Source organism: Mycobacterium sp. GA-1841 (assembly GCF_001954135.1).
GTDB lineage: Bacteria > Actinomycetota > Actinomycetes > Mycobacteriales > Mycobacteriaceae > Mycobacterium.
Genome location: NZ_MBEQ01000076.1, coordinates 1 through 44035, shown reverse-complemented (window position 1 = coordinate 44035; position 44035 = coordinate 1). Strand labels below are relative to the sequence as shown.

At 67.3% G+C, this 44035-nt stretch carries 50 protein-coding genes; 22 read left to right on the top strand and 28 right to left on the bottom strand.

What is annotated here, in order from left to right; translation table 11 throughout:
* Positions 1-321 (top strand): biotin/lipoyl-containing protein (locus A5740_RS19015; RefSeq protein ID WP_139335221.1); only part of this gene is annotated, 321 nt, incomplete at its 5' end.
* A gap of 100 nt (positions 322-421) precedes the next feature.
* On the top strand, positions 422-754 hold the full coding sequence (locus tag A5740_RS19010) for a hypothetical protein (protein WP_076196520.1): 333 nt from the start codon (positions 422-424) through the stop codon (positions 752-754).
* Positions 755-796: 42 nt separating this feature from the next.
* Here A5740_RS19010 and A5740_RS19005 read toward each other — a convergent pair whose 3' ends face one another.
* On the bottom strand, positions 797-1354 hold the full coding sequence (locus A5740_RS19005; protein ID WP_076196518.1) for an NTP transferase domain-containing protein: 558 nt from the start codon (positions 1352-1354) through the stop codon (positions 797-799).
* Positions 1355-1564: 210 nt separating this feature from the next.
* Here A5740_RS19005 and A5740_RS19000 point away from each other — a divergent pair, with 210 nt between their 5' ends.
* Complete coding sequence (locus A5740_RS19000) at positions 1565-1987, top strand: STAS domain-containing protein (protein WP_175616293.1); 423 nt, start codon at positions 1565-1567, stop codon at positions 1985-1987.
* On the opposite strand, the gene A5740_RS18995 is transcribed toward A5740_RS19000, so the two are convergent.
* Positions 1958-2680: an RNA polymerase sigma factor SigF gene (locus tag A5740_RS18995; RefSeq protein WP_254849250.1), complete on the bottom strand. Its 723-nt coding sequence runs from the start codon at positions 2678-2680 to the stop codon at positions 1958-1960. The genes A5740_RS19000 and A5740_RS18995 overlap by 30 nt on opposite strands.
* A gap of 26 nt (positions 2681-2706) precedes the next feature.
* Positions 2707-3141: an ATP-binding protein gene (locus A5740_RS18990; RefSeq protein WP_076196514.1), complete on the bottom strand. Its 435-nt coding sequence runs from the start codon at positions 3139-3141 to the stop codon at positions 2707-2709.
* Positions 3142-3344: 203 nt separating this feature from the next.
* Between A5740_RS18990 and A5740_RS18985 the strand changes: the two genes are divergently transcribed.
* On the top strand, positions 3345-3890 hold the full coding sequence (locus A5740_RS18985; protein WP_076196512.1) for a DUF6328 family protein: 546 nt from the start codon (positions 3345-3347) through the stop codon (positions 3888-3890).
* On the opposite strand, the gene A5740_RS18980 is transcribed toward A5740_RS18985, so the two are convergent.
* Positions 3858-4844 carry an LLM class F420-dependent oxidoreductase gene (locus A5740_RS18980; RefSeq protein ID WP_076196510.1) on the bottom strand — a complete coding sequence of 329 codons (987 nt, stop codon included), beginning with the start codon at positions 4842-4844 and terminating at the stop codon, positions 3858-3860. The two genes, A5740_RS18985 and A5740_RS18980, sit on opposite strands and share 33 nt — an antisense overlap.
* 51 nt (positions 4845-4895) lie before the next feature.
* Between A5740_RS18980 and A5740_RS18975 the strand changes: the two genes are divergently transcribed.
* Complete coding sequence (locus A5740_RS18975; protein WP_076196529.1) at positions 4896-5240, top strand: hypothetical protein; 345 nt, start codon at positions 4896-4898, stop codon at positions 5238-5240.
* Between the two features lie 87 nt (positions 5241-5327).
* Here A5740_RS18975 and usfY (A5740_RS18970) read toward each other — a convergent pair whose 3' ends face one another.
* The 4 genes from usfY (A5740_RS18970) to A5740_RS18960 all read right to left on the bottom strand — a co-directional run bounded on the left by usfY (A5740_RS18970) (position 5328) and on the right by A5740_RS18960 (position 6471).
* A complete protein-coding gene (gene usfY / locus A5740_RS18970; RefSeq protein ID WP_076196508.1) occupies positions 5328-5636 on the bottom strand; it encodes a protein UsfY in 309 nt (102 codons plus the stop codon).
* Between the two features lie 145 nt (positions 5637-5781).
* Positions 5782-6039, bottom strand: a complete 258-nt coding sequence (locus tag A5740_RS18965; RefSeq protein WP_076196528.1) for a Rho termination factor — start codon at positions 6037-6039, stop codon at positions 5782-5784.
* Between the two features lie 35 nt (positions 6040-6074).
* The gene (locus tag A5740_RS28475) at positions 6075-6230 is read right to left on the bottom strand and encodes a DUF6131 family protein (RefSeq protein ID WP_139335220.1); all 156 of its coding nucleotides are present in this window, start codon (positions 6228-6230) and stop codon (positions 6075-6077) included.
* A gap of 7 nt (positions 6231-6237) precedes the next feature.
* On the bottom strand, positions 6238-6471 hold the full coding sequence (locus A5740_RS18960) for a hypothetical protein (RefSeq protein WP_076196506.1): 234 nt from the start codon (positions 6469-6471) through the stop codon (positions 6238-6240).
* Between the two features lie 294 nt (positions 6472-6765).
* Between A5740_RS18960 and A5740_RS18955 the strand changes: the two genes are divergently transcribed.
* Positions 6766-7194, top strand: a complete 429-nt coding sequence (locus tag A5740_RS18955; protein ID WP_076196504.1) for an STAS domain-containing protein — start codon at positions 6766-6768, stop codon at positions 7192-7194.
* 14 nt (positions 7195-7208) lie between these two features.
* On the opposite strand, the gene A5740_RS18950 is transcribed toward A5740_RS18955, so the two are convergent.
* Entirely contained in the window at positions 7209-7577 is a 369-nt protein-coding gene (locus A5740_RS18950) for an ATP-binding protein (RefSeq protein ID WP_139335219.1), read from the bottom strand.
* A 208-nt stretch (positions 7578-7785) separates the two neighbouring features.
* Here A5740_RS18950 and A5740_RS18945 point away from each other — a divergent pair, with 208 nt between their 5' ends.
* Positions 7786-8805, top strand: coding sequence for a DNA topoisomerase IB (locus A5740_RS18945; RefSeq protein WP_076196502.1), 1020 nt, complete (start codon positions 7786-7788; stop codon positions 8803-8805).
* A 16-nt stretch (positions 8806-8821) separates the two neighbouring features.
* Here A5740_RS18945 and A5740_RS18940 read toward each other — a convergent pair whose 3' ends face one another.
* From A5740_RS18940 to A5740_RS18900, 9 genes are read right to left on the bottom strand one after another with little or no spacing between them, the layout of a single operon-like run.
* Positions 8822-10114, bottom strand: a complete 1293-nt coding sequence (locus A5740_RS18940; protein WP_076196501.1) for a UDP-glucose/GDP-mannose dehydrogenase family protein — start codon at positions 10112-10114, stop codon at positions 8822-8824.
* The gene (locus A5740_RS18935; protein ID WP_076196526.1) at positions 10111-11079 is read right to left on the bottom strand and encodes a glycosyltransferase family 9 protein; all 969 of its coding nucleotides are present in this window, start codon (positions 11077-11079) and stop codon (positions 10111-10113) included. Before A5740_RS18935 ends, A5740_RS18940 begins: the two co-directional genes overlap by 4 nt.
* Positions 11076-11762, bottom strand: a complete 687-nt coding sequence (locus A5740_RS18930) for an SDR family oxidoreductase (RefSeq protein ID WP_076196500.1) — start codon at positions 11760-11762, stop codon at positions 11076-11078. Before A5740_RS18930 ends, A5740_RS18935 begins: the two co-directional genes overlap by 4 nt.
* 15 nt (positions 11763-11777) lie before the next feature.
* Positions 11778-13142, bottom strand: a complete 1365-nt coding sequence (gene rfaE2, locus A5740_RS18925) for a D-glycero-beta-D-manno-heptose 1-phosphate adenylyltransferase (protein ID WP_076196499.1) — start codon at positions 13140-13142, stop codon at positions 11778-11780.
* The gene (locus A5740_RS18920) at positions 13135-13731 is read right to left on the bottom strand and encodes an SIS domain-containing protein (protein WP_076196498.1); all 597 of its coding nucleotides are present in this window, start codon (positions 13729-13731) and stop codon (positions 13135-13137) included. Before A5740_RS18920 ends, rfaE2 begins: the two co-directional genes overlap by 8 nt.
* Positions 13732-13736: 5 nt before the next feature.
* On the bottom strand, positions 13737-14762 hold the full coding sequence (locus A5740_RS18915) for a glycosyltransferase family 9 protein (protein WP_076196497.1): 1026 nt from the start codon (positions 14760-14762) through the stop codon (positions 13737-13739).
* A 10-nt stretch (positions 14763-14772) separates the two neighbouring features.
* Entirely contained in the window at positions 14773-16260 is a 1488-nt protein-coding gene (locus A5740_RS18910) for an HAD-IIIA family hydrolase (protein ID WP_076196496.1), read from the bottom strand.
* Positions 16257-17870, bottom strand: a complete 1614-nt coding sequence (locus A5740_RS18905; RefSeq protein WP_076196495.1) for a carbamoyltransferase C-terminal domain-containing protein — start codon at positions 17868-17870, stop codon at positions 16257-16259. The genes A5740_RS18910 and A5740_RS18905 overlap by 4 nt, the downstream gene beginning before the upstream one ends.
* A gap of 8 nt (positions 17871-17878) precedes the next feature.
* Complete coding sequence (locus tag A5740_RS18900; protein ID WP_076196494.1) at positions 17879-18823, bottom strand: NAD-dependent epimerase/dehydratase family protein; 945 nt, start codon at positions 18821-18823, stop codon at positions 17879-17881.
* A 40-nt stretch (positions 18824-18863) separates the two neighbouring features.
* Here A5740_RS18900 and A5740_RS18895 point away from each other — a divergent pair, with 40 nt between their 5' ends.
* Positions 18864-19766, top strand: coding sequence for a glycosyltransferase family 2 protein (locus A5740_RS18895; RefSeq protein WP_175616292.1), 903 nt, complete (start codon positions 18864-18866; stop codon positions 19764-19766).
* Positions 19767-19771: 5 nt separating this feature from the next.
* On the opposite strand, the gene A5740_RS18890 is transcribed toward A5740_RS18895, so the two are convergent.
* Both A5740_RS18890 and A5740_RS18885 read right to left on the bottom strand, forming a co-directional pair.
* The gene (locus tag A5740_RS18890; protein WP_076196493.1) at positions 19772-20995 is read right to left on the bottom strand and encodes a glycosyltransferase; all 1224 of its coding nucleotides are present in this window, start codon (positions 20993-20995) and stop codon (positions 19772-19774) included.
* 17 nt (positions 20996-21012) lie between these two features.
* Positions 21013-21984, bottom strand: a complete 972-nt coding sequence (locus A5740_RS18885; protein WP_076196492.1) for a glycosyltransferase — start codon at positions 21982-21984, stop codon at positions 21013-21015.
* A gap of 78 nt (positions 21985-22062) precedes the next feature.
* Between A5740_RS18885 and A5740_RS18880 the strand changes: the two genes are divergently transcribed.
* From A5740_RS18880 to A5740_RS18855, 6 genes are all read left to right on the top strand, one after another.
* A complete protein-coding gene (locus A5740_RS18880) occupies positions 22063-22269 on the top strand; it encodes a hypothetical protein (RefSeq protein ID WP_076196491.1) in 207 nt (68 codons plus the stop codon).
* Positions 22259-22756 carry a hypothetical protein gene (locus A5740_RS18875; protein ID WP_076196489.1) on the top strand — a complete coding sequence of 166 codons (498 nt, stop codon included), beginning with the start codon at positions 22259-22261 and terminating at the stop codon, positions 22754-22756. Before A5740_RS18880 ends, A5740_RS18875 begins: the two co-directional genes overlap by 11 nt.
* Entirely contained in the window at positions 22756-23985 is a 1230-nt protein-coding gene (locus A5740_RS18870; protein WP_076196487.1) for an Nramp family divalent metal transporter, read from the top strand. The genes A5740_RS18875 and A5740_RS18870 overlap by 1 nt, the downstream gene beginning before the upstream one ends.
* Positions 23982-24347 (top strand): hypothetical protein, encoded by a 366-nt coding sequence (locus A5740_RS18865; RefSeq protein ID WP_076196485.1) that lies wholly within the window; start codon positions 23982-23984, stop codon positions 24345-24347. Before A5740_RS18870 ends, A5740_RS18865 begins: the two co-directional genes overlap by 4 nt.
* Positions 24334-24672, top strand: a complete 339-nt coding sequence (locus tag A5740_RS18860; protein ID WP_076196483.1) for a hypothetical protein — start codon at positions 24334-24336, stop codon at positions 24670-24672. The genes A5740_RS18865 and A5740_RS18860 overlap by 14 nt, the downstream gene beginning before the upstream one ends.
* A gap of 240 nt (positions 24673-24912) precedes the next feature.
* A complete protein-coding gene (locus A5740_RS18855) occupies positions 24913-25908 on the top strand; it encodes an iron-containing redox enzyme family protein (protein WP_076196481.1) in 996 nt (331 codons plus the stop codon).
* An 18-nt stretch (positions 25909-25926) separates the two neighbouring features.
* Here A5740_RS18855 and A5740_RS18850 read toward each other — a convergent pair whose 3' ends face one another.
* Positions 25927-26604, bottom strand: coding sequence for a HemK2/MTQ2 family protein methyltransferase (locus A5740_RS18850; protein WP_076196479.1), 678 nt, complete (start codon positions 26602-26604; stop codon positions 25927-25929).
* A 151-nt stretch (positions 26605-26755) separates the two neighbouring features.
* On the opposite strand from A5740_RS18850, the gene A5740_RS18845 reads away from it, so the two are divergent.
* Positions 26756-26998 carry a CsbD family protein gene (locus A5740_RS18845; RefSeq protein WP_076196477.1) on the top strand — a complete coding sequence of 81 codons (243 nt, stop codon included), beginning with the start codon at positions 26756-26758 and terminating at the stop codon, positions 26996-26998.
* Between the two features lie 70 nt (positions 26999-27068).
* Here the strand turns inward: A5740_RS18845 and usfY (A5740_RS18840) are convergent, their stop codons facing one another.
* From usfY (A5740_RS18840) to A5740_RS18830, 3 genes are all read right to left on the bottom strand, one after another.
* Positions 27069-27377, bottom strand: a complete 309-nt coding sequence (gene usfY / locus A5740_RS18840; RefSeq protein ID WP_076196522.1) for a protein UsfY — start codon at positions 27375-27377, stop codon at positions 27069-27071.
* A gap of 13 nt (positions 27378-27390) precedes the next feature.
* Positions 27391-28008 carry a flavodoxin family protein gene (locus A5740_RS18835; protein ID WP_076196475.1) on the bottom strand — a complete coding sequence of 206 codons (618 nt, stop codon included), beginning with the start codon at positions 28006-28008 and terminating at the stop codon, positions 27391-27393.
* 104 nt (positions 28009-28112) lie between these two features.
* Positions 28113-28796, bottom strand: a complete 684-nt coding sequence (locus A5740_RS18830; protein ID WP_076196473.1) for a PAS and ANTAR domain-containing protein — start codon at positions 28794-28796, stop codon at positions 28113-28115.
* 73 nt (positions 28797-28869) lie between these two features.
* Between A5740_RS18830 and A5740_RS18825 the strand changes: the two genes are divergently transcribed.
* Positions 28870-29445 (top strand): restriction endonuclease, encoded by a 576-nt coding sequence (locus A5740_RS18825; protein WP_076196471.1) that lies wholly within the window; start codon positions 28870-28872, stop codon positions 29443-29445.
* Here the strand turns inward: A5740_RS18825 and lat are convergent.
* Together lat and A5740_RS18815 are read right to left on the bottom strand one after the other, a co-directional pair.
* A complete protein-coding gene (gene lat / locus A5740_RS18820; protein ID WP_076196469.1) occupies positions 29423-30757 on the bottom strand; it encodes an L-lysine 6-transaminase in 1335 nt (444 codons plus the stop codon). The genes A5740_RS18825 and lat overlap by 23 nt on opposite strands.
* 52 nt (positions 30758-30809) lie before the next feature.
* Entirely contained in the window at positions 30810-31274 is a 465-nt protein-coding gene (locus A5740_RS18815) for an Lrp/AsnC family transcriptional regulator (protein ID WP_076196468.1), read from the bottom strand.
* Between the two features lie 53 nt (positions 31275-31327).
* On the opposite strand from A5740_RS18815, the gene A5740_RS18810 reads away from it, so the two are divergent.
* Together A5740_RS18810 and A5740_RS18805 are read left to right on the top strand one after the other, a co-directional pair.
* Positions 31328-32878, top strand: coding sequence for an aldehyde dehydrogenase family protein (locus tag A5740_RS18810; protein WP_076196467.1), 1551 nt, complete (start codon positions 31328-31330; stop codon positions 32876-32878).
* Positions 32879-32887: 9 nt separating this feature from the next.
* Positions 32888-33691: an SDR family NAD(P)-dependent oxidoreductase gene (locus A5740_RS18805; RefSeq protein ID WP_076196466.1), complete on the top strand. Its 804-nt coding sequence runs from the start codon at positions 32888-32890 to the stop codon at positions 33689-33691.
* Here the strand turns inward: A5740_RS18805 and A5740_RS18800 are convergent.
* Positions 33671-35095, bottom strand: coding sequence for a lipase maturation factor family protein (locus A5740_RS18800; protein WP_076196465.1), 1425 nt, complete (start codon positions 35093-35095; stop codon positions 33671-33673). The genes A5740_RS18805 and A5740_RS18800 overlap by 21 nt on opposite strands.
* Positions 35096-35174: 79 nt before the next feature.
* Positions 35175-36533 carry a cytochrome P450 gene (locus A5740_RS18795; protein ID WP_076196464.1) on the bottom strand — a complete coding sequence of 453 codons (1359 nt, stop codon included), beginning with the start codon at positions 36531-36533 and terminating at the stop codon, positions 35175-35177.
* A gap of 71 nt (positions 36534-36604) precedes the next feature.
* Here A5740_RS18795 and A5740_RS18790 point away from each other — a divergent pair, with 71 nt between their 5' ends.
* From A5740_RS18790 to A5740_RS28055, 4 genes are all read left to right on the top strand, one after another.
* Positions 36605-37258, top strand: a complete 654-nt coding sequence (locus tag A5740_RS18790) for a TetR/AcrR family transcriptional regulator (protein WP_076196463.1) — start codon at positions 36605-36607, stop codon at positions 37256-37258.
* A gap of 36 nt (positions 37259-37294) precedes the next feature.
* Positions 37295-41824, top strand: coding sequence for an ATP-dependent helicase (locus A5740_RS18785; RefSeq protein WP_076196462.1), 4530 nt, complete (start codon positions 37295-37297; stop codon positions 41822-41824).
* A 12-nt stretch (positions 41825-41836) separates the two neighbouring features.
* Positions 41837-42589 (top strand): endonuclease VIII Nei2, encoded by a 753-nt coding sequence (gene nei2 / locus A5740_RS18780; RefSeq protein WP_076196461.1) that lies wholly within the window; start codon positions 41837-41839, stop codon positions 42587-42589.
* 73 nt (positions 42590-42662) lie between these two features.
* The coding region (locus A5740_RS28055) for an HNH endonuclease signature motif containing protein (protein WP_254849249.1) at positions 42663-44035 on the top strand (1373 nt) is incomplete at its 3' end.

The window sequence follows — 44035 nt, the reverse complement described above, 5'->3', positions numbered from 1 at the left end:
GTCGGCTTTGTGGGGGGGGGGGGGGGGGGGGGCGCCGCCGCCCCCGGTGTCGTGCGGAAGAAGCCGAAGGCCCGCAAGCGCGGCGGCGGTGGCGGTGCGGCGGCCTCCGGTGACTCGGTGACCGCGCCGATGCAGGGCACCGTGGTCAAGGTCGCCGTCGAGGAAGGCCAGGAAGTGGCTGCCGGCGACCTGGTCGTGGTGCTGGAGGCCATGAAGATGGAGAACCCGGTGACCGCCCACAAGGACGGCGTCATCACCGGTCTGGCCGTCGAGGCCGGTGCCGCCATCACTCAGGGCACCGTGATCGCCGAGATCAAGTAGACACATCCGTCGAGTGGCCACTTATGGCACGGATTCTCGTGAATCCGGTGCAGTAAGTGGCCATTCGGCTTTGTGTCCGTGACGGCACTGTGGAGGCCTGATGGAACCCGTCGAGATCAACAACGGCCAGTGGTATCTGCGTGGCCTACGAGCCGACGACCGCGTCGACGACCGGCCCGCGCTGGCCGACCTGGGCGAGGACGACCTGGACTATGTCCACGACGCCGAGGACGGCTGGAACGACGACACCCGCTACACCTGGGCCGTGTGCGAGCCGACCACCGGTGAACTGCTCGCCGAGGTCATCCTCGACCCCGTCACGGGATTCTTGAGCAGCCGCGGCCGGCCCGGCTTCGAGGACGCCGCCGCGATATCCGAGGACACCGTGCGCCGGTACGCCGCGGCCGTGCTCGGGCTGGAAGTGCACACCTGATTTTCCCGACGGTGGCTATGCGTTCCGGTGACTCCCGTCGCGTCAACGCTCGTCGATGTCGAGGCCGGTGGCCAGATCACCGCACTCCACGATGACGACGTCGTCGCGGCCACGCAGAAATCCCCTGGCGCCCTGATCGCCCTGCAGTGTGGTGGTGAGCGCTGCGAGGTGCCGGCGGGCCACGACGACGGGATGACCCGGCCGCCCGCCGTATCCGGCGCGGGCCAGGCCAGAGCCGGCCTCTCGTGCCGCGCCCAGCACCCGGGCCACCACATCGGCCCCGACGTCGGGGGTGTCGACGGTATGCAGGACGACCCATTCGGCGGCGCCCGCGGCCGCCAGCCCGTCACGCACGGAGGCGCTCATCCCCTCGGCCCAGCGTTCGGCCAGCACCGCACGCGCCGGCTCGGGCACGTCCACCACTGCGGCTCCCAGCACCACGATCACGTCGTCACACCCACCTTCTGCCAATGCGGCGACCGCTCGCCTGAGCCAAAGCCCTTGCTCGGCAAGGATTTTCGGCATCCCGAACCGGCGACCTGCGCCGGCGGCCAGCACGATACCGGCGATGGCCCCGATGTTCGACCTACCATTCGACATACCGGTAAGTCTGCCTGTGACGTCCGGGCACCTGAGCAGGGCTTAAGAATCCGGCCGGACAATTGTCGGGTGACATTGATCGCGGTAGGGTTCGAGACAGGTTGAGTTCACAGCCGGGGCGCGTTGTCGACAGCCCGGGAACTTGCACCATCGTCGACTGACGCCGCACCAACAGTACGAATACATGTATTACGACTGATGGAGCCACACATGTCTGTCATACCAGCAAATGTCCTGACCAACCACTCCGAGGACTCACCCGCCGCATTCGCGAACCGTCGTTTGCCGCCCGGGACGGCGGTGATCAGCGCTCGAGGCGAGATTGATGCCGCCAACGCCACCGAGTTCGCCGACTACGCCGTGCGCAACAGCGCCGAGGCCGAGCGGCTGGTGATCGATCTGGCGAACATCGAGTTCTTCGGTACAGCAGGATTTTCCGCCCTCAGAACCATCGCGGACCACTGCTCGGCCGGCGCCGTCGACTGGGTGTTGGTGCCCAGTAAATCCGTCAACCGGCTGCTACGGATCTGCGACCCCGATTCGGGGATGCGCTCGTGCTACAACGTCGCTGCGGCACTGTCCGCGCTGAACGGCAAGACACCGTTACTGCAGCTGGTCACGAAGTCGCGCTAACGATTTCGCCAGCAGCCGCGAGACGTGCATCTGTGACACGCCGACCCGTTCGGCGATCTGCGTCTGCGTCATGGATTCGAAGAACCGCAGAACCAGCACAGTGCGCTCCCGCTCGGGCAGCTGAGCCAGCAACGGCCGCAGCGTCTCTCGATTGTCGATCTGGTCCAGACCGGAATCCATGTCGCCGAGGGTGTCGACGATCGCCGGGGCGTCCTCGTCGCCACCGCCACCGCTGTCGATCGACAGGGTGTTGTACGAACTGCCCGCGACGAGGCCCTCGACCACCTCTTCACGGTCCATGTCCAGTTCGGCGGCCAGTTCGGAGGCCGTCGGCGCACGCCCCAACCGCTGGGACAGTTCAGCCGTCGCCGCCCCCAGCCGCAGATGGAGTTCTTTGAGCCGGCGCGGCACTTTGACCGACCAGCTGTTGTCGCGGAAATGACGGCGAACCTCGCCCATGATCGTGGGCACCGCGAAGGACACGAAGTCCGACCCTGCTTCCACGTCGAACCGGTTCACCGCGTTGACGAGGCCGACACGCGCCACCTGCACGAGGTCCTCGCGGGGCTCCCCACGACCGTCGAAACGTCGCGCTATGTGATCGGCCAACGGGAGGCAGCGCTGCACAATCCGCTCACGCTGGCGTTCGAATGCCGGCGCGTCCTCGGACAGTTCGCTGAGTTCGCGAAACATGTCGCGAACGTCTGCATATTCCGAACTCACCGCAGCAGGCTCGCTCGCCTCGTCGTCAGACTGATGCCGAACACCTTGCCGGTGTCGGGGCCGTTACCGTCGGCGAAGGTCTTGACCTCGTCGGTCAGCGAGCTGAGCACATGCCAGCTGAAGCTTCCGGGCTCGACCACCGCAGCACCCGCGCAGGTGGCCGAGGCCGTGATCACCACAGCGTCCTCGCCCGGCTCGATGTTCAACTTCAGATTCGACTGCGGTAGCGCCGCGCGGATCAACGCCGTGCAGGCCTCGTCCACGGCCAATCGCAGATCGGCGACGACGTCGAAGTCGAGGTCTTCGAAAGTTGCCACCGCAGCCACCAGCGTGCGCACCACAGCCAGGTTCTCGAGCCTGGCGGCAACCCGAATTTCCACCGACCGCTCCGTGCGGTTCGTCTGCTTCAGTTGGCCTGGTTCGTCGGCCATCTCACCTCCCGGCGTCTCGGAGCGACAGTATCGTAGGCGCGGCGTTCGACTCACGACACCATCCGATGACACGACTTCAATCTCGACTTCTGCACTGCGGCGTATTCTCCTGCACCCTAGCCTCATCCCACACAGATTCCCGCCAGGGATGCCCATCCGTCCGCTGCGGGAAACCTGTTCAGGACGTGGGATTATCTTCAGGTATGGACCCGGACCGTCCCGAACTGGACCAGCGCTGGGATCGCAGTGCCCGCCACGAGACGGAAGCCGAGCGGCTCGATCGCAACTGGACCAGTTTGCTGCAGGAGCTGCGGGTGGTGCAGACCGGCGTGCAATTGCTCACCGGCTTCCTGTTGACCTTGCCCTTCCAGGAGCACTTCCCGATGCTCGACAAGTCCATGCGGATGGTGTACCTGGCGACGGTCGCCTGTTCGGTGGCTGCCACCGGGCTGCTGATCGCCCCGGTCGGCATGCATCGCCTGCTTTTTCGCCGACACCGGCTGAACCTGTTGGTCTCGGCCGCCCACCGGTGCGCATTCACCGGCCTGTTGTTGCTCGGTCTCGCCATGGCCGGGGTCGCCGAGTTGATCTTCGACACAGTCGCCGGCCGCGAGGCCGGCATCGTTGCCGGCACCCTCGCGCTGCTGCTGTTCATCAGCATGTGGCTGGTGGTGCCGTTGGCGATGCGGCTCGGCGAGCCGATGACGACGGGAGGCTCAGTCCAGCTCGGCCCGCAACGCCGCGAGTAGCGGTGTGGCGGCCTCGTCGAGGAATCGCTGCTGCCCCTCGTCACCGATCTGCACCAGGGCGATATCGGTGAAACCGGCCTTTCGGTACGGCGCCACGGCCGCGACGATGGCATCCAGGTCGGGACCGCAGGGGATCGCCTCGGCGACATCTTCGCGGCGCACGAACCGGGTCGCCGCGGCAAATCCTTCCGGCGTCGGCAGATCCGCATTGACCGACCAGCCGCCGCCGAACCAGCGGAACTGGTTGTACGCCCGGTCCACCGCGGCCTCCCGGTCGGGATCCCAACACACCGGGATCTGCCCGATCACCTTTCCGTGGGGCAGCAGACCGGTCGCCTGGCGACGTTGCTGCCAGCCATCGACGATCTCGGAGTCAGGGGCGACGTTGATCAGGTGGTCGGCCGCCACCGCCAGCTTTTCGACTGCTTTCTGACCGGACATCGCCACCGCGATGGTGAGCGGGTCCTCGGGGAGATCCCAGATGCGCGCTGAGCTCGCCTCGAAAAACTCGCCTCGGAAGTCGATGAGGTCGCCGGTGAGAAGCTCACGGATCAGCTTGATCGCCTCGGCGAGCATGTCATGGCGACGGTCGATGGTGGGCCAGCCCTTGCCGACCACGTGTTCGTTGAGGTTCTCGCCGCTACCCAGCCCCAGGGTGAACCGGCCGTCGGCGAGAATCTGCACGGTGGCCGCCTGCTGAGCGACGACCGCCGGGTGATAGCGGATCGTCGGGCAGGTCACGTAGGAATACAGCTGCACGCTGTCGGTGGCATGGGCCACCGCGCCCAGCACCGGCCACGCGTTGGGAGCGTGGCCCTGACTGGCCAACCAGGGACTGTAATGGTCGCTGCAGACCTCGAAGTCGAAGCCCGCCTGCTCAGCTGACATCGCATAGTCGACGAGCTGACGCGGTCCGCTCTGCTCGGTCATCAGGGTGTATCCGAATCTGGCCATGCCGCCTGGGTAACCCGTGCAGAACTGGCCAAAACTGGGTATGCGATGGCCATGACCGAATCACAGACGGTGCAGGCGCCGCCGGACGAGCAGCGGCCGGTACGTACTTCGATGACATGGATCCTGGCCATACTGACCATCCCCGCCGCCATCGCGGTGTTCCTTTACGGCATGGGCGCGGTGATGAGCATGGCCGGCTGCACAGGCCCGGCCTGCGCGTACAAAGGGCCCGGGGAATTCTGGTTCGGGGTGTTGTTCTACGGAGCGCCCGTGGTGCCGGTGGTGACGATCCTGTTGGCGATGTTCACCTCCCGCTGGCGCTACAGCGTGGTGGTACCGATCATCGGGTTGGTACTTCTGGCAATCGATTTCGCGATCCTGGCCGCCACCTTCTGATCCCTGCGCTGAGCCCGCCCCGAGGCTCAGCCGACAGCGAGACACAGACCCGGCCGTGCAGACGGCCGGGTCGTCTGGCGGCTGGGTTCAGCTACTGGGGTGCTGCCTCATGACGCCGGGATGATCGGTGTACCAGCGATCCTCGATGCGGCGGACCCTCATGTGCTCGATCGCCAGCCACATCGATCCGATGAGGAAGCCGGCCGCGGACAGACCACCGACGGTGAACCCGACATCGGAGTTGCCGGTGGCGAACGCGGCCAGGGTGCTGACGAACAACACCAACGACATCAGGATCAGGACCACCGCCGGCATGATGACGTTGTCCTTCATCGACTCACCGGCATGCGGCCGGGTCGTCCGGGCGTGGTCGACCGGATCTTTCGGACCCTTCATGGCTGCTCCTTCCCGCCATTCTCGCCCTACCTGCCCTAACGGGCTGTCTCCACGGTAGATCGCCCCCGCGCCTCTGGCCAGAGGTCTGTGCCCAGGCAAGAAACGACCCCGCTGCCGGTGGCAGCGGGGTCGCGGGACAGCTCGATCAGTGATCGCGAAGCATGCCGATCAGCTCGCCCTTGTTCTTGTCGGAATATCCTTTGATACCAAGCTCTTTGGCCCGGCGCTTCAGATGATCGACCGTCCAGTCGTCATAGGAGCCGGACTTTCCGCCCGAGCGTCCGACATTCGAACGACCCCGGGCGGCAGCGGCATTGGAGATTCGCGCCGCCTTCTCCTTGGAATTACCTTCGTCTCGCAGCTCCTCGTAGAGCTTCTCGTCCTTGATCGACGAATTCGGCATCATGCACCTCCCTTGTTGTCACTACCAGCCTTGCGTCAATACCAGCTTCGACGGCCCGCGACTGGGCGCCCGATCATGCCGAGCAGCCAGAACACGGCCCCGATCACCAGCAGGATCACGCCCACCACCCAGAGCAGGTAGACGTCGAGGATCAGGCCGAGAATGAGCAGAATTGCCCCGAGCACAATCATGACAACCTCACTTCACGACGGCGATGGAATCCATCGCACTGGGTTGCGGCAAACGGCATTCGTCCACCTTCGGATTGACGCCCGCATAGTTCAACGGCCCGGCGAGGACCGTGAGCGCAATGGCGCCGGCAGTTGCACAGTTCGTTGATCCGCCATGGAAATAGTCGCGCTGCCAGGCCGCGACTACGCCGATCAGCAACCAGATGAGCACGAGCGTTCCCAATAATCCACCGATCCTCATGACGCGTGGACTACCCGATTGACGTCTCGGTCAAACCTGCGGCCACTCCCCCAGAAAACCGCCTCGACGTCCGGATTACGCGCGAAAGTTCGCCGGAAAACTAAAGGTTCCTGAGAAACGGGAAGATCGATTGTTGCCAGTGAAGATCGGGCGTAAAGTCCACTTCAGGTTGAGTTCACAGCCGCCCGGAACGTCATCGAGTGACAGGGCCCGCAAACTCCCTGCACCTCAGGGTTTGAGCCCACAGAGCCTGATCGTGACGTGACCACAGTGTTTCTACTGAGGGAGTCACAAATGCCGACAATCAGTGTCGCAAGGCGAACTACCACGGCAGCCCACGATCATGTTCGTGCGCAGTTCGACACGCAATGGCTCTGGCCGGCCACCGCAGTGGTCAACGTCCATGGCGAGCTGGACGCGTCGAACGCCGCGGAGTTGAGCGAAAACGGAACCCAGCACGCTCGGCCGAGCGGCCAACTGGTGCTGGACATGACGGCGGTGAGATTCTTCGGCGCCTGCTGTTTCGCCTGTCTTCACACGATCAATGTCCGGTGTGCCGGCGCGAACATCGACTGGGTGTTGATTCCCGGCGGCGCGGTCTCACGGGTGCTGCGCATCTGCGACCCCGAAGGCACCCTGCCGGTCTCCACCGACCTACCCGCCGCGCTGACGCAGCTGCGCAGTCAACCTCGACAGCTGGAATTGGTGGATCTCGATCGCTGACGACGTGCCGGCTCTCACCGCCGGACGGTCAGGGCGATGCCGAATACCGTCCCCGGGCAACCATTGTCGCTCCCGTCAATACCTTCGGCGAGAATGTCGACGCGATCGACCAGCGCTTCCAGGACCCGCCGGCTGAAGCCGCCGAGAGCCGGCGGAACCGGATCGTCCACTGCGGCGTCGCATACCGTCGACAACCGAACGATCACCTCGTCCTCGTTCGGCTCTTCGGTGAGCGTGAGCACAGCACCCGCGGCGGCCATGTCGATCAACGCCGTGCAGGCTTCGTCGACCGCCAGAGCCAACTCGGCAGCCGTCTCGGTATCCAAACCCTCGTAGTTGGCCAGCGTGTCGGTCATCGTTCGCACCACCGCCAACGCGTCCACGTGAGCCGGCACCTTCAGTTCGACAGCTCGCGATCTGCGCGTGTGATCGTATCCGGGTCGGGGTATCCGCTCGCCGTGAAGCAGAGTCAAGACCGGACGCTTGCGGCAGTGCCGGCGGGCTTCCTCCTTGCCCGACCCGAAGCCGTCCGACAATGACATATTCGCCGCGTACCCACCGGCCTCCGGGCGCTAAACCAAAGTGTCCGCAATGAGATTGCGCCGTAGCATCGTCCGCGGCCCGGGGATTCAACGAGTACGCCGCGGCCGCGGGTTCACCTACCGCGACGACACCGGCACCACGGTTACCGATGCCGCCACGCTGCAACGTATCGAGGACCTGGTGATCCCTCCGGCCTGGAAGAGCGTCTGGATCTGTTCGTACCCGAACGGGCACATCCAGGCGGTCGGCACCGATATCGCCGGCCGCCGCCAGTACCTCTACCACACCCAGTGGCAGGAAGAGCGCGGCGAGGAGAAGTTCGACCGCGTCCTGGAAATGTCAGGCTCCCTTGCCGATTGGCGCAGCGGTATCGCGACCGACCTTCGCCGTCGTGGACTGACCCGCGCCCGGGTGCTGGCACTGGGACTGCGTCTGTTGGACCTCGGGTACTTCCGGGCCGGTGGCGACCAATACGCCGAGGAGAACAACTCGTTCGGTATCGCCACCCTGTTACGTGAGCACATCACGATGCGCCCGGATGCGGTCGAGTTCGACTACCCGGCCAAGAGCGGTGTGCGACGCACCCTACGAGTCGAGGATCCGGCGGTGGCCCGCGCCGTCCGCTCGCTCCAGCGCAGCCGTGCCGACGGTGAGCGCCTGTTGGCCTACCGGCAGTCCTCCGAGTGGATCGACGTGCACGCCGAGGATCTCAACATCCGGTTCAAAGAGATGGTGGGCGACGACTACACGGTGAAGGATCTGCGAACCTGGCACGGTACGGTGCTGGCCGCCGAGGCGTTTGTCGATGCCGATCCACCGGTCGACGACAAGGTGATCAAGCGGGTGGAATCGGCGGTGATGCGCGAGGTTTCCGAGGCGCTGGGCAACACTCCGGCGGTGGCCCGCAGCGCCTACGTCGACCCCCGGGTGGTGGAGGCCTACCGAGACGGGATGACCATCGCCGCCGGGGTACGCCGCGCGGCGCGAGTGCGCGACAGCGACAAGCGGCAGACGATCCTGGAGGGCAGCACTGCCCGGATGATCCGAAAGGTGGGCCGACGAAAATGACCTTCCGATCGGCAGGTCAAAATCCGTTCGGTCGGCCGTTGCCGAGGTAGCGCAACCCGGTGTCGGTCACCCTCGACGCATCGAGCACGTTGCGGGTGTCGACCACCACCGCCGACGGGGCTTGTTCGGCGATGCGAGGCCAGTTCAGGTCCGCGAACTCCGGCCATTCCGTGAACACCACGATCGCGTCGGAATCCTTGGTGGCCAGATATGGATCGTCAGCCGTCGTGATCCCGGCCCGGCGCACCGCCCTGGGGTTCAGCGCGTCCAATCGTGGGTCGTATCCGGTGAGCTGGGCACCGCTGCGGCCGAGTTCGGCGCCGACCGCCAAGGCTGGGGAATCCCGCAGATCGCAGGTCCCCGCTTTGAAGGTGAGACCGAGGACGGCGATCCGCGCCTCGGACAGCGGGACCGACATCGTCTGTCGCAGGGTGTGCCGGATCCGTTCGGCCTGCGCGGCGTTGGTCGTACACGCCGAGGACACCTCGCCGAGCTCGACGCCATGGCTGCGGGCCGTGTGCAGCAGCTCGGCGGTGTCCTTCGGCAGGCAGGAGCCACCCCAGCCGGGGCCGGGGGCCAGGAAGTGCGGGCCGATCCGGACATCGGCGCCCATGCAGCGGGTGACATCGTCGATATCGGCCCCGACCTGGGAACACAGGCGCGCCAGTGAGTTGGCGTACGAAATCTTCACGGCCAGAAAGGCGTTGCTGGCATACTTGGCCAACTCCGCGCTCTCCGGGCTCATCCGCAGCATCGCGCCGCCCACGGTCCCGTAGAGTCGCTCGACGGTCTCGGCCGCGTCGTCGTCGTCGGCTCCGATCAGGATCCGGTCCGGATGGCGGAAGTCGTAGACCGCATGACTTTCGCGCAGGAACTCCGGATTGGAGACCGCACGAACCTGCCGGCCGCCCAGCCGCTCGGTCACCCGCCGGGTGGTGCCGACCGGCACCGTCGACTTCATCGCCAGCACCGACCCCGGACGCAACACTCCGACCAGGTCCTCGACGACGGCGTCCACAGCGGTCAGGTCGGCCGAACCGTCCTGTCCGCTCGGCGTGGGCACGCAGACGAACACCACGTCCCGGTCCGCCAAGACACCACAGTCCCCGCTGAATCTCAGTGTGCCGGAACGCAGCCCGGACTCCAGCAGCTCCGCCATCCCGGGTTCGTCGAGCGGTGTGATCCCGTTGGCCAACCGACCCACCCGGTCGCTGTCGATGTCGACACACACCGTGTCGTGCTCCCGCTCGGCCAGACACACCGCGGTGGTCAGGCCGACGTAGCCGGCACCCACGACGCCGACCTTCATGTCGACTCCCCCAGCACCTGATGCACCGCGTCGAGCACGCGCGGCACGGTGATCAACAACAACCCGCGGTGCGGTTCGGCGCCGTGCGGATCTCCGCAGTCCCCGGCCCACAACGCCACGTGCGGTCCCTCGCCGCGCGGCCCCCACCGGCTCGGCGGGGTGGGACCGAACAACAGCACCGACGGGGTTCCGGTCGCGGTCGCAACATGACCCACCCCGGTGTCCCCGCAAATCAACAATCGGCTGTCGCTGATCAGCGCGACCAGCTCGAGAATATCGAGACTGCCTGCCAACATGGCGGATTCGGGAAGGCCGGCCTGCTCGACGACGCTGGAGGCCAGGTCCGTCTCGTTGGCATCGCCGGTCACCACGACTTCGTGTCCGGCCTCACGTACCGCGGCTGCCACCGCCGCGTACCGCTCCGCGGGCCATCGGCGGGACCCGAATGCCGCACCGGGGTGGATCACCACCACACCCGATCGGTCGGGGTACCCCGCAGGCCGGTCGATCGCCAGATCCTGTGGATCACAGTTGATGCCGTGCCACTCCATCAGATGACACCAGCGGTCGACCTCGTGCAGATCGGCGCGCCAGGGCGGCCCGGCCAGTTCCGGAAAGCCGGAATGGCGATGACTCAACACCGTCTTCGGTTGCAGGGCGAGCAGATCGGCGATGCTCTCGGGGCCGCTGCCGTGCAGGTTCACCGCCATGGCCGGCGCCCGGCGGGGATGAAGGTGACCCAGCCCCGGGGTGGGGTCGATGTCGGTGACGGCGCCGGACAACATCGCCAGGTCACGGAACCGCTCCGGCGCGGCCAGCACGATCCGCTCGGACGGATACGTGCGTCGCAGACCACGAAGCGCCGGGATGCCCGTCATCAGGTCCCCGAGACCCAATGCGCGCAGTACGAAGATCTCGTCGGCGTCCGAATCACGTTGCGTGGCAACATCGGGCGCGACGGTCATGGCCACGATGACTCCGTGGAGGCGCACACCACGAGTTCCCGCACCTCGCATCCGGCGGGCTGAGACAGGGCGAACACCACGGTCTCGGCCACATTGGCCGGCTCGTTGAGCAAGGCATCGGCCGGGGGTTTGTACTGGTCGTCGCGTCCATCGAAGAACGGGGTGTACATTCCGCCGGGAATCAAGGTGGTCACTCCGACCTCGCCGGCCAGTTCGGCAGCCAGGGCGCGGGTGAAGCCCACCACCGCGAACTTGGAGGCACAGTATGCCGTTGCATCGCTGACCGCCTTGATGCCGAGCGTCGAGGCGACCGTCACGATCCGTCCGCCACTGGCTTTCAGAAACGGCAGCGCCGAGCGGATCACCGAGACGGTGCCGAACAGGTTGACGTGCACCACCCGCTCCCAGTCCTTGGCCGGGACATCGGTGAGCTTCCCGCACGAATCGATACCCGCCGCGGTGAACACCCCGTCGACGACACCACCGGCTCGCTCGGCCAAGGCCCGCACCGCGGCGTCCACCGCCTCGGTGTCCGCCAAGTCGGCGCGCTCGAAGTCCACGTCCCCGGCGGGCGCGTTCCGATCGATGACCAATGGTTTGCCACCATGGCGCACAACGGCTTCCACCGTCGCGGCACCGAGACCCGAGGCGCCGCCGGTGATGATGATATTGCCCAGTTTCACGAAAGACCCCTTCGGTCACGACCGCATCGCGGCGATCAGCTTTGACGATGAGTAACCGGCAACCGTCGGCAGTAAAACCACTTCCCCGCCGTGATTTCGCACCACCGATGCCTCCGGCAGATCCGCCTCTGTGTAGTCGCCGCCCTTGACCCACACATCCGGACGCAGTTGTTCCAGTTGCTGTTCGGGCGAGGACTCGTCGAAGATCACCACGGCGTCGACGCAGGCCAGTGCGCACAACACCCGCGCGCGGTCGGCCTGCGACATCACCGGCCGGCTGGGCCCTTTCAGAGCGCGCACCGAAGCGTCGGAGTTGAGCAACACCACCAGGGCGTCCCCCAACTGGCGGGCCTGGTGCAGCAGCCGTACGTGCCCGGTGTGCAGCAGGTCGAAGCATCCGCCGGTGGCGACGAGCCTGCCGCCGCGCCGGCGCAACCGCTCCCGCACCTCGGTGACGTCAGCGAGAATGGCGGTGAATTCGGCGGATACGCCGCCGATGGCGCCGATCCGGCCCGGTCTCGAAACGCCCACTGCGCCGCCGGTGGCGACGAACCGGCTTGCCGCGTCGACAGCCTCGCCGACCGCGTCGACGATCGACCGGCCGTCGGCCAGAGCCAGCGTGGCCGCCACCGCGAATCTGTCACCGGCACCACAGGTGTCCGAACGTGCCGAACCCGCGACGTTCGAACTGGGCACCGAAATGTTGGTCACCCGACCGTCGTCGGTGGACACCGTCGCGCCCCGCTCACCGAGCGTCACGCTGACTCCCCGGGCACCCCATTGGCGGCGGAGGTGCTCGGCCGAAACAGATTGAGCTTCAGCTTGGTTCGGGGTGACCAGCCAACACCCGGGAACCGGAGCCGCCCCGCGCGGGTGCGGATCCCACACCAGCGGGACCCGCGCAGCGGTGCGTTCGAGCTCACGACGCAGGCCTGGATGGGCACTCACACCGTGGCCGTAATCGGCCACACAGACCGCACGGGCCTCGCCGAGCACGGCGGCCACCGGCGCCGGGAGCTCCTGCCCTCCGGCGATCCCGTCCCCGTGGTCGAGACGCAGCATCGACTGCCCCGACGCACGAATCCTGGTCTTGCACACCGTGGCACCGGCCATCGGCAGGGCCACCACGGTGACCCCGGCACCGGCGAGCAGTTCGGTGAGTCGTCGACCGTCGTTGTCGTCGGCGACGGCCGTCACCAACACCACGTCGGATTCCACCCGCGCGGCCAGCACTGCCGCCAGACCGGCCCCACCGGGCCGCTGCCAGACCCGGTCGGCGTCGACGACCGGCACCGGCGCTTCGGGGCTCAGCCGGGTGGCGTTGCCTTCGATGTCCACGTCGAGCATGCTGTCGCCGACGATCACCAGCGGCCTAGTCATCGGCGCCTCCCGGGTGTGCCGGCATGCTGCCGTTCTGCCGCAGCGCGTCGTCGAGGGCGATGCACAACGAGTGGACCAGCAGCAGATGGATCTCCTGGACGGTGGCGGTGCTCGGTGCCTCCACGCACACGGCGTCATCGCACATCGCCGCCAAGGGATTGGGCGCCGGACCGGTCAGCGCCCACGAGGTCAACCCCGATTCGTGAGCGGCCTTGACCGCGGCCAGAACGTTGGGGCTCGTCCCGCTCGTGGACAACGCCACCAGCACATCGCCGCTGCGGCCGTGCGCCCGCACGCCGCGGGCGAACATCTCGTCAATCCCGTAATCGTTGGCCACCGCGGTGAGTGCCGAGGTATCGGCGTGTAAGGAGATGGCCGACAACGGCATTCGTTCGTCACGGAAGCGGCCCACCAGTTCGGCGGTCAGATGTTGCGCCTCGGCGGCGCTCCCTCCGTTGCCGCAGGCCAACAACCGACCGTCACCGGTGAGCACCTCGGCAAGGTGGCGTCCCCAGCCGGTCAACCTGGGGGCCTCGGCGTCGACACGTTCGACCGCCTGGGCCAACGCCGCGATGTGTTCTGCAATCATCGTTTCTACCTCCCACTCGTTGCGCCGAGTCGTTCCACCGCCGCCACCAGTGCGGCATCGCTGATCCCGTCCAGACAGGGATGGCCGGGAACCGGGCAGGTGCGGGCCCGGGTGCCGCGGCACGGCGCAGTTTGATCTCCGAGCAGCACGACCTGACGCGTGTACGGGCGCCACTGTGTCGCGGGCACCACCGGTGCGAACAACGACACCACGGGAACTCCCACGGCGGCAGCCAGATGCGCTGGGCCGGTATTGGGTGCGACAACGACGGCCGCGCCGGCATAGACACCGGCCAACGTGGCCAGGGTGGTCGCCCCACCGAGGTCGACCGCGACATCGCCGGCTACCTCTGCGGTGAGCTCCCGTTCGGCTTCGCCACCGGACACCACGACGCGGTGGCCCGCGGTGGCCAGGGCCCGGACCATCTGGGCACTGCGGTCCGGGCTCGGTTGCCGGGCCGGTACCGCCGCACCCGGGTGAAACACCACATACGGTGCGGTGCCGATCTTTTCGGTCAGCTCCGCCGGTAGCGCCTGGGGTATTTCGACTCGCAGCAAGCCGGCGTCGCCGGCGGGTGGTTCGATACCGGCGGCGCGAACCAGCGACAGGGCCCGCTCGGGCTCGGGGACACCGGGCTCGACGTGATGGCGAAGGTCGAGCAGGGTGCCGGGATAGTCCTCGCAGATCGCGCCGACCCAATTGATCTCGGCCATCCGGCACAGCAGCGCCAGCGGCAGCGGGGACTGATGGAACGAGGTGAAGACGAAAACCCGATCCGGCGCCAGGTCACGGAGCTGCTTGAGCAACGCGGCGACGTGATCCGAGGTCAGTTCGGGCGAATCGAAATCCACCCAGGGCGCCTGCCATTCGATGACGTCGTCCACCCCGGGCAGCAACTCGGCGGCGGCCCGGCCGCGCGGTCCGGCCAGGAAGGTGACCGAGTCGTGCGCGGCGGCGACGGCACGCACCGCTGGGCCGGTGATCAGCACGTCACCGGCACTGTCCAGCCTGGCCACCAACGCCCGGGTCATCCTCGCCTCCTCATCGCGCGTCCTTGAGCACCAGTGCCACCGCGGCCTGCAGCGTCGGCGCCACCCGGGCGCGACGGTGGGCGTGGGTGATCTCCTGCGGCAGCGTCCGTTCGGTGGGGACCAGCACCGCATCGGCTGCGGCCGACAACGCGGCCTGCACATCGCCACCGGTGTCGCCGATCAGCACGCAACGCGACGGGTCGACCCCGAGTTCCTCGGCGGCCGCCCGGACCATGCCGGGTTCGGGTTTGCGACACGCGCAGCCGTCCCCGGCATCGTGCAGGCAGACCTGCCACGAGTCGAACGGCCCCAACAACTCGTCCACCCGCGCGTTCACCGCGTCGAGTTGTCCCGTGCTGATCAAACCCTTGGCAACACCCGACTGGTTCGTCACCACAGCAAGCAACAGGCCCCGTTCCCGAAGCCGATCGAGCGCAACGGCCGCCCCGGTCACCGGTCGGACACCGGCGGGATCACTGAGGTAGGGGCCGTCCTCGATGATCGTGTCGTCGCGGTCCAACAACACGGCCAGCGGTGGATCACGATGGGCGGCACGGAATTTCCACTCGCCGACGAGCCGATGAGCCACCGCCACCGGCGGGATCACCACACTCGTGACGAGCATGCGCACGGCTTCGCCGACCGTATGCCGCCCGGCCAGGAAGCGGCGCACGGCGAACTCCACGGTCATCCCCGACCATGCGGCAAACGCCCACCTCGAGACGGCACGATGGCGCAGCACCGACGACAGCAGTGCCACCACCCCGGCCGCGGTGGTCAGCAGATGAGCCGGCAGGCGGCCCCGGCCTTCGCCGATCGCCGGTCGCCACCCGCGGCCGAACTTGCGCCGCAGCAGCGCATCGTCACGGTTGCCCCGTTGTGCGCGCACGCTGCTCGTGAACGTCGCCGATGCGACCGGATGTCGGGTACGCCGCGCTCCCGACACGATGTGATGGCCGGCCATGGTGATCCGCAGTCCCAGGTCCGAATCTTCCCGGTAGGCGCGGGGAAATCGTTCGTCGAACCCACCGACCTGCACCAGTGCCGAACGCTGGTAGGCCATGTCTGCGGTGATCCACCGGGCGTCGGCCAGGCGCTGGGTGCGCCGCTCGTCATCGGTGCTGCGCCGGCCGGGCCGGACCGGCACATCGATGACCGCCTGGGAACCGGCAGCACCGCACTCCTCGGCGGCGCGCAGGTCCTCGGCCAGTGCGGCCGTCCATCCGGGATGAGGCAGCACGTCGTCGTCGAGAAAACAGACCCATCGCGATCTCGCATGCCGCCAGCCGACATTGCGCGCCGCGGCCGGTCCCCGTCCGCCGCTGTGCAACACCGTCACCGGAAGGCGGGCCACGATCAGCAACGGTGGGTCGGGCCGGGCCCGGTCGTCCACCACGACGACGGCGTCGGGCGCCGGACCCTCGGAGCGCTCCAGCGCGGTCAGCAACCGCTGCAGGGACGGCCGGCCGATGCTGGGAATCACGATGGTGTAGCTCATCTGGGCCTCCGCACCACGTACGGTCCGATCGCCAGCAGATCGATCGGTGCGCTGCCGAAGCACTCCAGTGCGTCGCGTGGACTGTCGACCATCGGACGGCCCGCGGTGTTGAAGCTGGTGTTGACCACCACCGGCACCCCGGTGCGATGGGCGAACCGGTCGATCGTGGCGTACATCAATTCATCGGCCGGGTCGATCGTCTGGATGCGGGCGGTGCCGTCGACATGGGTGACCGCCGGGATCCGGGACTGCCAGTCGGGGTCCACGTCGTGCACGAACAGCATGTACGGGCTGGGAATCGGCCCGCCGGAGAAGATTTCGGCGGCCCGGTCGGCCAGCACCATCGGTGCCACCGGCCGGAACTGCTCGCGACCTTTCACGGCGTTGAGCCGGTCCAGGTTCTTCTTGCTGCGCGGGTCGGCCAGCAGGGACCGCCGGCCCAGGGCCCGGGGGCCGAACTCTGAACGGCCCTGGAACCAGCCGATCACCTGGTCGTCGGCGAGCGCGTCCCCGACGACGGCAGCCAGGTCGTCGGGCCGGTCATGCGGGACGGCGGCCTCGGTCAGCACCGCACCGATCTCCTCGTCGGTCCAACCGCGGCCCAGCGCCGCCGACGGCATCGGAGTGAGTGGCTCGCCCGCCTCGGCGGCCAGCGCCAGCGCCGCACCGAGCGCGGTGCCGGAGTCACCGGCGGCCGGCTGCACCCAGATGTTGCGGAAGATCCCACTGCGGTGCAGCCTGGAGTTTGCCACACAGTTGAGTGCCACTCCCCCGGCCAGGCAGAGATTCTCGTGTTCGGTGCGGGCGCGCAACCAGCCCACCAGTTCGAGCAACACCTCCTCGAGCACCTGTTGCACGCTGCACGCCAGATCCACCCGGTCGTCCCACCCGCTGCCGAATGCCGACCAGTCCACCGCCTCGGTCCGGAAACCGCCGTCACCGGTGGCGTGGACCAGTTCGCGGAACTGGTCGGCGAACCGCGGTTTCCCGTAGGACGCCATCGCCATCACCTTGTACTCGTCGCTGGAACGTTTGAAGCCCAGATGTTGGGTCAGGTCCTCGTACAGCAGGCCCAGCGAATGCGGGAGTGACTGGCTGGCCAGCACATCGAGCTTGTGGTCGGTGTATTCACCGGCCAGCATCGAGGTGCGCTCTCCGCGACCGTCGACGACGAGTACCGCACAATCCGGATGCGGTGAGGCCAGCGCACTGGACGCGGCGTGCGCGACGTGGTGGCGCACGAACTGCACCACCGATGAATCCAGGCCCGGCATCGCCGATTCCAGAAACCGCGGCGCCCGTTCGGCATAGAGCGTGCGGAGGTACTCCCAGTCGCGATCCAGGCCGGCGGTGTCGGAATCACCCTCGCCCATCAACCGCGGGTCGTAGGAGTATCCGACCGCATCGATGTCCGACGGTGACAGGCCGGCCTGCTGTAGGCACCAGCGCGCCGACTGCACCGGCAACTCCCAGGTCGAAAAGGCCACGGCTTCCTTGCCGTGCTTGCGCCGGGTGAACCGTTCTTCTTCGGCGGCGGCGACCACCTGTCCGTCGACCACGAGCGCGGCGGCCGGATCGTGGAAAACCGCGTTGACTCCGAGTATCCGCACGTATCCTCCTAAAGCCCTTGCCGGGCAAACCATTCCAGTGTTGTCGCGAGCCCGTCCTGACAGTCGATACGTGGCTGCCAGCCCAGCTTCCGGTGCGCTTCGGTGATGTCAGGGCAACGCCGTTGCGGATCGTCGACGGCCGCGGCCACGAACTCGATCGGTGAATCGCTGTGGGCCAGGGACTTGATGATCTCGGCGATCTCCAGCACCGACAGCTCCCGCGGATTGCCGATGTTGATTGGCCCGGCGCAGTCGCTTCGGGCCAGTGCCATCATCGCCTCGACGGTGTCGTCGACATGACACAGCGAGCGGGTCTGCCGGCCGGTGCCGTGCACGGTGAGCGGTTCACCCGCCAACGCCTGACGGCAGAACGTGGGCACGATCCTGCCGTCGTCCCCACGCATCCGCGGGCCATAGGTGTTGAACAGCCTGGCCACCGCGGTATCGGTCGACCGCTCACCGCGGTAGGCGAAGGTCAACGCCTCGGCGAACCGCTTGGATTCGTCGTACATGCTGCGCGGGCCGACCGGATTGACGTTGCCCCAATAGGTTTCGCGCTGTGGATGTTCCAGCGGATCTCCGTACACCTCGCTGGTGGAGGCGAGCACGAACCGGGCGCCGCACCGGTCGGCGATATCCAGGGCGTTGGCGGTCCCCAACGCACCGGTGCGCATGGTCTGCACCGGCATCCGCTGGTAGTCGACCGGGGACGCCGGGGAGGCCAGGTGGAACACGGTGTCGACGTAGGGCATGTCGGTCAGTGGGCTGGTGATGTCGTGGCGGACGAATCGGTATCCGGTCTCCTCGGCCAGCAGGTCTTCGGCGCCCGGTGCGCTGGTGGACAAGTCGTCGACGGCGAGCACTTCGACGTCGTCGTCGAGCAGCCGCCGGCACAGGTGGCCGCCCACGAAGCCGGTACCACCGGTGACCAGAGCCCGTTTGAGTTCACGCATGCGCGTTTTCCTCTCGCCGTAACGGGTAGTTCGCCCGGTTATGACTGCTCCGGAACCCACCGACCTCCAGGCCAAGATGTCGTTCGTGATCGCCAGCCGCAATCGCGCCGACGAGCTGACCACCGTGGTCGACCGACTGCTCGAGACCACCGCGTGCCCGGTCATCGTGGTGGACAACGACTCCGACGATCACTCGGTACCCGCGATGCGCGCCGTCGCCGCGCGGTCGGCAGACCGGGTCACGCTGCTCGAACTCGGGACCAACCTCGGCGCGGTGGCCCGCAATGTCGGTGTGGCCGCCTGCCGTACCCCGTATGTCGCGTTCTGCGACGATGATTCGTGGTGGGAGCCCACCGCCCCGGCGCTCGGTGCGCAGATCTTCGATCAGTTTCCACAGATCGCGGTGCTGGCCGCACGCACCGAGGTGTGGCCGCAGCGACGCGACGACCCCATGGTGGCGCAGCTGGCCAACAGCCCGTTGGGACATCGCGCCGACTTGCCGGGTCCGTCCATTCTCGGCTTTCTGGCCTGCTCGGCCATGGTGCGCAAGTCCGCGTTCGAGACCGCGGGTGGATTCAGCCCGATCCTGCATTTCCGGGGCGAGGAAACGCTGTTGGCGCTGGATCTGGCCGCCTCCGGGTGGGACCTCTGCTATTGCGCCGAACTCACCGCGATCCACCATCCTTCGGTGCACCGGCCGCCGACCGCCGCCCAGGATGCCCGCAGCGTCCGCAACGCGGTCCTGACCACCTGGCTGCGGCGACCGCTGCCGCACTGTGCCCGCGCGTCGTTGCAACTGCTGACGGCGGCGACCCGCGACACCGAGCATGCCCGGGCCGCCATCGAAGCCGCCGTGCGGCTGCCGGCGGTACTGACCCACCGTCGGCGCCTGCCATCCACCCTCGAGCAGGCGTTGGCGATTCTGGAGGACGGTCATCACTGACTCCGTCAGCCCGACGACGATACGGTGGCGGCGGGCGGCAGGTACGCCGACGGCTCCAGCCGGTCGTAGACCCGCAGGGTGTCCGCGGCGATCCGGTCCCAGGAGTAGCGTGACCGGGCCCGATCACGTCCGGCGGCGCCGAGGCCCTGCCGACGGAAGTCGTCGCGCAACAACGAGTTCAACGCATCGGCCAGCAGGTCCGGCCGTTTCGGCGGCACCAGTCGCCCGGTGACGTCGTCGACCACGGTGTCCAACATTCCGCCTACCGCCGATGCGACGACGGGGACGCCACAGGCCATCGCCTCCAGCGGCACGATGCCGAACGGCTCGTACCATGGCGTGCACGCCACGATGTCCGCCGAGCGCAACACCGCGGGCATTTCCGCGCGGTCGACCGAGCCACACAACTTGACCCGGCCCGCCACGCCGACCTGCTCCGCCAGCTGAAGCAACCGGCCGGCCTCGGGGTCACGAGCGAGTTCGGCCCGTGGTGGACCGCCCACGATCACCAATTCCGTCTCCGGCACGGTGGCCAGTGCGCGGATTGCCAGGTCAAAGCCTTTGCGCGGAACAAATCTGCCGACGCTCACGATGCGGTGCGGCGCGCGGCGACGCAGGTGCGGCCCGTCGGGGGTGAACAGATCCAGATCGACCCCACACGGCACCACCGAGGTCCGCGACCGCGACCGCCCCAGCCTCATCAACTCGAAGACCTCGTCGGTGCACGTCGCCGCCACCCAGGTGGCCCCGCGGGCCACCATCGCTTCCAATTTGAGGCGCTCGGGGGGACTGGTGTCATCGGCTCCCTGGTGCCGGCGCTTGACCACGCCCAGGGCATGGAAGGTTTGCACCGCGGGCAGATTGAGATGTCGGGCCGCCAGCTGACTGGCCACACCCGACATCCAGAAGTGGGCATGCACGACGTCGGGACGGTCCTCTGTCCAGCTGGCGTCGAGGAATCGGGCGAACTCGCCCATGTAGTGCAAGAGTTCATCTTTGGGGATGCGCTCGGCCGGGCCGGCCGGCACGTGTACCACGGTGTAACCATCGGGAGTCTTGACCCGCGGAGGTAAGTCAGGATCGTCTCGGCGCGTGTAAACGGTGACCCGATGACCCCGCCGGGTCAAGGCGGCAGACAGCGCGGCCACATGCACGTTCTGGCCGCCCGCGTCCACGCCGCCAAGTGCCGCCAACGGGCTGGCGTGCTCGGAAACCATTGCGATCTTCATTCACTCCTCCTCGAATCTCACGCGCACCGATCGGCGATCACTCGGTCCCAATCCCGCACGAACCGCTGCAGGCCGAAATGAGCGAGTGCGAATTCCCTGGCGGCTTTGCCGGCGACTGTGGCGGCAGGCAAGTCGGTGACGAATCCCTGCAACGCGTACGCCAGCGTCTTGACGTCCGCGCTCACCACGCCGGCATCGGCCCCTACCACCAGCGGCGCAGCGGTGGATCCGACCGCCACGATCGGCATACCCAGCAGCATCGCCTCGATCAGCGACAACCCCAGCGATGTCCACCGTGCCGTGTGCAGGTAGACCCGCCGGCGCGCGATCTGATGCATCAGGCGGGCATGGGGCACATCGCCCTTACCGCGCACGCTGCCCCGATGCTCGTGGTCGTTGAGTTCGAGGGTGTCGATGCCCCACACATCGATCGGTACGTCCCGGCTGAGTTCGGACAGCAGATCCGCACCCACCGTGCGCCACCGCCGCAGCGGCTCGTTGATCATGGTGGCCGCCGAGGCCACGTCACCGGTGTAGAGATGGCCCGGATCGGCCACCCCGTGCTGGATGACCTGCGTCGGCGCCGCCCCGTTGTCCCACATCAGGCGGTTGAAGTCGGTGACGTGGACCAGAAGGATGTCGCTGCGATCCGACAACGGATGAGTGCTGTCGGCGGCGTACGGCCGGGGCGCATTGTGTTCCACATAAATGGCGGGAACGTCGATACCCGGCCGCCGCCCGAGCCACTGCTCGGTGAGCGCGATCTCCTCAGGCCGCTGCAGAACGACCAGATCGACGTCACTGTCCCGCAACTCGGCCACCGGAACCTCTTGGGCCGCTGGCCAATTGCGCCCGCAAAGACCGCGTCCGTCAGCGTCCCCGGCGTCGTTGACGGGGATCAGGTAGCGGTGCGGACCGGCGACAAAGGACTCCATCCAGGAACCGTGCACATGCCACGCGAGTACCGATCGCGGTGGTTCTTGGCTCATGCGGCGGAAGTACCCGAGCAGTAGTCACTTAAACACTCGAAGAGTTTGATCGAGATAGCTGTGTGGTATTCCCGCGTCATGCCCCGCGACGACGTACCCGATGAAGTGCCGGTAGCCGACGCGCTCGAACAGCGACGCGAATACGGCGAACCGGTTCCGGATCGTGAAGTATCGGTCACGGATCGGGACAGCCCTCCCCTGGAAGTGACTGATCAGGACTGGCAGGAGCAACGCGAAGCGGTCACCGACGACTCCGGACTCGACGAGTTCGACCGTGACCGGTAAGGCAGACACCGAGGACGACACCCAGGAAGACCCGGCACACAGACGACGGCACGTTCAGGCGATCGCCCTCGTCGCCCTCCTCCTCGTCGGGCTGGGGCTGCTGCTGACGTGTTGCCCGGCCAACCGCGACGGCATGCCGGGGCAACTCGCCCAGGCGATGGAGGAGACCACGGCCGCCGCCCGCAGCGGCGCCTATGCGCTCGACCTGCGAATGCGTGACCGGTCCAGCCCTCAACTGGCCAGTGTCCAGATATCGGCGGCGCGCGAAGAGATCGCCAAGGCGTATCAGGGCATCGCCGATCTGCGGGCCGAGGATCCCGTGGACCTCGAACGGCAGAAATACCTCACCGACGCCATGACGACGATGATCGCGCAGCTGAACACTGCATCGGCTCGGGTTCGCGGGGTCGCCGCCGAGCCCGAACTGAGTGCTCTGCGCGCCGAACTGCTGGACTCGGCGCAGGCCCTGGAAGCCGGGTACCGCTGATGAAGAAATTCTTCGCAGTGGCGTTGGGAATCCTGACCGCGATCGGCGGGTTCCTCGACATCGGCGACCTGGTGATGAACGCGGTGGTCGGTTCCCGGTTCGGCTTGGCGCTGGTCTGGGTGATCGTGGTCGGTGTCGTGGGCATCTGTCTGTTTGCCCAGATGGCCGGCCGGGTGGCGGCGGTCAGCGGCCGCGCCACCTTCGAGATCATCCGGGAGCGACTCGGTCCGCGCACCGCCGCGGCGAACCTGGCGGCGTCGTTCCTGATCAACCTGATGACGCTGACCGCCGAGATCGGTGGTGTGGCGCTGGCGCTGCAGTTGGCCTCCGATGTGGGGCGGATGATGTGGATCCCGGTGGCGGCCGTGGCGGTATGGCTGGTGATCTGGCGGGTCAAGTTCTCGGTCATGGAGAACACGGCCGGCATCGCGGGGCTGTGCCTGATCGTCTTCGCGGTCGCGGTCTTCGCGTTGCAACCTCAGTGGGGCGAGCTGGCTCATCAGGCGGTCCAACCGGTGATCCCGGAATCCGAATCCTCGGCGACCTACTGGTACTACGCGATCGCGCTGTTCGGCGCCGCGATGACGCCCTACGAGGTGTTCTTCTTTTCCTCCGGCGCCGTCGAGGAGCATTGGAAAGTCAAGGATCTCGGGAAGTCACGGATCAACGTCCTGGTCGGGTTCCCGCTCGGCGGCATCCTGTCGGTGGCGATCGCGGCCGGCGCCACGCTGGTGCTGCTGCCCGAGCGGATCGAGGTCACCTCGCTGTCACAGGTGGTGATGCCGGTCGTGGAGGCCGGCGGCAAACTCGCGCTGGCATTCGCCATCGTCGGCATCGTCGCGGCCACATTCGGTGCGGCCCTTGAGACCACGCTCTCCAGTGGTTACACCCTGGCGCAGTTCTTCGGGTGGACATGGGGAAAGTTCCGCCGTCCCGCCGAGGCCGCACGCTTCCACGTGGTGATGTTCGTGAGCATCGTCGTGGGCGCCGCCGTCCTGTTCACGGGCGTCGACCCGGTCATGGTGACCGAGTACTCGGTGGTGTTCTCGGCCATCGCACTACCGCTCACCTACCTGCCGATCCTGATCGTGGCCAACGACCCGGATTACATGGGCGACAAGACAAACGGAAGGCTGCTCAACGTGTTCGGATCGGTGTATCTGGTGATCATTGTGGCGGCTTCGCTGGCCGCCATACCGCTGATGATCGTGACGGGAGCCGGACAATGACCACGGTGGACGCACGCCTACATCTGCTGGGCCACCAATTGCTCGACCATGACGGTGATCCCGCCGGCATCGTCGACGACCTCGAACTCGACGGCGTGGAAATCGACGCCGACATCGAACCAGGGGCCCCGCCACCGCGCGTGACCTCCGTGCTGTCGGGTCAAGTGATGATGACCCGTATTCTCGGTGGCGCCCCGCCGCGGGCGCTGTTACACGAAATCCCCTGGCAACAGGTGGCTTCCATCGGGGTGACAATACGGTTGACTCCGGTCGAACTGCCGTCCGACACCGACTGGGTGGAACGTTGGCTGCGCGATCACATCGTCTCTCGCATCCCCGGAGGGCGTCATGCAGCTGAGTAACCTCTTGGGTCTGCGGGTGGTGGACGCCGGCCACCATCGGGTCGGCACGGTGATCGACGTACGGCTGCGGATCGAGGACACCTCCGACGATCATCTGCCCTGCCCTGAGATCGTCGGACTGGTGGTGAGCCCGCGAACCGGCTCGTCCTACCTGGGCTATGAACGCACCGGCATCAACGCCCCGGCACTCATCGCCGGCATCGCTTCGTGGCGGCACCGCGGCACGTTCCTTGCCGCATGGCAGGACGTGGCGCGGATCGGATCAGACGGCGTCACGCTGCGTGTGGGATACCGCCGTCATCCCGCGGCGCTGCGGGCGCAGTGACCCGCTCGTCGTCATCCAGCCACTGCCATACCAGTTCGGCGACGGCTTGCTCGCCAAGCGCGCGCCGACACTGGGCTTCGATGATCTCGGAGATACGCCCGAACATGCCGTCGAGCCTGCGTTGCGTTGTCATGGCTCACCTCGCATCCAACGGACAGTGATTACCCACCCGGCGATCCGCAGTAACCTGCTGCGACAGAGGAGTTTACAAACGTCTCGAACGGGAATAACTGCGGCGAAATGGCTACTCTTCCCGATGCGCAGGGGCCCGTCTCCGCGGCGGTGATCGAACGACTCGGCGACCGTGCGCCCCACAACCACCTGGAACCGGTCTGGGTCCCACTACGCGACTCCGACCCGCTTGGCCTGGACGTGCAGCTGGCCCTGTACATCTGCTATGAGCTGCACTACCGGGGCTTCGCCGAGGTCGACCCGGCCTGGGAGTGGAACGCGGGCCTCCTGCACCTGCGGTCGCAGTTCGAACGGATCTTCCTGGCCGCCGTCCGCCGTGAGGTCGGCCCGATCGATCCCGAAGACACCGCCGAGCAGGAAATGGCCCGGCTGTCGGTGGAACCGGCAGGTGGCACCGGCCCGTCGTACTACCTGCGCGACGAAGGTAGCTGGGAGCAGATGCGCGAATACTTCGTGCACCGGTCGCTGTATCACCTCAAAGAAGGCGACCCCCACGCCTGGCTGATCCCGCGTCTGAGGGGTCAGGCGAAGGCCTCCTTCGTCGCCGTCGAGTTCGACGAATACGGGGCCGGTTCGGGCGCACGTCTGCACCAACGACTGTTCAGCGACCTGTTGACCGCCGCGGGACTGGACTGCAGTTATCTGGGCTACCTGGGAGTGGTTCCGGCCGAGTCCCTCGCCGTGGTGAACCTGATGTCGATGTTCGGCCTGCACCGTCGCCTGCGCGGCGCGGCCGCCGGCCATTTCGCCGCTACCGAGATCACCTCGTCACCCGGCTCGCAGCGGTTGATGACCGCATTGCAGCGCATGGAGGCCCCGGAAGAGTGCGTGCGCTTCTACCGCGAACACGTCGAAGCCGACGCCGTCCACGAGCAGGTGGTGCGCCACGACGTGGTCGGCGACCTGGTTCGACGCGAGCCCGAGTTGGAGGCCGACGTGGTGTTCGGCATCCGTGCCTTCAATGCCCTGGAGGACCGGCTGGCCGACCACTTGATGAAATGCTGGTCGGCCCACCGCATCTCACTATGCCGAGCGCTTGCCTGACCCCTTACCGCCGGTCGGTCATCTCTTGTCTGCTCGGATCACGACCAGTTGTTCCTCGCCCCTGGCATGCGTCAACCGCCCGGTCTCCCGCAGCCATCGGGCCTGGGAGTGCAACACCGGGCCGAAGGGAATGCGCTGGGTGGCACAGACGTCGGCGTCCAGACCACCGTCATGCAACAGGGTGAGCGACTCTTCGACATCGGAAAACTCGGACTGCACCAAGAACAGCGAGCCGCCGTCGGCCAGCAGGGCGGCCGCCGAGCGACACAACGGATCCAGGACCAGCCGGCCGTCCAGGCCGCCGTTCCACGAGGCCATGGGCCCGGCTGAGGGGATCGAGGCGGCGTCGGTGTCCGGACCGACCGGAACGTATGGCGGATTGCACACCACGACGTCGAACGGTTCCTGTTCGAACGCCTGAGTCCACGAGCCGAGCCGCGCCTCGACATCGACCTGCGCCGCCAGCGCGTTGGCCTGGGTGCTGCGCGTCGCACTGGGCGACACATCGAGCGCGGTAACCGGGACGGCGCCGAGCTCGGCGACCGCAATGGCCACGACGCCGCTGCCGGCACACAGATCCACCAGCCGGCGGCCCGCCACCGCATCGCTACGTTCAAGCGCCTCGATCAGCAGCCACGAGTCATGCTGCGGCTGGTAAACCTCCTCGGCGCCAACGGCAATGGTCTCAGCGGCCATCCTTGCTCCCTTCCCGGAGTAACTCCTGTTCAATACCCGTACCGGGGAAGCGCAAACCGCCAGGTTTAGCGACGAGGTATCCGGGAATCCACCGGTTGCGTGGAGAAGCCGCGTGGGATGACCAATCCACTCCAGTAGCGGAAAGGTAAGCATGACCGAGAAGAACTCAGGACCTGAAGAAGCCATCAAGGGCACCGTCGAAGACGTCAAGGGCAAGGCCAAGGAGGCTGTGGGCACCGTCACCGGCCGAGAAGATCTCGTCCGAGAGGGTAAAGCTCAGCAGGACAAGGCCGATGCCCAGCAGGACGCCGCCAAGAAGGAGGCCGAAGCCGACTCTGCCCGCGCCGGCGCCAAGGCAGCAGAGAAGCGCGAGCAGGCCAGCCAGCGCCCGTAAGGTCGCATCGCTCGTACCGAGATGAGGAGATGGCCCAGCCCCCGGGGGCTGGGCCATCTCGCTGTTGCGATCAACTGTTCGGCGTCTGCTTTATGACGTCCGGATGCTCTGCGTACCACTGCTTTTCGATGCGCCGGACCCGCTGGTGGGCAATGGCCAGCCACAACCCGCCGCCCAGGATGCCGATGGCGGCCAGCACGGCCAGCACCACTGCTACCCCACTGTTGCCGGTGGCGAAGGCAAACAAGCAGGCCACGAACAGCACCACGCCGACACCGATCATCGCCAGCGCCGGCATGTTGCGGTTGTCCTTCATCGTCTCCCCGGCGTGAGGCCGAGTGGTCCTGGTGTGGTCAACAGGATCGTCGGGGCCTTTCATCATTCACTCCCTCTCATTCGTAACGCGGGTATTGCCCGGTCTTGAGCAGCCGGGCCAAGTGCGCCGCATTGCGCGCGGCAGCGCCGGTGGCATCGGCGACGGCGGTGGGTACCTCGTCGAGATCCTTGTAGTCGGTGCCATGCATCGCCTCACCGTTCCAGTACGTGCAGCCCTGTGCGGGGATGCTGTAGCCGACGTCGTTGAGTCCCTGAAACAGATCGGCGACCGTCTTGTGCGCGCCGTCTTCGTTTCCCACCACCGCCACCAGGGCGACTTTGCCGGCCAGCACCGGGCGCCCCGCGTCGTCGGTGTTGGACAGTTCGGCATCGAGCCGTTCCAGGACCCGCTGGGCGATGCTCGACGGATGTCCCAGCCACACGGGTGTCGCCAACAGCAGGATGTCCGCGGCGAGCACCTTCTCGCGGATTTCCGGCCACTGGTCAGCGCCGCCCATATCGGTCTCGACGCCTGGTTCGATCGTGTAATCGGCGCATCGCAGCGATTCGGTTCCCACGCCGAGCACCTTCAGGTGTTCACAGACCTGATCAGCGATCAGCGAGCTGCTGGACTCGGCCGGGCTGCGCTTGAGGCTGCAGATGAGCGCGAGCGCGGACAACGTCGGCGCGGTCATCGAACCGTTCCTGTTGCCGTTCCTCTTGCCGTTCGTCTCGCCATTGCACAACTCCCCGCATCGGTTCGGATCAGCGAGGGGGGTTTTCCCAGGAAGAGGGCGGTCTAAACCTCGTCGACGCGTAGGTGGCTGGTCAGCAGCAGCCGGTCGAACACCACGCGATTGGGAAAGACCTCGGTGTAGTCGAGGTCGAGGAAGTCTCTGGCGAGCTGCTCGGCCAACAGCCGCAACTTGGTGTTGGTTTCCTGTGAACGCCACTTCAGCAGCTCGAACGCCGCGTCGGCGTTGATCCGGTAGAGCAGCATCAACATGCCCTTGGCCTGCTCGATGGCGCTGCGAGCCTCGGCGATCTCGGCGACCACCTCGGTGACGGCCTGTTCGTGCGCCTGGGCCACCGATGGCGAGACGTCGACGTAGAAGCCGTGGGTGCCGATGATCGCGCCGGTCTCGTCGAACAACTGATCCCCGACCACGACGACATGATGGACATCGCCGGCGGTGTCCACGATGCGGTGCCGCGTGCTGAATGCACCCGAGGTACGCCGGATCTCGTCCAGCGTCGCGGCCACCTGTCCGTAGTCCTCGGGGTGCTTGTGCGAAAGCACCAGGTCGGTGGTCGGATGCGCGGTCCCGGGTTCGTACCCGTGCATCCGCTCGACTTGCGGCGACCATTCCCAGCGCTCGTCGGCAAAGTAGAACCGGAACCATCCGACGCGCTGCGGATCGCCACCGGCGAGTGCATGCTCGATCGGCGACTCGATGTTCCCCGCGGCCGGTTCACTGGTCACGGGTCGAGAGTAGCGCGCTTAGCTGGAGGTGGGTGGGGCGAATTGTCAGGGCGGGTCTCTAGCATTCGGACCTGTGAGGCGGCTTCGGATCAGGCTCTACATCGCGGCCGGTGCGGCGGCCACGGTGGCGTGCCATCTGGCCGGGGTCGAGACCGGGTGGAGCCTGGCGTCCGGCGGGGCGGTTCTGCTGGGGCTGGCCTGCGCTCCGGGGTTTCTGCGAGGCGCCCTCGCGGGGGCCGGCACCCCCACCGCGCGGGAACGGGCGGGCACCGAGATGACCGGGCTGCAGTTCGAGGACCACGTGGCCCGCGTGGCGCGAAGCTGCGGGCTGCCGGTGATCATGACGCCGCTCACCGGTGACTGGGGCGTGGACCTGATCGTCGGGCATCGCCCCAACCGGGTTGCCGTGCAATGTAAACGGTTGGCGCGCCCGGTGGGCGCGGGAGCGGTCCAGGAGGTTGTCGCGGGTGCGCCGATGCAGGATTGCGCCAGGACGATGGTGGTGACGAACAACGACTTCACGCCGGCCGCACGCAAACTCGCCGAATTGCACGGCTGCGAGTTGGTATCCGGGGCAGAGCTGCCCCGCCTGAGATCGATCCTGCGGCGGGCTACCTCTGCCGCACCTAGCCTTCCAGAGGAGAGCTGAGCGCATCCCGGACCGCATCGAGGCAGGCGTCGATCTCCTCGGGCGTCACCGTCAGTGCCGGCCGGAAACGCACCGAATCGGTGCCGCTCGGCAGCATGACGACCCGGTGGTCCCACAACCGGCGCACCAACTCGTCACGCACAGCGGTCGAGGGCAGGCTGAACGCACACATCAGTCCTCTCCCGCGCGGGTCGAGTACCGTGCCGGCGAAATCGTCTGCCAAACGCCGCAACTGACCGAGCAGGTACGCGCCCGTCGCCGCCGCATTGCCGAACAGATCCTCGGACTCGATCACCTCCAGAATGCGCCGTGAACGCACCATGTCGACCAGGTTGCCGCCCCACGTGGAGTTGATCCGCGAGCTCACGGTGAAAACGTTGTCGGCGACCTCGTCCGTGCGGCCACCCGCCATCACCCCACACACCTGCGTCTTTTTCCCGAAGGCAACGACATCGGGTGTGACACCCAATTGTTGGTAGGCCCAGGCGGTTCCGGTGATGCCGCACCCCGTCTGCACCTCGTCGAAGATCATCAGGGCGTCGAACTCGTCACACAGCTGGCGCATCGCGGCGAAGAACTGGGGCCTCAGGTGCCGGTCACCGCCCTCACCCTGGATCGGTTCGGCGATGAAGCACGCGATGTCGTGCGGATTCTCCTGGAACACCGCCCGCGCTGCGCGCAGCGAATCAGCTTCGAGGGCAGCGATGTCCACGCCGGCCCGAACATACGGGGTGTCGAGGCGCGGCCACTCGAACTTCGGGAAGCGCGCCACCTTGTTCGGATCGGTGTTGGTCAGCGAAAGGGTGTATCCGCTACGGCCGTGGAAGGCGCCGCGCAGGTGCAGCACCTTGGTACCCAGCGCAGGGTCGATCCCGCCGGCCTCGTTACGCCGGCTCTTCCAGTCGAAGGCCACCTTGAGCGCGTTTTCGACGGCCAGGGCTCCGCCGTCGACGAAGAACAGGTGCGGCAGCTGCGGGTCGCCGAGCACGCGCCGGAAGGTGTCGACGAACCTCGCCAGCGGCACGCTGTAGATGTCGGAGTTGCTGGGCTTGTTGACCGCGGCCTGGGCGAGCTCGGCACGGAAGCTTTCGTCGTCGGCCAGCGCGGAATGGTTCATCCCGAGCGCCGACGAGGCGAAGAACGTGAACATGTCCAGGAAACGTTCACCGCTGCGCGCATCCACCAGATAGGACCCTCGGGAGCGGTCGAGATCCAGGACGAAGTCGAAGCCGTCGGTCAGGATGCTGCGCGCCAGTACCGCGTGCACCCGATCCGGACTCATCTGCGCCGGGGATGTCAGCACTGCAGTCATGACCGCATTCTAACGGAATCTTTACGGCGTCTGCCTGATATGACCGTAACCGTTACGGAACGTAATCCCGTCCGCTGTAAAATGTCTGCAAAATGATGGTGCTGCGCGTCCGGACGTCAGCGGCGGTCCTGATCCGCTGGAGCAGGTCCTCCAGGGCCCGAGCCGACGCCACCCGGACCAGCAGGACGTAGCTCTCCTCGCCCGCCACCGAGTGGCACGATTCGATTTCGGGGATGTGCTGCAGCCGGGCGGGGGCATCATCGGGTTGGGACGGATCGAGAGGGGTGATGGCGACGAACGCCGAAAGCATGTGGCCCAGCGCTTCGGGATCGAGCCGCGCCGCATATCCGGTCACCACGCCCCGAGACTCCAACCGGCGCACCCGGGCCTGGACCGCCGACACCGACAGCCCGGCCGCGGACGCCAGCTGCGCCAGTGTGGCCCTGCCGTCGGCGACCAGCGCACGGACCAGAATCCGGTCGGTGTCGTCGAGCACGTGTCCGTCGGCTTCGCCCATGGCCCGCACTGTAACCCCTCACCGGGCCTGACCAGGCCCCAGAAAGGCACACCATGACCACCACCGAACGGACCGATCTCCCCACTGCCGAGGAGTTGCGGCAACGGGTACGGCACGCCCTCGATGCCGTCGGTGCGCGGGCAGAGCTGGGTGAACCGACCGCCGCCGGCGACGGCCTTCCCGCCAGCACACCGATCAGCGGAGACGTGCTGTTCACCGTTGCCGAACACGGCGTGGACGACGTCGACACCGCGATAGACGCTGCCGCACAGGCATTCTCGACCTGGCGCACCACGCCGGCGCCGGTGCGCGGCGCATTGGTGGCCCGCCTGGGTGAGTTGCTCGTCGAGCACAAGGCCGAGCTGGCGACCCTCGTGACGGTCGAGGCGGGCAAGATCACCTCCGAGGCACTCGGCGAGGTGCAGGAGATGATCGACATCTGTCAGTTCGCCGTCGGCCTGTCGCGGCAGTTGTACGGCCGCACCATCGCTTCCGAGCGGCCCGGTCACCGGTTGATGGAGACCTGGCACCCACTGGGCGTGGTCGGGGTGATCACCGCGTTCAATTTCCCGGTCGCGGTGTGGTCGTGGAACACCGCGATCGCCCTGGTCTGTGGTGACACCGTGGTGTGGAAGCCCTCCGAGCTGACCCCGCTCACCGCGATCGCCTGCCAGGCCCTGGTCGAACGCGCCGCTACCGAAGTGGGTGTGCCAGGCTCGGTCTGCCGGCTGATCCTCGGTGGCCATGAACTCGGCGAGCGGCTCGTCGACGATCCCCGGGTGGCACTGGTGAGCGCCACGGGATCGGTGCGAATGGGACAGCAGGTGGGCCCGCGCGTCGCAGCCCGGTTCGGCAAGGTGCTACTGGAATTGGGCGGCAACAACGCCGCGATCGTGACACCGTCGGCCGATCTGGACCTCGCGGTGCGCGCCATCGTGTTCTCGGCCGCGGGTACCGCCGGGCAGCGGTGCACGACGCTGCGCCGGTTGATCGTGCACTCTTCGATCGCCGACGAGGTGGTCTCGCGGATCGTTGCGGCGTATCGCAGTCTGCCGATCGGTGACCCGAGCGCCGAGGGCACCCTGGTCGGGCCACTCATCCACACCCGCGCCTATCGCGACATGGTGGGAGCGTTGGAGCAGGCCCAAGCCGATGGGGGCGAGGTGTTCGGTGGGAAACGCCACGATTTGGGTGACGAGGGTGCGTTCTACGTCGCCCCCGCGGTGGTCCGGATGCCCGCGCAGACTGCCGTCGTGCACACCGAGACCTTCGCCCCGATCCTCTACGTACTGACCTACGACGAGTTCGACGACGCGATCGCCCTCAACAACGCGGTGCCGCAGGGGCTTTCGTCGTCGATCTTCACCACCGACATCCGGGAGTCCGAACGGTTCCTGGCCGCCGACGGATCCGACTGCGGTATCGCCAATGTCAACATCGGGACCTCGGGCGCCGAAATCGGCGGCGCGTTCGGCGGGGAGAAACATACCGGCGGCGGACGGGAGTCCGGCTCGGACGCCTGGAAGGCGTACATGCGCCGGGCCACCAACACCGTCAACTACTCCTCGGAGTTGCCGCTGGCTCAGGGCGTGCATTTCGGATAGGAAGTGCGCATGGACCTCAACGGAAAGCTGGCCGTCGTCACCGGCGCCGGATCCGGCATCGGGCGTGCCCTGGCCGAAGCATTCGCCGCCGCCGGCGCCCGCCTGGTGGCCGCCGATCTCGACGGCGAGGCGGCCGAACAGACCGCCGCGCAGATTCGTTCGGCCGGCGGCGAGGCGCTCGGCGTCCGGGCCGACGCCGGCGCCGCGGCCGACATCGAAGCGCTGAGCTCCACGCCGCTCGGCCCGGTCGACATCTACGTCGCCAACGCCGGGGTCATCGGGACGCCCGGCCTGGCCACCGACGAAGATTGGGACACCATTCTCGACGTCAATCTGCGAGCCCATGTCCGCGCGGCCCAAGTGCTTGTGCCGCAATGGCTGTCACGCGGCGGTGGCTATTTCGTGTCGGTCGCCTCCGCGGCCGGTCTGCTGTCCCAGATCGGGGCGGCCGGGTATGCCGTGACCAAACACGCTGCGGTCGGATTCGCCGAATGGCTCGCCATCACGTACGGCGATGACGGCATCGGGGTCAGCTGTGTGTGCCCGCTGGGAGTGGACACCCCGCTGCTCGACGCGGTGCGCGGGGCCACGGATCCTGACGTCGCGGCCGGCGCGGCGTCGATCGTGGGGTCCGGCGAGGTGATCAGCGCACAACAGGTCGCCGCCGCCACCGTCGAAGCCGTGCAATCCGACCGGTTCCTGGTACTCCCGCACCCACAGGTCCTCGACATGTACCGCCACAAGGGCTCCGATTACGACCGGTGGATCGCCGGGATGCGCCGTTACCAGCGCTCACTGCGCGCCGGCCGATGAGCGCCCCGCCGACGGCAACGACTGCGGCGGAACATAGACCCCGAGCGAGATGCGCCGCCACCAGACATGATCGCGACGCAGTTCGGTCCAGGAACTGAACTCATACCGGTACAGCACCGCGCGCACGTAGCGGGGCGGCTGGTCGACGAACGGGTTGTAGCGCAAGAGTTTCAGGATGTGGCGGTCGTTCTCCAGCAGTCGGACCAGCAATGTCCGCAGCCAGCCTTGGGCGTATGCCGGTGAGATCGCCGCGAACCACATCAACCAGTCCAATCTCAGGTGGTACGGGGCGAACTGGCGCGGGCATCGTCGGACATCGCCGGGTTTGCCCTTGAACTCGTATTCCTGCCACACCGTGTGGTCGCTCAACTCGGAATCCGTCGTACCCTCCAACACGATCTCGTCGCGGGTGCGTCCGACCGTGCCGAACGCCCCATAGGAGTTCACCAGGTGATAGCGGTCGTAGGAGGCGTTCATTCGCTGTCGCTTCGAGATGAGATTGCGCGCCGGCCGGATACTCAGACCCGCCACCGCCACAGCGAACGCGATCACCACGACGACGAACCACGCTGGGGTCGGGCCGAATTGGTGCGGTGTCGCCGACACCGCACTGAACGCCAGGACGATCGTGATCCAGTTCAGCCAGGCGAAGTTGCCCGAGATCACCAGCCACAGTTGCGTGATGATCACGATGGCGGCCGCCACAGTCGCCACCGGCTGCGGGGCGAACAGCGCGAACGGCACGACGAGTTGGGCAAAGTGATTGCCGGCCACCTCGATTCGGTGCAGGGGCTTGGGCAGGTGATGGAAGAACCAACTCAACGGCCCGGGCATGGGTTGGGTCTCGTGGTGGTAGTACAGACAGGTCAGGTTGCGCCAGCACGGATCCCCGCGCAGTTTGATCAGGCCGGCGCCGAACTCGACGCGGAACAACAGCCAACGGGCCAGCCATATCACCAGCAGTGGGGGTGCGACGTCATCGTTGCCCAAGAACGTCATCAGGAACCCGGCCTCCAGCAGAAGCGATTCCCAACCGAACGAATACCACGTCTGCCCGACGTTGACGATCGACAGGTACAGCGCCCACACCGTCAGCCAGATCAGCATGGCGCCCCACAACGGCACGAGGTCTCCGAACCCGGCGAGCAGGGCGGCCGAGAGCAACGCTCCGACCACACACACCGCGGCGAAGAACCGGTCCGAATAGTGGAAATGGAACAGGCTCGGCGCCTGCCGAAACGAGTTGGCGGCCAGGAGTCGAGGTATCGGTAGCAGACCGCGGGTGCCGAGCAGGCCGCGGAACTGGCGGGCAGCCGCGATGAACGCGATCAAGTAGATCGCGGCCGTCCCCCGCTGCAACACCTGGCGGGCCAGCCAGTATTCGTCTGCGTTGAACCATTCCATACGCGGACCTGTCAACGATTCGGTCTGTCCACGAGGACCGTACCCCGAATCGGGTGCTTTCACGCCTGCCGCGGCAGAATCAGCGGCGGCGCAGGCCCAACCGGAAGCCGGTCGGCATCATCGTCAGCCGCTCCTGAACCTGCAACCGGTAGCCAGGATCGGCGACCAGATCGTATCGCCGGATCAGCACGGCCAGTAGCAGTACCGCCTCGTGCAGCGCGAACTGCCTTCCGATACATGATCTTTCGCCGGTGCCGAACGGCTTGTACAGCCCGCCGGGGCGCGACCGCATCTGGTCGGGACAGAAGCGGTCCGGGTCGAACGCCTCGGGGTCGGGCCCCCACCGGGGGTCGCGGTGCAACGTCGAGGTGAGCGCCAATGCCCAGTCGCCCTTGCGCATCGGCAAGATTCCGGCGAGCACGGTGTCCTCGCGGGCCGCGCGGTAGTACGCCGGCACGGTCGGCTGCAGTCGCAGCGACTCGTCGAGGACCCGCCGGATATACCGCAGTCTCGCGATCTTTTCGTACCCCGGCCGCGGTTCGTCGCCCCACACCTCGTCGACCTCGGCACGGGCGCGGGTGAACACCTCTGGATGCCGGGACAGGAAGTACAGCGCGAATGACAACGCGCCCGAGGTGGTTTCATGCCCGGCGATCAAGAAGTTGATCAGCTGGTAGCGGATGTTCTCGGCGTCGAGATCGGATTCCAACATGATCTGCAACAGGTCGTCGTGATCACCCGACGGCCGTGATCGGCGCTCGGAGACGATGTCGTCGGCCAAGGCGTGCAGGTACTGGGCGTCGCGGCGGATCCGCCGCTCGTAACGCCGGTAGACGAGGGCGGGCAGGAAGGTTTCCCGCAGCACCCCGAGGCGGTCGGCGCCCAGCAGCGCAGACACCATGTGCGTGACGAACGGGTGGGTTTCGTCGGACTGAAAGCACCCGAACGAATAGCCGGCCGCGCAGCGCCCGATGGTCTCCAGGGTGACCCGGGTGGTGTCGGCCGAGACGTCGACGGTGTTCGCGCTGTCGGCCTGCCGGTCCCACCGATCGGTCAACTCCCCGGCGACATCGAACATCGTCGCGTGGTAGCGGCGCATCGCAGCTTGGCTGAACGCCGGCATCAGCAGTTGATGGGCTTTGAGCCAGTTCGGTTCGTCGTTGTAGGCGGTGAACAACCCGTCACCGCCGACGATACGCAGTGCCTCGATGTCGGGACCGACGTGTTTGCAGAACCGGCTTTCGTCGTTGAGGTCGGCAACGGCATCGGCACCGGCTACCACCACGTAGCGGGCCCCGAGGAACGTGAATTCGCAGATCGGCCCGAGCTCGGCCAGGCCGGTCGCGGACTGCATCGACGAGTCCGACTGCAGACTGAACACATCGCCGAGCAACGGCACCCGCCGCGGTGGATGTGGCAGGGTCCCCACGACGGTCATGGCTCCAGGATTCCGGCCTTGTTGTACATGCGTCAAGTAAGGCTCGAAGCGGTGCGGGTTACGCTGCCCACGTGGGTGCCGAGTCGAGACGCCGGCTCTCCCCCGCCGACAGACGCAACGAGCTGTTGGCCCTGGGGGCCGAGGTGTTCGGGCAACGGCCGTACGACGAAGTCCGCATCGACGAGATCGCCGAACGCGCCGGGGTGTCGCGAGCCCTGATGTACCACTACTTTCCCGACAAGCGTGCGTTCTTCGCCGCCGTCGTGCGCGCTGAGGCGGAGCGGTTGTTCGAGGCCACCAGCACCCCTGCCGACCCTGGACAGAGCCTGTTCGGTCAACTACGCGCCGGCGTGCTGGCCTATCTGCGCTACGACGAGGAACACCCGCACGGCGCCTGGGCCGCCTACCTGGGTCTGGGACGCACCGATCCCGTGCTGCGCGGCGCCGACGACATCGACAACGACCGGCAGGCCGACCGCATCATGAGCCGGATCGCCGACGCCGTGTCCGAACCGCTGGACGCCAAGGTCGAACGTGATCTGCGGGCCACCGTCTACGGCTGGCTGGCCCTGACCTTCGAGATGTGCCGGCAACGGCTCATCGACCCGTCGATCGACGCCGGTTTCGTCGCCGACACCTGCGCACACGCCCTGCTCGACGCCCTCGGACGGGTCGCGGGGTTGCCCGCCGAACTGGCCCGCGCGGCTGCACCCGAACACCGCTGACGTCCACTTGTCGGTGGCGCGCGGCAGTATGGCTGGATGAGCACCGCGCCGGTCGAACCGCTGGCCCGGTTCAGTGCGCTGACCCGGGAGTGGTTCGCGGCTGCCTTCCCGGCGCCGACGGCAGCCCAGGGCCAGGCGTGGTCGGCCATCGCCGAGAAGCACAACACCCTGGTCATCGCTCCCACCGGGTCGGGCAAGACCCTGGCGGCATTCCTGTGGGCGATCGACGAGCTGGCCCAGTTACCGCCAGATCCCCGACCGGGCACGACGGTGCTCTACGTGTCGCCGCTCAAAGCCCTGGCCGTCGACGTCGAGCGCAATCTGCGCACCCCGCTGACCGGGATCACCCGAGTGGCCGAACGCCACGGGGTGCCCGCCCCCTCGATCAGCGTCGGCGTCCGTTCCGGGGACACCACGCCCAGCCAACGCCGCGCGATGCTGACCAAGCCACCCGACATCCTGATCACCACGCCGGAATCACTGTTCCTGATGCTGACCTCGGCCGCCCGCGAGACGTTGGCGAACGTGCGGACCGTGATCGTCGACGAGGTGCATGCCGTCGCCGCCACCAAACGCGGCGCCCACCTGGCGCTGTCGCTGGAGCGGCTCGACCAGTTGCTCGACAAGCCGGCCCAACGGATCGGCTTGTCGGCGACAGTGCGCCCGCCCGAGGAAGTCGCCCGGTTCCTGTCCGGGCAGGCCCCCACCACGATCGTCGCGCCGCCGGCCGCCAAGACCTTCGATCTGTCGGTCCAGGTTCCGGTGCCGGACATGGCCGCGCCCGACAACCAATCCATTTGGCCCGATGTCGAGGAAAACATCGTCGACCTGATCGAGGCACACCAGTCCTCGATCGTGTTCGCGAACTCACGCCGGCTGGCCGAACGGCTGACCTCCCGACTCAACGAGATCCACGCCGAGCGGTGTGGGATCGAGCTCGCGCTGGACCACAATCCCCAGGTCGGAGGCGGCGCCCCGGCCCAACTCATGGCCAGCGGTCAAGCCAACGGCGCTCCCCCACTGCTGGCCCGGGCACATCACGGCTCAGTCAGCAAGGAGCAGCGCGCCCAGGTCGAGGACGATCTCAAGAGCGGTCGGCTGCGCGCCGTCGTCGCGACTTCCAGCCTGGAGTTGGGCATCGACATGGGCGCGGTCGATCTGGTGATCCAGGTCGAGTCCCCGCCGTCGGTGGCCAGTGGGCTGCAACGCATCGGGCGTGCCGGACATCAGGTCGGCGAGATCTCCCAGGGCGTGTTGTTTCCCAAGCACCGGACCGACCTGATCGGCTGCGCGGTGACGGTGCAGCGCATGCGCGCCGGCGAGATCGAGACCATGCACGTGCCGGCCAATCCACTCGACGTGCTGGCCCAGCACACCGTGGCGGTCGCGGCACTGGAGCCGATCAACGCCGACGCCTGGTTCGACGCGGTGCGCCGCAGTGCGCCATTCGCCACGCTGCCGCGTAGCGCCTTCGAAGCCACCCTGGACCTGTTGTCCGGGAAGTACCCGTCGACCGAGTTCGCGGAGCTGCGGCCCCGGCTGGTGTACGACCGCGACACCGGGACACTGACCGGCCGTCCGGGCGCCCAACGTCTGGCGGTCACCTCCGGCGGCGCCATTCCCGATCGCGGTCTGTTCACCGTCTACCTGGCCACCGACTCCGAAAAGCCCTCCCGGGTCGGCGAACTCGACGAGGAGATGGTCTACGAATCCCGCCCCGGCGACGTCATCTCCCTGGGCGCCACCAGCTGGCGGATCACCGAGATCACCCACGACCGGGTTCTGGTGATCCCCGCCCCGGGTCAGCCCGCCCGGCTGCCGTTCTGGCGTGGCGACAGCGTGGGCCGACCCGCCGAGCTGGGCGCCGCGGTCGGCGCCTTCACCGGGGAACTCGCCGCGCTCAGCCGCGCCGAGTTCGATGCACGTTGTCAGACAATGGGTTTCGCCGGTTTCGCCACCGACAACCTCTATCAGCTGTTGCACGATCAGCGGGAGGCCACCGGCGTCGTCCCCAGCGACAGCACGTTTGTGGTGGAACGCTTCCGCGACGAGCTCGGCGACTGGCGGGTGATCCTGCATTCTCCGTACGGCCTTCGCGTGCACGGGCCGCTGGCTTTGGCCGTGGGCCGCCGACTACGGGAACGCTACGGCATCGACGAAAAGCCCACCGCCTCCGACGACGGCATCATCGTGCGGTTGCCCGACGTCGTCCATCAGGCCGGCGAAAACCCTCCTGGCGCCGACCTGTTCGTGTTCGACGCCGACGAGATCGAGCCCATTGTCACCGCAGAGGTCGGCGGTTCGGCACTGTTCGCGTCGCGGTTCCGCGAATGCGCGGCGCGGGCCCTGCTGCTGCCCCGTCGGCATCCCGGCAAGCGTTCACCGTTGTGGCACCAACGACAGCGCGCCGCGCAGCTCCTCGACATCGCCCGCAAGTACCCCGACTTCCCGATCATCTTGGAGACGGTGCGGGAATGCCTGCAGGACGTCTATGACGTCCCGGCCCTGACCGAGTTGATGCGCCGGGTGGCCCAACGCCGGCTGCGGGTGGTGGAGGTGGAAACCGCCACCCCGTCACCGTTCGCGGCCTCGCTGCTGTTCGGATACGTCGGCGCCTTCATGTACGAGGGTGACAGTCCGCTGGCCGAGCGGCGGGCCGCAGCCCTCGCACTGGACACCGTGCTGCTCTCGGAGCTGCTGGGCCGGGTCGAGCTGCGCGAGCTGCTGGACCCGGCGGTGGTCGCCTCGACGTCGGCACAGCTGCAGCACCTGACCGAGGACCGCGCGGCACGCGACGCCGAGGCAGTGACCGACCTGCTGCGGCTGCTCGGTCCGCTGACCGAGGCCGAGATCGCCGAACGAGCCACCACCGACACCATCGGTGGGTGGCTCGACGGACTGCATGCCGCGAAACGTGCACTGCCGGTGACGTATGCCGGGCAGACCTGGTGGGCAGCAGTGGAAGACATCGGCTTGTTGCGCGACGGGGTCGGCGCGCCGGTGCCGGTCGGCGTACCCGCGGCATTCACCGAGTCTGTCGACGATCCGCTCGGGGATCTGATCGGCCGGTACGCCCGCACCCACGGCCCGTTCACCACCACCGACGTGGCCGTGCGTTTCGGGCTCGGGCTGCGCGTGACCGCGGACGTGTTGGGCCGCATGGCTGTTGACGGCCGACTGGTGCGCGGTGAGTTCACCGACGATCTCGTCGGAGAACAATGGTGCGACGCCGAGGTGCTGCGAATCCTGCGCCGTCGCTCCCTGGCGGCGCTGCGCGCTCAGGTCGAGCCGGTCAGCACCGCAGCCTTCGGGCGGTTCCTGCCGTCGTGGCAGCATGTCGGCTCGTCTCACAGTTCCGGGATCGACGGGCTGGCCGCGGTGATCGAGCAATTGGCCGGGGCGCTCATCCCGGCGTCGGCGGTGGAGTCACTGGTGTTCGGCCAGCGCGTCCGCGACTATCAGCCGGCCATGCTCGACGAACTGTTGGCCGCCGGCGAGGTCATGTGGTCCGGCGCCGGCCAGATCGGTGGCAGCGACGGTTGGGTGGCGTTCCACCTGGCCGACTCCGCGCCGCTTACCCTGGGCGCCCCCGCCGAGATCGAGTTCACCGATACCCACCGGGCGATCATGGAGACGTTGGGGCACGGCGGGGCGTATTTCTTCCGTCAACTCAGCGATGGAGTTGCCGAATCTGAGCTGAAAACGGCGCTGTGGGAATTGATCTGGTCCGGCTGGGTCACCGGGGACACGTTCGCGCCGGTGCGGGCGATGTTGTCCGGGCCGCGCCGGTCCGGCACCCCCGCGCACCGACAGCGTCAACGCCCGCCGCGGCTCAGCCGCTACAGCGTCGCACGGCCGCAGAGCCGCGCGGCTGATCCGCTGGTGTCCGGCCGGTGGTCGGCTTTGCCTGCGGCCGAACCGGATTCGACCGTGCGAGCGCATTTCCAGGCGGAGTTGCTGCTCAACCGGCACGGGGTGCTGACCAAGGGAGCGGCGGCCGCCGAGGGGGTGCCCGGCGGGTTCGCCACGTTGTACAAGGTGTTGAGTGCATTCGAGGACGCCGGCCGCTGCCAGCGCGGCTATTTCGTCGAATCACTCGGCGGGGCACAGTTCGCGGCCGCGTCGACGGTCGACCGGTTGCGTTCGTACCTCGACGGAGTCGACCCCCAGCGGCCGGAATATCACGCGGTGGTACTCGCGGCGACCGACCCGGCCAACCCCTACGGGGCAGCGCTGGCTTGGCCCGAGCGCGGCGGCGACGACACTCACCGGCCGGGCCGCAAGGCCGGAGCCCTGGTCGCGCTCGTCGACGGGCAGTTGGTGTGGTTCCTGGAACGCGGTGGCCGGACCCTGCTCAGCTTCACCTCTGACACCGAGACACAACGAGCAGCCGCCGCAGCACTGGCCGGTCTGGTGAGCGTCCGACGGATACCGTCACTGTTGGTGGAACGGATCAATGGTGTCGCCGTGCTCGATCCCGGTGTCGACGACGACCGCGCCGCCGTGCAAGACGCGTTGACCGGGGCCGGATTTTCCCGGACCCCGCGCGGCCTGCGACTTCGGTAAGTTCGTGGTGCCATGCCTGAAGGTGACACCGTCTTCCACACCGCCACGGCGCTACGCGACGCCCTGGCCGGAAAGACGTTGACGCGCTGCGACATCCGAGTACCGCGGTATGCCACCGTCGACCTGAGCGGACACGTCGTCGACGAGGTTCTCAGCCGGGGCAAGCACCTGTTCGTCCGGGTGGGCCCGGCCAGCATCCATTCCCATCTGAAGATGGAGGGCAGCTGGCGGATCGGCTGGTCCAGGGTCACACCGCACCGTATCCGCGCAGTGCTGGAGACCGCGGACAGCCGAGCCACCGGCATAGACCTGGGCGTGTTGGAAGTGCTGGACCGCGACAGCGATCTGGCGGCGGTGGAACACCTGGGGCCGGACCTGCTCGGCCCGGATTGGGATCCCCGCACCGCAGCTGCCAATCTCACCGCCGACCCGGACCGTCAGCTGGCGCAGGCGCTGCTCGATCAACGGGTGATGGCCGGTGTCGGCAATGTGTACTGCAACGAACTGTGTTTCGTGTTCGGCCGGCTGCCGACGTCACCCGTCCGCTCCCTCACCGACTCGTTGCGCGTGGTACAGCGAGCCCGGGACATGCTGTGGCTCAACCGGTCCCGCTGGAACCGCACCACGACCGGTGACACCCGCAACGGACGGCAACTGTGGGTGTACGGCCGCGCCGGCGAACCCTGCCGACGGTGCGGGAGCCTGATCCAGACAGACTGGAGTGGTGAACGGGTGACGTACTGGTGCCCGAGCTGTCAGACGTGAGCCCGCGGCCGACTGTCACCGATGTCCTGAGAAATGCCTGCGCGTGTCAGTCCGCAGTGGCATAATCGAACATGTGTTCGACAGTGATTCTGATGCCGCTCTCATCGACGCGATGAGTGCTGCCGCGCGAGCGGAATCGAGCGCGATCGCCCACCGCCTGGCAGCCATCGGTGAACTGGACACCCGCCGGGAACGGGAACTGGCTGAAACGGTGTACTGGCGCACCGACCCGTTCGAAGCGGTTGCCGCCGAAATCTCAGCGGCGTTGAACATCAGCCGCCACCGCGCCGGCGAACAGATCCGCCAAGCCCGCGTCCTGCGCGACCGCCTCCCCCACATCGCCGCCCTGTTCGCTGCCGGGGACATCGACATGCGGATGGTGTTGGCAATCATCAACCGCACCGACACCGTGGACCCGTCGGCCTGGGCTGCCGTCGACCAAGCCCTGGCCGCGCGCGCCGCGTCCTGGATGCGGTTGTCCAAACCCAAACTGCGTGACCGCATCGATCAATGGGTGGCGCGGCTGGACCCCCACGGTGAACGGGTGCCCCCACAGGTCGATGAGGGCCGGCATTTCACCGTCGAAGCCGGCACCATCCCCGGTATGGCGATGGTGTGGGGACATCTGCGCGTCGGGGACGCCGCCGCCCTCGACCAACGCCTCGACGCCCTGGCGGCCACCGTATGCCCCGACGATCCGCGCACCCTGGATCAGCGGCGCGCGGATGCCGCCGGGGCGTTGGCCCGGCTACAAGATCACCTGCCGTGTCTGTGCCGATCGCAGGACTGCCCGGCAGCAGGCACGCGGGCTGCTGCCGATGCGGCGGTGTTGCACGTGCTGGCTGATCAGGCCACCCTCGACGGCGACAGTTCCACCCCCGGCTACCTGCCCGGCTACGGCATCCTGCCCGCCCAAAGTGTGCGTGACCTCGCCGCGAATGCGACCAGAAAACCGGTGCGTGTACCCGGGGACGCCCCAACCCGCGACGACGACACCAGCGAGGCCAACGGCACCGCGGACACTTCCCAGACCAGTGAGGCCGCCGGCACCTCCGACACCAGCGAGGTCAACGGTGCCGCGGATACCAGCGAGCCCACCGCCAAGACCCCTGCCGGTGCGGCGGGGTATCGCCCCTCGGCCGCGCTGCGGGAATTCATCACCTGGCGGGACCTGACCTGCCGATTCCCCGGCTGCGACCGGCCCGCACAGTACTGCGATATCGACCACACCGTGCCCTATCCGACCGGACCCACCCACCCGTCGAACACCAAACTCTATTGCCGCACACATCATTTGGTGAAAACTTTCTGCCCCGGCTGGAACGACCGCCAAACCCCCGACGGCGCCATCGTGTTCAACACACCCACCGGGCACACCTACAGCACCGAGGCCCACGGCGCCACCCTGTTCACCGCCCTGGCCACCCCCACCGAAGACCTCAACCT

Bases quoted from the DNA above. Each gene is read 5' to 3' on its own strand.
- A5740_RS18870 (WP_076196487.1), top strand. From the start codon at position 22,756: ATGAAGAAATTCTTCGCAGTGGCGTTGGGAATCCTGACCGCGATCGGC.
- A5740_RS18860 (WP_076196483.1), top strand. From the start codon at position 24,334: ATGCAGCTGAGTAACCTCTTGGGTCTGCGGGTGGTGGACGCCGGCCAC.
- A5740_RS18855 (WP_076196481.1), top strand. From the start codon at position 24,913: ATGGCTACTCTTCCCGATGCGCAGGGGCCCGTCTCCGCGGCGGTGATC.
- A5740_RS18975 (WP_076196529.1), top strand. From the start codon at position 4,896: ATGACCGAATCACAGACGGTGCAGGCGCCGCCGGACGAGCAGCGGCCG.
- A5740_RS18965 (WP_076196528.1), bottom strand. From the start codon at position 6,039: ATGCCGAATTCGTCGATCAAGGACGAGAAGCTCTACGAGGAGCTGCGA.
- A5740_RS18900 (WP_076196494.1), bottom strand. From the start codon at position 18,823: ATGCGTGAACTCAAACGGGCTCTGGTCACCGGTGGTACCGGCTTCGTG.
- A5740_RS18845 (WP_076196477.1), top strand. From the start codon at position 26,756: ATGACCGAGAAGAACTCAGGACCTGAAGAAGCCATCAAGGGCACCGTC.
- A5740_RS18940 (WP_076196501.1), bottom strand. From the start codon at position 10,114: ATGAAGGTCGGCGTCGTGGGTGCCGGCTACGTCGGCCTGACCACCGCG.
- A5740_RS18920 (WP_076196498.1), bottom strand. From the start codon at position 13,731: ATGATTGCAGAACACATCGCGGCGTTGGCCCAGGCGGTCGAACGTGTC.
- A5740_RS28475 (WP_139335220.1), bottom strand. From the start codon at position 6,230: ATGATTGTGCTCGGGGCAATTCTGCTCATTCTCGGCCTGATCCTCGAC.
- A5740_RS19000 (WP_175616293.1), top strand. From the start codon at position 1,565: ATGTCTGTCATACCAGCAAATGTCCTGACCAACCACTCCGAGGACTCA.
- A5740_RS19005 (WP_076196518.1), bottom strand. From the start codon at position 1,354: ATGTCGAATGGTAGGTCGAACATCGGGGCCATCGCCGGTATCGTGCTG.
- A5740_RS18915 (WP_076196497.1), bottom strand. From the start codon at position 14,762: ATGACCCGGGCGTTGGTGGCCAGGCTGGACAGTGCCGGTGACGTGCTG.
- A5740_RS18805 (WP_076196466.1), top strand. From the start codon at position 32,888: ATGGACCTCAACGGAAAGCTGGCCGTCGTCACCGGCGCCGGATCCGGC.
- A5740_RS18800 (WP_076196465.1), bottom strand. From the start codon at position 35,095: ATGGAATGGTTCAACGCAGACGAATACTGGCTGGCCCGCCAGGTGTTG.
- A5740_RS18815 (WP_076196468.1), bottom strand. From the start codon at position 31,274: ATGGGCGAAGCCGACGGACACGTGCTCGACGACACCGACCGGATTCTG.
- A5740_RS18785 (WP_076196462.1), top strand. From the start codon at position 37,295: ATGAGCACCGCGCCGGTCGAACCGCTGGCCCGGTTCAGTGCGCTGACC.
- A5740_RS18865 (WP_076196485.1), top strand. From the start codon at position 23,982: ATGACCACGGTGGACGCACGCCTACATCTGCTGGGCCACCAATTGCTC.
- A5740_RS18895 (WP_175616292.1), top strand. From the start codon at position 18,864: ATGACTGCTCCGGAACCCACCGACCTCCAGGCCAAGATGTCGTTCGTG.
- nei2 (WP_076196461.1), top strand. From the start codon at position 41,837: ATGCCTGAAGGTGACACCGTCTTCCACACCGCCACGGCGCTACGCGAC.
- A5740_RS18960 (WP_076196506.1), bottom strand. From the start codon at position 6,471: ATGAGGATCGGTGGATTATTGGGAACGCTCGTGCTCATCTGGTTGCTG.
- A5740_RS18985 (WP_076196512.1), top strand. From the start codon at position 3,345: ATGGACCCGGACCGTCCCGAACTGGACCAGCGCTGGGATCGCAGTGCC.
- A5740_RS18910 (WP_076196496.1), bottom strand. From the start codon at position 16,260: ATGAGCTACACCATCGTGATTCCCAGCATCGGCCGGCCGTCCCTGCAG.
- A5740_RS18850 (WP_076196479.1), bottom strand. From the start codon at position 26,604: ATGGCCGCTGAGACCATTGCCGTTGGCGCCGAGGAGGTTTACCAGCCG.
- A5740_RS18945 (WP_076196502.1), top strand. From the start codon at position 7,786: ATGAGATTGCGCCGTAGCATCGTCCGCGGCCCGGGGATTCAACGAGTA.
- A5740_RS18955 (WP_076196504.1), top strand. From the start codon at position 6,766: ATGCCGACAATCAGTGTCGCAAGGCGAACTACCACGGCAGCCCACGAT.
- A5740_RS18890 (WP_076196493.1), bottom strand. From the start codon at position 20,995: ATGAAGATCGCAATGGTTTCCGAGCACGCCAGCCCGTTGGCGGCACTT.
- A5740_RS18935 (WP_076196526.1), bottom strand. From the start codon at position 11,079: ATGACCGTCGCGCCCGATGTTGCCACGCAACGTGATTCGGACGCCGAC.
- A5740_RS18990 (WP_076196514.1), bottom strand. From the start codon at position 3,141: ATGGCCGACGAACCAGGCCAACTGAAGCAGACGAACCGCACGGAGCGG.
- A5740_RS18795 (WP_076196464.1), bottom strand. From the start codon at position 36,533: ATGACCGTCGTGGGGACCCTGCCACATCCACCGCGGCGGGTGCCGTTG.
- lat (WP_076196469.1), bottom strand. From the start codon at position 30,757: ATGACTGCAGTGCTGACATCCCCGGCGCAGATGAGTCCGGATCGGGTG.
- A5740_RS18880 (WP_076196491.1), top strand. From the start codon at position 22,063: ATGCCCCGCGACGACGTACCCGATGAAGTGCCGGTAGCCGACGCGCTC.
- usfY (WP_076196508.1), bottom strand. From the start codon at position 5,636: ATGAAGGGTCCGAAAGATCCGGTCGACCACGCCCGGACGACCCGGCCG.
- A5740_RS18835 (WP_076196475.1), bottom strand. From the start codon at position 28,008: ATGACCGCGCCGACGTTGTCCGCGCTCGCGCTCATCTGCAGCCTCAAG.
- rfaE2 (WP_076196499.1), bottom strand. From the start codon at position 13,142: ATGACTAGGCCGCTGGTGATCGTCGGCGACAGCATGCTCGACGTGGAC.
- A5740_RS18995 (WP_254849250.1), bottom strand. From the start codon at position 2,680: ATGTTTCGCGAACTCAGCGAACTGTCCGAGGACGCGCCGGCATTCGAA.
- usfY (WP_076196522.1), bottom strand. From the start codon at position 27,377: ATGAAAGGCCCCGACGATCCTGTTGACCACACCAGGACCACTCGGCCT.
- A5740_RS18885 (WP_076196492.1), bottom strand. From the start codon at position 21,984: ATGAGCCAAGAACCACCGCGATCGGTACTCGCGTGGCATGTGCACGGT.
- A5740_RS18980 (WP_076196510.1), bottom strand. From the start codon at position 4,844: ATGGCCAGATTCGGATACACCCTGATGACCGAGCAGAGCGGACCGCGT.
- A5740_RS19010 (WP_076196520.1), top strand. From the start codon at position 422: ATGGAACCCGTCGAGATCAACAACGGCCAGTGGTATCTGCGTGGCCTA.
- A5740_RS18810 (WP_076196467.1), top strand. From the start codon at position 31,328: ATGACCACCACCGAACGGACCGATCTCCCCACTGCCGAGGAGTTGCGG.